At 57.3% G+C, this 57,671-nt stretch carries 47 protein-coding genes (2 of these 47 cut by a window edge); 35 read left to right on the top strand and 12 right to left on the bottom strand.

Annotation, left to right across the window (positions count from 1 at the left end):
• Both HY868_06830 and HY868_06825 read left to right on the top strand, forming a co-directional pair.
• Window positions 1-814: the 3' portion of a MazG family protein gene (locus HY868_06830; GenBank protein ID MBI5301832.1), read on the top strand. It extends 470 nt beyond the left edge of the window; the window shows 814 of its 1,284 coding nt (coding positions 471-1,284); the start codon falls outside the window, past its left edge; it ends in the stop codon at window positions 812-814.
• Between the two features lie 32 nt (window positions 815-846).
• A complete protein-coding gene (locus HY868_06825) occupies window positions 847-2,223 on the top strand; it encodes an ATP-binding protein (GenBank protein ID MBI5301831.1) in 1,377 nt (458 codons plus the stop codon).
• A 312-nt stretch (window positions 2,224-2,535) separates the two neighbouring features.
• Here the strand turns inward: HY868_06825 and HY868_06820 are convergent, their stop codons facing one another.
• The 4 genes from HY868_06820 to HY868_06805 form a co-directional block, all read right to left on the bottom strand.
• On the bottom strand, window positions 2,536-2,850 hold the full coding sequence (locus HY868_06820; GenBank protein ID MBI5301830.1) for a hypothetical protein: 315 nt from the start codon (window positions 2,848-2,850) through the stop codon (window positions 2,536-2,538).
• Between the two features lie 97 nt (window positions 2,851-2,947).
• Window positions 2,948-5,857, bottom strand: a complete 2,910-nt coding sequence (locus HY868_06815; protein ID MBI5301829.1) for a TIGR02921 family PEP-CTERM protein — start codon at window positions 5,855-5,857, stop codon at window positions 2,948-2,950.
• 72 nt (window positions 5,858-5,929) lie between these two features.
• Window positions 5,930-6,394: a hypothetical protein gene (locus tag HY868_06810; GenBank protein MBI5301828.1), complete on the bottom strand. Its 465-nt coding sequence runs from the start codon at window positions 6,392-6,394 to the stop codon at window positions 5,930-5,932.
• A gap of 7 nt (window positions 6,395-6,401) precedes the next feature.
• Entirely contained in the window at window positions 6,402-7,478 is a 1,077-nt protein-coding gene (locus HY868_06805) for an archaeosortase/exosortase family protein (GenBank protein MBI5301827.1), read from the bottom strand.
• Between the two features lie 291 nt (window positions 7,479-7,769).
• On the opposite strand from HY868_06805, the gene apbC reads away from it, so the two are divergent.
• From apbC to HY868_06745, 12 genes are all read left to right on the top strand, one after another.
• Complete coding sequence (gene apbC / locus HY868_06800) at window positions 7,770-8,861, top strand: iron-sulfur cluster carrier protein ApbC (GenBank protein ID MBI5301826.1); 1,092 nt, start codon at window positions 7,770-7,772, stop codon at window positions 8,859-8,861.
• Window positions 8,858-9,358: a GNAT family N-acetyltransferase gene (locus HY868_06795; protein MBI5301825.1), complete on the top strand. Its 501-nt coding sequence runs from the start codon at window positions 8,858-8,860 to the stop codon at window positions 9,356-9,358. Before apbC ends, HY868_06795 begins: the two co-directional genes overlap by 4 nt.
• 133 nt (window positions 9,359-9,491) lie before the next feature.
• Window positions 9,492-9,827 carry a PilZ domain-containing protein gene (locus HY868_06790; GenBank protein MBI5301824.1) on the top strand — a complete coding sequence of 112 codons (336 nt, stop codon included), beginning with the start codon at window positions 9,492-9,494 and terminating at the stop codon, window positions 9,825-9,827.
• Between the two features lie 12 nt (window positions 9,828-9,839).
• Window positions 9,840-10,214, top strand: a complete 375-nt coding sequence (locus tag HY868_06785; protein ID MBI5301823.1) for a PilZ domain-containing protein — start codon at window positions 9,840-9,842, stop codon at window positions 10,212-10,214.
• A 136-nt stretch (window positions 10,215-10,350) separates the two neighbouring features.
• The gene (locus tag HY868_06780) at window positions 10,351-11,832 is read left to right on the top strand and encodes a hypothetical protein (GenBank protein MBI5301822.1); all 1,482 of its coding nucleotides are present in this window, start codon (window positions 10,351-10,353) and stop codon (window positions 11,830-11,832) included.
• Window positions 11,833-11,953: 121 nt separating this feature from the next.
• Window positions 11,954-12,757 (top strand): hypothetical protein, encoded by an 804-nt coding sequence (locus HY868_06775; protein ID MBI5301821.1) that lies wholly within the window; start codon window positions 11,954-11,956, stop codon window positions 12,755-12,757.
• A 22-nt stretch (window positions 12,758-12,779) separates the two neighbouring features.
• The gene (locus HY868_06770) at window positions 12,780-13,784 is read left to right on the top strand and encodes a DNA adenine methylase (GenBank protein ID MBI5301820.1); all 1,005 of its coding nucleotides are present in this window, start codon (window positions 12,780-12,782) and stop codon (window positions 13,782-13,784) included.
• Window positions 13,777-14,901 (top strand): restriction endonuclease, SacI family, encoded by a 1,125-nt coding sequence (locus HY868_06765; protein MBI5301819.1) that lies wholly within the window; start codon window positions 13,777-13,779, stop codon window positions 14,899-14,901. Before HY868_06770 ends, HY868_06765 begins: the two co-directional genes overlap by 8 nt.
• A gap of 94 nt (window positions 14,902-14,995) precedes the next feature.
• The gene (locus HY868_06760) at window positions 14,996-17,614 is read left to right on the top strand and encodes a hypothetical protein (protein ID MBI5301818.1); all 2,619 of its coding nucleotides are present in this window, start codon (window positions 14,996-14,998) and stop codon (window positions 17,612-17,614) included.
• A gap of 15 nt (window positions 17,615-17,629) precedes the next feature.
• Window positions 17,630-18,796 carry an efflux RND transporter periplasmic adaptor subunit gene (locus tag HY868_06755; GenBank protein ID MBI5301817.1) on the top strand — a complete coding sequence of 389 codons (1,167 nt, stop codon included), beginning with the start codon at window positions 17,630-17,632 and terminating at the stop codon, window positions 18,794-18,796.
• Window positions 18,797-18,875: 79 nt separating this feature from the next.
• On the top strand, window positions 18,876-19,943 hold the full coding sequence (locus HY868_06750; GenBank protein ID MBI5301816.1) for a PD40 domain-containing protein: 1,068 nt from the start codon (window positions 18,876-18,878) through the stop codon (window positions 19,941-19,943).
• Between the two features lie 83 nt (window positions 19,944-20,026).
• Complete coding sequence (locus HY868_06745; protein ID MBI5301815.1) at window positions 20,027-21,391, top strand: L-seryl-tRNA(Sec) selenium transferase; 1,365 nt, start codon at window positions 20,027-20,029, stop codon at window positions 21,389-21,391.
• A gap of 18 nt (window positions 21,392-21,409) precedes the next feature.
• Here the strand turns inward: HY868_06745 and HY868_06740 are convergent, their stop codons facing one another.
• Together HY868_06740 and HY868_06735 are read right to left on the bottom strand one after the other, a co-directional pair.
• Window positions 21,410-22,291 carry a hypothetical protein gene (locus tag HY868_06740; GenBank protein ID MBI5301814.1) on the bottom strand — a complete coding sequence of 294 codons (882 nt, stop codon included), beginning with the start codon at window positions 22,289-22,291 and terminating at the stop codon, window positions 21,410-21,412.
• Window positions 22,291-22,545, bottom strand: coding sequence for a helix-turn-helix transcriptional regulator (locus tag HY868_06735; protein ID MBI5301813.1), 255 nt, complete (start codon window positions 22,543-22,545; stop codon window positions 22,291-22,293). Before HY868_06735 ends, HY868_06740 begins: the two co-directional genes overlap by 1 nt.
• A gap of 56 nt (window positions 22,546-22,601) precedes the next feature.
• Here HY868_06735 and HY868_06730 point away from each other — a divergent pair, with 56 nt between their 5' ends.
• Together HY868_06730 and HY868_06725 are read left to right on the top strand one after the other, a co-directional pair.
• Complete coding sequence (locus HY868_06730; protein MBI5301812.1) at window positions 22,602-23,627, top strand: site-specific DNA-methyltransferase; 1,026 nt, start codon at window positions 22,602-22,604, stop codon at window positions 23,625-23,627.
• Between the two features lie 28 nt (window positions 23,628-23,655).
• Entirely contained in the window at window positions 23,656-24,180 is a 525-nt protein-coding gene (locus HY868_06725) for a GNAT family N-acetyltransferase (GenBank protein MBI5301811.1), read from the top strand.
• A 101-nt stretch (window positions 24,181-24,281) separates the two neighbouring features.
• Here the strand turns inward: HY868_06725 and HY868_06720 are convergent, their stop codons facing one another.
• The 4 genes from HY868_06720 to HY868_06705 all read right to left on the bottom strand — a co-directional run bounded on the left by HY868_06720 (window position 24,282) and on the right by HY868_06705 (window position 29,283).
• Complete coding sequence (locus tag HY868_06720) at window positions 24,282-26,168, bottom strand: aldehyde ferredoxin oxidoreductase family protein (protein ID MBI5301810.1); 1,887 nt, start codon at window positions 26,166-26,168, stop codon at window positions 24,282-24,284.
• Window positions 26,169-26,189: 21 nt separating this feature from the next.
• Window positions 26,190-27,077, bottom strand: coding sequence for a 2-hydroxy-3-oxopropionate reductase (locus tag HY868_06715; protein ID MBI5301809.1), 888 nt, complete (start codon window positions 27,075-27,077; stop codon window positions 26,190-26,192).
• Window positions 27,078-27,114: 37 nt separating this feature from the next.
• Entirely contained in the window at window positions 27,115-27,900 is a 786-nt protein-coding gene (gene hyi, locus HY868_06710; GenBank protein MBI5301808.1) for a hydroxypyruvate isomerase, read from the bottom strand.
• A gap of 168 nt (window positions 27,901-28,068) precedes the next feature.
• Window positions 28,069-29,283, bottom strand: a complete 1,215-nt coding sequence (locus tag HY868_06705) for a hypothetical protein (protein MBI5301807.1) — start codon at window positions 29,281-29,283, stop codon at window positions 28,069-28,071.
• 156 nt (window positions 29,284-29,439) lie between these two features.
• On the opposite strand from HY868_06705, the gene HY868_06700 reads away from it, so the two are divergent.
• Entirely contained in the window at window positions 29,440-30,387 is a 948-nt protein-coding gene (locus HY868_06700) for a MoxR family ATPase (GenBank protein ID MBI5301806.1), read from the top strand.
• Between the two features lie 36 nt (window positions 30,388-30,423).
• Here HY868_06700 and HY868_06695 read toward each other — a convergent pair whose 3' ends face one another.
• Both HY868_06695 and HY868_06690 read right to left on the bottom strand, forming a co-directional pair.
• The gene (locus HY868_06695; GenBank protein MBI5301805.1) at window positions 30,424-32,262 is read right to left on the bottom strand and encodes a SpoIIE family protein phosphatase; all 1,839 of its coding nucleotides are present in this window, start codon (window positions 32,260-32,262) and stop codon (window positions 30,424-30,426) included.
• Window positions 32,263-32,800: 538 nt separating this feature from the next.
• A complete protein-coding gene (locus tag HY868_06690) occupies window positions 32,801-33,838 on the bottom strand; it encodes a LacI family DNA-binding transcriptional regulator (protein ID MBI5301804.1) in 1,038 nt (345 codons plus the stop codon).
• Window positions 33,839-34,123: 285 nt separating this feature from the next.
• Between HY868_06690 and HY868_06685 the strand changes: the two genes are divergently transcribed.
• From HY868_06685 to HY868_06600, 18 genes are all read left to right on the top strand, one after another.
• Window positions 34,124-35,815: a peptide ABC transporter substrate-binding protein gene (locus tag HY868_06685; protein MBI5301803.1), complete on the top strand. Its 1,692-nt coding sequence runs from the start codon at window positions 34,124-34,126 to the stop codon at window positions 35,813-35,815.
• Window positions 35,816-35,873: 58 nt separating this feature from the next.
• Window positions 35,874-36,896: an SIS domain-containing protein gene (locus HY868_06680; GenBank protein ID MBI5301802.1), complete on the top strand. Its 1,023-nt coding sequence runs from the start codon at window positions 35,874-35,876 to the stop codon at window positions 36,894-36,896.
• Window positions 36,897-36,995: 99 nt separating this feature from the next.
• Entirely contained in the window at window positions 36,996-37,850 is an 855-nt protein-coding gene (locus HY868_06675) for a hypothetical protein (protein MBI5301801.1), read from the top strand.
• An 89-nt stretch (window positions 37,851-37,939) separates the two neighbouring features.
• Complete coding sequence (locus HY868_06670; protein MBI5301800.1) at window positions 37,940-39,991, top strand: hydantoinase/oxoprolinase family protein; 2,052 nt, start codon at window positions 37,940-37,942, stop codon at window positions 39,989-39,991.
• A 123-nt stretch (window positions 39,992-40,114) separates the two neighbouring features.
• Window positions 40,115-41,842: a hydantoinase B/oxoprolinase family protein gene (locus HY868_06665; protein ID MBI5301799.1), complete on the top strand. Its 1,728-nt coding sequence runs from the start codon at window positions 40,115-40,117 to the stop codon at window positions 41,840-41,842.
• Between the two features lie 124 nt (window positions 41,843-41,966).
• Window positions 41,967-42,917 (top strand): ABC transporter permease, encoded by a 951-nt coding sequence (locus HY868_06660; protein MBI5301798.1) that lies wholly within the window; start codon window positions 41,967-41,969, stop codon window positions 42,915-42,917.
• Window positions 42,918-42,928: 11 nt separating this feature from the next.
• Window positions 42,929-43,756: an ABC transporter permease gene (locus HY868_06655; GenBank protein MBI5301797.1), complete on the top strand. Its 828-nt coding sequence runs from the start codon at window positions 42,929-42,931 to the stop codon at window positions 43,754-43,756.
• Between the two features lie 582 nt (window positions 43,757-44,338).
• The gene (locus HY868_06650; protein MBI5301796.1) at window positions 44,339-45,517 is read left to right on the top strand and encodes a sensor histidine kinase; all 1,179 of its coding nucleotides are present in this window, start codon (window positions 44,339-44,341) and stop codon (window positions 45,515-45,517) included.
• Window positions 45,514-46,149, top strand: a complete 636-nt coding sequence (locus tag HY868_06645; GenBank protein MBI5301795.1) for a response regulator transcription factor — start codon at window positions 45,514-45,516, stop codon at window positions 46,147-46,149. Before HY868_06650 ends, HY868_06645 begins: the two co-directional genes overlap by 4 nt.
• 108 nt (window positions 46,150-46,257) lie before the next feature.
• Window positions 46,258-49,140: a molybdopterin-dependent oxidoreductase gene (locus HY868_06640; protein MBI5301794.1), complete on the top strand. Its 2,883-nt coding sequence runs from the start codon at window positions 46,258-46,260 to the stop codon at window positions 49,138-49,140.
• Window positions 49,133-49,753, top strand: coding sequence for a 4Fe-4S dicluster domain-containing protein (locus HY868_06635; GenBank protein ID MBI5301793.1), 621 nt, complete (start codon window positions 49,133-49,135; stop codon window positions 49,751-49,753). Before HY868_06640 ends, HY868_06635 begins: the two co-directional genes overlap by 8 nt.
• Complete coding sequence (locus HY868_06630; GenBank protein ID MBI5301792.1) at window positions 49,750-50,463, top strand: molecular chaperone TorD family protein; 714 nt, start codon at window positions 49,750-49,752, stop codon at window positions 50,461-50,463. The genes HY868_06635 and HY868_06630 overlap by 4 nt, the downstream gene beginning before the upstream one ends.
• Window positions 50,463-52,385, top strand: a complete 1,923-nt coding sequence (locus HY868_06625; GenBank protein ID MBI5301791.1) for a GAF domain-containing sensor histidine kinase — start codon at window positions 50,463-50,465, stop codon at window positions 52,383-52,385. The genes HY868_06630 and HY868_06625 overlap by 1 nt, the downstream gene beginning before the upstream one ends.
• A 42-nt stretch (window positions 52,386-52,427) precedes the next feature.
• Complete coding sequence (locus HY868_06620; protein MBI5301790.1) at window positions 52,428-53,096, top strand: response regulator transcription factor; 669 nt, start codon at window positions 52,428-52,430, stop codon at window positions 53,094-53,096.
• Between the two features lie 163 nt (window positions 53,097-53,259).
• The gene (locus tag HY868_06615) at window positions 53,260-55,851 is read left to right on the top strand and encodes a molybdopterin-dependent oxidoreductase (protein ID MBI5301789.1); all 2,592 of its coding nucleotides are present in this window, start codon (window positions 53,260-53,262) and stop codon (window positions 55,849-55,851) included.
• 3 nt (window positions 55,852-55,854) lie between these two features.
• A complete protein-coding gene (dmsB, locus tag HY868_06610; protein MBI5301788.1) occupies window positions 55,855-56,478 on the top strand; it encodes a dimethylsulfoxide reductase subunit B in 624 nt (207 codons plus the stop codon).
• Window position 56,479: 1 nt separating this feature from the next.
• Window positions 56,480-57,394: a dimethyl sulfoxide reductase anchor subunit gene (locus HY868_06605; protein ID MBI5301787.1), complete on the top strand. Its 915-nt coding sequence runs from the start codon at window positions 56,480-56,482 to the stop codon at window positions 57,392-57,394.
• Window positions 57,395-57,531: 137 nt separating this feature from the next.
• Window positions 57,532-57,671, top strand: partial view of a molybdopterin-dependent oxidoreductase gene (locus tag HY868_06600; protein ID MBI5301786.1) — the start only. 2,488 nt of this gene lie beyond the right edge of the window; only the first 140 of its 2,628 coding nucleotides appear in the window; it begins with the start codon at window positions 57,532-57,534; its stop codon lies off the right edge, out of view.

Genomic DNA, 57,671 nt, shown 5'->3' with positions numbered 1-57,671 from the left:
CGCGCTGATCGGACAACTGTACAGTCGCGCCATCGCGAGCGATTGCAAGTTGACGCTGATGATGCTCTATCCTGCAGAGCATGGTGTCACGCGCGTGGACGCGGCGGGCACGGACAAACAACGCGTGATGACCGCGTCGCTCGCGGAGATGGATCGCGTGGATGATTTCGGATTGCTGACGACGCTCTACGTACCGCCGCTCGCGCGACCGAGCGGCGTGAACGCGCTCGCGGAGATCGTCGCGCAACTGCGCGCGCCGAACGGCTGTCCCTGGGATCGCGAGCAAACGCATCAATCGCTCCGCAACGATTTTCTCGAAGAGTGCTACGAGGTGCTCGAAACGCTCGACGACAACGACATCGAGCATCTGCGCGAAGAATTGGGCGATTTGCTTTTACACGTCTTGTTCCAGGCGCAAATCGCCGCCGAGTCCGGCGAATTTTTGTTGAGCGATGTCGCGGCGGACATTTCCGCGAAACTGGTGCGGCGACACCCGCACGTGTTCGGCGACGTGAAGGTGAACGGCACCGCGGAGATTATCGCGAACTGGGACAAGATCAAGCAAGGCGAGAACGGCGGCAAGCCAAAAATGAACGGCATTCCACGCACGTTGCCCGCGCTGCCGCGCGCGCAAAAAGTGGCAAAGCGCGATAAGGTGAAAGCGAATCTGAAAGCGATTGCCGCGCAAGTCGAAAAACTCTCACGCGCGCGCCATCGCGACAAGGCGCTCGGCGAAATCTTGTTCGCGCTCGCGGCGTACGCGCAAGAGAAACATTTGGATGCGGAGACCGCGCTGAGAAGTGTAGCAAAATAGCGGCGCGCCGGCAACACGGAGATTGAACATCCATGAGTTCCGTTTTACCGAAAAGCATTCCACCTCCACCCCGCTCGATCGCGGAAACCGATTTGAGTCTGGAATTTCTATGCGACTTGGTCATCAAGACGATCCACACGCATAGTGTCTTGACCGGTCAGGAGGTAGCGGACTCGCTCAAGTTGCCGTTCCCAAACATTATCGAAAAGGTGCTGGATCACCTTCGGCATGGACGTTTGCTCGACGTGAAAGGATCCGAAGGACTAGCCGAGTCCTCGCGGCAATACGTCGTTGCGCGCTTGGGCAGCGCGCGCGTTCGCGAGTTGATGGATCTGAGTCAGTATGTCGGACCCGCGCCGGTGAGTCTCGACGCGTACGTGAAAATGGTGAACACGCAAGCTCGCGCGCGCAAAGAAATCACGACCGCCGCGCTCAGGACGGCGCTCGCGCAACTCGTGCTCAGTGATACACTCATCGAGCAATTGGGTCCCGCGGTCAATGCCGTCAAATCGGTGTTCTTGTTTGGCAACACCGGGAATGGCAAGACTTCGATTGGGCTGAATCTCGGCACGCTCTTGCCGGGAACGATCTGGGTGCCGTACACGCTAAACGTGCAAGGACAGATCGTCAAAATCTTTGATCCGTTGCGCCATCGCGTCGTTTCAAGCACGTTGAGAGATGACGCACTGCCGAGTCAGAAAAGTTTGTTAAGCCGACTCGACCGCGCTCACGCGGAAGGCGAAGATGCGGTGCCGATCATCCTCGCCGGGCAACGCTATGATGAACGCTGGGTGCTCATCCGTCGTCCGCTAATCGTCGGCGGCGGCGAGATGACTCTGCAAAATCTCGACCTCATCTTCGATCCACAGTTGAAATACTATGAAGCCCCGCAACAATTGAAAGCGAATGGCGGAGTATTTCTGCTCGATGACCTGGGTCGCCAATCGGTTAGCCCGCGCGAAATCCTCAATCGTTGGATCGTGCCGTTGGAGAAACGGGTGGATTATTTGAAACTCCGAACCGGGCACAAGTTCCAGGTGCCGTTCGAAGTGCTGGTCATTTTTGCGACCAATCTCAATCCCGCCGACCTGATTGACGAATCTTTTCTGCGCCGCATTCGTTCCAAGATTCATGTCGCCGATCCGACCTGGGATCAGTTCCGCGAGATTTTCAAGCGCGAGGCGGACAAGCGACAAATCCCGTACTCGGAAGACGTTTTCCAGCATCTCGTGATGGAGTACTATCTCAAGCCCAAGCGCACCCCGCGCGGCGCGCACCCGCGTGATTTGCTTGACGCGCTCGTGGACATTGCGCGGTTTCGCCAGGTCGCGCCGACCATGTCCAACACATTGATTGACGCGGCGTGCGAATCCTATCTTCTCAAAGAACCCCAAGAGACGACGGGATAACGCGATGCAAACTAGAGACCCGCAGGGTTTCGCAAAACCCTGCGGGTCTCCTCTCTTTTTCATCGCCTCGTAACGAACGCTTCGGCAAGCGTTCGCTACGGTCTCACTGTTTGCTTTGCCGCTTGATCCAAATCGGTATGGTCGAACGGGTTATCGGTGTCTAATCCTTCCGCGCGCGCGGCTTGGGAGTTTATCGTCGCCGCTAACAAAAATAAGATTCAGCGCACTCTCGCGCAACAAAGCATCAACGTGAACCGCCAATGCAAGTTGAACCGCATCTTGCCTCTAGCCGCGATCTTGGATTATTGTCTGCTAAAGTGTCGGCTTGAAATTCGCCGTTTCTAGTTTGTGAATTACTTGTTGCTTGCGTTCCTCCGGCAATGCGCGCCATTCTGCCGCCAGCGCTTGTTCTGCGGGAGTGAGTTCCGCGAGCAACCCAGCGCGTTGTAAAATCTCGTCTGCCAAATCGTTTTCACTCGCGCCGTGCGTGCGCAACGCGGCAGGCGCGCGCTTTTTCGCTGGCGCTCGCCGTTTGCCATTCTTGCGTTGCTCAAGTTGCGCGACTTTTTTCTTGAGCGTTTCAACCTCGCGCTGGATTCGTTTCAAATCTGTTGTCGTGACAGCCAATCCACACCTCACACTTTCGCAACAATTCTAGCGTATCTTTGCGGACGCGTCAACCCAAGACCCGAAGGGTCGCTTTTTCTTCACCTCGCATCGAACGTTACAGCAAGCGTTCGCTACTGTTCACTGCCCCACTGCTCACCGCCCACTGCCCGCGCCTTTTATACGCGTACCAACCCAGCATCGCCGCGGCGAGCGCAAGCAAGAGCCACTCGTGCGGCTCAGGCACCGCGGTGATGCTCGCGGCTTGCGGCACGGTCTCGCCCACCTCTTCCACCTCGCGATCAAAGCGGTCGCCTTGCTGTTCCAGTTTTTTGAGCAATTGTTCCTGTTGCGCGTTCACGAGCACGATCATCGAAGAGTACGGCGTGACGATGCTGTTCTGCATCGCGAGCGCGTGCAAATGATCGAGCGTTTTGAGTTGCTTGAGCGACGCGCGTTCGCGATACATCGTGTCGAGAATCACGCGCCGCGCGGCGAACGTTGCGAATCCATCCGGCGCGGTGCTCGAATTATTTGCGCGCGCGGGCACGGTGAACCAGGCGTACCCATCCACCCAATCCGCCGTCGCGTTTGCCGGCGCATCGCCGAGCGACGCGACGAGATTGCGACCCAACCCAACCGCGATGCGCGCCAGCGCGTCCTCGATGTCGCCAGCCGCGCCGCCGCCGCTCGCCTGAATCGCTTCGAGCGTCGCGTCGTCGTAGCCGAGCGGCAATTCGCCACCCAGGTGAAGCATCCACACCGGCGCGTTCGGCACGGCGATCTTGACGGTCGGCTCACCCAGTTCGTACCCCGAGCCATCGGTGATGACGAGAATCGCGTCATACGCGTTGCCCGCGCGCAATTGCTCGTACTGCGCGAGCAATTCGCCCGCGTTCTGTCCGCCGATGTACGTGATGCTGTTCACGTCGAGTTCGCGCAAACTGATACGCGTTGGCGTCTCGCCGCGATACTGGGACGACGTGAGATAGACGTCCATCGCCGCGCCGGAAATTTGCGCGAGACGCGCGAGCGTCGTTTTCACTTCCGCCGCGTGTTTCTGCATACTGCGCGAACGATCCAACACAATCGCGAGTTTCAACGTCGGCGGCAGTTTCGGCAATTCGCTCGCCGCGACCGGTCGCGCGATGACCGTTTCACCGTTCGCAAAGTCAACGCGATGTATCGTCGCTTTGATCGGCGGCGTCGCGGCGATGGACACAGGCAACCAGGTTTCGCCGTCCGCGTTCATCGGCATGCCATTCACGAGTCGCGTCGTGCGCGCATCCCAGTACACGTTGCGTTTTTCCGCGAGATGCGGCAACGCCCAGGTATTCTCACGCACGAGCACGCGATACGTCAACCACATGTGCATTGCCGGACCGTCCGTGATCGTCGAAGACATGGCGCCGCGTTCGCGCGTCCACCGGCGCGGCTCGATCGGGAACACGCGCAGACGATACTGGCGCGGACCGATTTGCTCGACGAGTGCGGGGTCCATGTTGCGCCGCACTTCGTTGCGGTACACGGCTTGCGCCGCGCCGCGCGGCGCAACGCGATACGCAAAGCGCGTCGCACGATTCGTGCCATTGCCGAGCCACACGCCGGTGACGACGGCGGATTCGGGCAGACTGAAATAGTACACCACTTCTTGGCGCATGTCCGTTTGGTTTTGATAGACCTCGTACAGTTCAACGTCCGCCCAATCATTGTTTTCAGTGATCGTGATTTCTTGCCGCGTCAATAAAATTTCGCGATCATCCACCGCCTGGAGCGCGGCTTCGGCTTGCGTCCGCGACCAGGTTGAGCGCACTGCGTTCGCAATCGTGTCATGCTCGCCGTCAATGATGCGTTCGTCGAAAAAATCGCGGTAGAGTTTCGCGGCTTGCGCGGGTTCCTCGCGCAACGCGCGCCCATCGACGCGATTGTCGGTTGCCGGCGGATTGACCGGCTCGTACAAAAATGGACGCGCGACGGATTCGTACGCTTGCTCCACACTCGCCGTTTGCGGCGGCGAAAGTTTGAGCATGGACGTGTACAGATCGCGAATGTGTTGCACTTCGCCAACCGCGCTGATGTACCGGAACTGGGCGAGATACGTATTGAGCAAGCCGGCGCGAATCGCGTCTTGCTGATCCAACATTGCGCGCGCCTCGTTCGGATTCGTCGGCGCGATTTTCAACAGCGCGAACACGGCGCGTTGCGGTTGCTGGGTCGTCTGCGCGAAAATCAGCGCGCACGCAACGACGACGACCGCGGCGAGCGCGCTTGCGCGCAAAGCATTCGTGCGCGCGACGAGGGCACGCACGCCGCGCTGCCACGCATAAACCGCGATGATCGGCACGGCAATCGGCGCGCCGACAAATAACGTCGCGGTGTACGCGAACAAGAGCGTACCCAGGAAGGCGAACGGCGCTGCCCAACCCATCCTCAGCAAATCGCGCCAGTCGAAACGCACAAGCGCTTCCCAGATACCACGCAAGATCTGACCCAGGATGTTCCAGGATTCGCCAATGACCGGCACGGTGTAGAACGCGACCCACAGACTGCCGTACAGATCAATCACGAGCAACAGCGTCAAGCCGATCACACGCACGTGTGTGAGCACCGCGCCACGCGCGTCAATGTTCTGGTCGAGAATTTGCCACAGCAACGTTGCCATGCCGAGCGTCGCAATCGTCATCAGAAACGCGACGGCGGGCGTGAGATCGCGAAAAAGGAAAAAGCGAAGCGCGAGCATGAACATCAACGGCGCTTGCACAGCGTACCACAAGATGACAAGACCGCCCGGCGAACGGCGTAAACGCGTCGCGCCAAGAATCACCGCGACAATTGGGATGAGCGTAAGCGTGATGCCGAAGACGAGGAACTGGATCGGGATCGTGCCGAGTTGCACCGCCGTGATGAGGTCGGGCAACACTTGCGGCGCAAACCCCAACACCATGAACGCGACAAAAATAATGTTCCACGACCAGAATAACCCGTACCCGAGTACGCGTGGGCTGATCACCGTCAATACTTTTCTCATCGCGAACCTCCTTGCGAATGGCAGATGGCAGATGACGAATGACGAATGACGAATTACGAATTACGAATATCCCTACCGCGTCAAATTCTGCGCGATGGCATCGCGCAACGCGAGATAGAACGCGCGCACGTCCGCGTCATTCGGATCGCGCGCGCGGTCGAATAGAATCGAGACGAGCACCCAACGTTCGCGGTGCGGCGCGAGGTCTGCCCACATCCGCGTGCCGAAATCGTCCGTCGCGCGCGTCGCCGATTGAAACCAGTACGTCGCGCTCAACTCGCCGCCGCGGCGTTGTCCCACCGCGACAAAGCGCACCGAAAAATCCGGCGTGACCATCGCCGCGCGTGAATCGTCAATTTGCCAGCCCAGCACTTGTAGACACCGTTCGGGGCGATGATGCGTCCGCCACGTCGTGCTCGGCACGAGAATCATCGAACCGGCAATGCCGCGCCACGCGAACTGGTATCGCTCCGCGGACTCTGCGCCTTCGCGTTCCAGCGCGGTGATTTCGTCCGGCTTGAGCGGCAACGGTTGCATTGACAACTCAGCCGGAAAATTCCACGCGGGCGGCGATTGCATCAACCCAGTTTGCGGTCGCGGTGTGTACAGGAATCCCAGCGCGAGGAACGTCGTTGCGAGCGCAAAAGAGAATATGGGGGGGGCGGATAAACGCGGATGGAGGCGGATTTTCTTTTTTTCTGCGTTCATCTGCGTCATTCTGCGTCCAAGTATTGTTTGGTTGGAGCCAACGAAGTAGAACGACTGCCGTCGCGCACCCCGCGACAAAGCCGAGCACGCCGAGCGGAACGTGCAACATCTCGGCGGCGAGTTGCGAACCGAGCACCTGCCCGACGACGACGAGCGTTGCCACGCGCGCGAGATTCGTCGCGAACAAAATGATCGCGAACGCGAGCGCGACGACGAACCACCGCGCGGTCAATGGTCGCCGCTCGACCCAGGTCGCCGCGAGCAAAAAGAGCGCGCCCGTCCACAAACTCTTGACGCCGCTGCACGGCAAGTCCACCTGCGACACACCGTTCTCTAAAATCAAAATCGTATCCACGCCGATGGACGCCACTCCAGCCGACGCGAGTCCATCGCGCACGAGCGACGCGGTGAGAATCCGCATCGGATAACCGATGAACGTTTGCATGTGCTCGCCGAACGGCAACACGCCGATCACGAGCAACGCGGCGGGCAGACCCGCGCGCCAATGTTGCGAATTCATCCACAAGCCGAGCAAACCATAACTCGCCAAGCCGAACAGACTCGCGGAAATCGTGTTGATGTCGAGAAATCGTTCGACGAGCAAATAACCAAGCGAGCCGCCGATCACAAACATCAGCGGCACAAGGTTGGGCTGGGGTGATGCATCGAGTTGTGGACGCGCTTGCTCGCGGCGAAATTGAATCGCGAACAAAACGATCACACCGACGAGCGCGAGTTGATTCGTGCGGAAATCTTCGCGCGTGAAAATGATCGCGAGGTAATCGAACACGGCGCGATAGAGCCACAGCCAGAGAAGCATGAGGAGAGCATTGCGCGCAAAGGGCACAACGCGGATTTTATTTTTGGCTGATGCGTTGACGCTTGGCGATGCGGGTGAATCCAAGACAGTCATAACTCTTCGCTTGGTAGGTTATCACTTTCAGATAGAAAAAGCAAGCACTCGTGTGCAAAAGTACGCCTTGTCATTGCGAGGAGCCGCCAAGCGTTTGCGACGAAGCAATCCCCAAACCGCGAATCAGGGATTGCTTCGCCGCTCTGCGGCTCGCAATGACAATCAAGCAACTACCGGGTCGTGGTGAAAAAAGATGTACGCCCCGAATTTGCCACGCACTCTTTATAGTTTTTCAATGGACGAATCAACCAAATCGGATATAATAGAGCCACTCTCACACAAGGATTGAGCATGTTAACCGAACAACAAGTTTTGAATGCACTGAGCAAGGTGCAAGAACCCGAACTGCATCGCGACCTTGTCACGTTGAAAATGGTTCGCGATATCAAGATTCAAGGCAACGCCGTCAACTTTACGATTGTCCTCACGACGCCGGCGTGCCCGCTCCGCAATCAAATCGAATCGGAGGCGCAAGCCGCGGTCAAGTCCGTTGGCGCGCAACAAGTGACGATCAAGTGGGATGCGAACGTGCCGACCGATCAACGCATCACCGGTAAACTCAACATCCCGGTTAAATCCACGTTTGCCGTCGCGTCCGGTAAAGGCGGCGTCGGCAAGACAACTGTATCCGTGAATCTCGCGGTCGCGCTCGCGCAGATGGGCGCAAAGGTCGGCTTGATGGACGCGGACGTGTACGGTCCGAACATTCCGATCATGATGGGCGTGAACGAACAGCCGCGCGCGATCGGCGAACGCATCATTCCACTCGAAGCATACGGCGTCAAGTTGATGTCTATGGGTTTTCTCGTCCCGCCGGAACAAGCAGTCATTTGGCGCGGTCCGATGCTGCACAGCGCGATTCGCCAATTCCTCACCGATGTAGACTGGGGTGATCTCGATTACCTCGTGATTGATTTGCCGCCCGGCACTGGCGACGTGCAATTGACACTCACACAATCCGTGCCGCTGACCGGCGGTGTGGTCGTCGCGACACCGCAAGACGTTGCGCTCGCGGACGTACTCAAAGGCATCACGATGTTTCAACGCCTTGAAGTACCGGTGCTCGGCGTCGTCGAAAATATGTCGTACTTTATGTGCCCGCACTGCGGCGAGCGCACCGAGATTTTCGCGCACGGCGGCGCGCAGAAAATGGCAGACAAACTTGGCGTGCCCTTCCTCGGCGAGATTCCGCTCGATGTCGCGATTCGCGTCGGCGGCGATAACGGCAAGCCGGTAACCGCGCTCCAACCCGATTCGGCGTACGCGCAAGCGTTCAAACACATCGCGCAACAAGTCGCGGCAAAGATCAGCGTGATGAACGCGAACGCGGTACAAGGCGAATTGATCGCGGGCGGGAGCATTCCGATCATCAAGCGTAAGTGATCGCAATCCAATCACTCGCGCCACAACAGATCGTCGAGGTCAAGCGGATGATCGTGACGGTTGCCGAAGAAACGTTTCACTGGCAACTCCCGCTTGATGAACGGTTGCGGACATTCGACGCGCAAGGCATATTCAACGACATTGACACATTTCAAGCGCATTATCTGAATCGTCGCGGACTTTTCCTCGTCGTGCTCGACGATGGGCGCGTTGTCGGCTCCGGCGCGGTCCGCCAGATTGATGAACGCGTCTGCGAACTAAAACGGATCTGGTTGATTGAAGCGTATCGCGGCAAGCGCATCGGATTCCAGGTCGTACAAAAGTTATTCGACTTTGCGCGCCAAGCCGGTTACACGACCGTGCGCCTAACGACCGACAAACGACAAACGCGCGCGCTTGATTTCTATCGGCAACTGGGCTTTCACTTGATCGCCTCCTCAAGCGACGACCCAGACGATGTGATGATGGAAATGTTGCTTGAACGCATCCCCGCGTAGCGCAAGTTTCCAACTTGCCACAACTCCGCCTCCTTTTTTCACCACTGCCCTACTTGACCGGTCTTTCCCGATTGCCTATAATGGTTACAAGCGTAAATGTTCGTTAGGCAATTCCGGTACAGGCAGGTTCTTGATGAGCACAGAACGGCGCACCGTCCAACGTATCCCCGCAGATTTTTCAGTCCGTTACAATTACGAGCCACCCAGTCTCATGGCGTCCCAAACGCGCGTGCTCGATCTCAGTCTTGCCGGCGCGCGGATGGAATGCTATGCGTGGTTGATTCCGGGCGCGTCTGTCACGTTTCACCTGATCACCCCGGAACATCACGTCGTTGACGCCCGCGCGCGCGTCGTCTACATCGAATCGCGCAATGAGCCGCCGTACCACGTCGGCGTCCAATTCACATCGCTCGATGCGATGGACCGGGCGACTCTGGAAAACGAACTGGGACGCCTCCACTCGTCTTGATGCGAGGTCCTTATGCCACGTCCTGAACGCCGCGTTAAAACCAACATCCTCACGGCGTACCGTTGTCTGGACAACGGCGCGGTGACCAACACCGGTTTCGGACGCACGCTTCAGCTCGGCGCGACCGGCGCGCTCTTAGAATCGCCCGATCCGTTTCCGGTGGGACAAGCCCTGTCGCTCGAGTTCTTGCTCGACAACGATCAACTCGTCACTGTGGCTGGTCACGTCACGCGCGTCGCGCGCGCCAAAGCATTTCAGCACGCGTCTGTTGACTTTGACGAACTGGACGCCCCCGCGCGGCGATTGATTGATCTCCAGATCGGTGTGAAACCTCGTTCCCCCGTAAAGCCGAAACCCAAACCGAAACCAAAAACCAAAAAGAAATGACGCATACTTAGCCCATCCTTGCGAAGGTTACCAACCACAGCACCACGGAATAGTACAACGACAACCAATTTGATTCCACGAGAATGGTGCGTTCAAACCTTCGCAAGAATGAACACGAAGTGACGCGGTTTTGCTAATGGCTCACGAATGGCCCCTCTATTTTCGCGACAATGTGATCCTGGGTGAACCGGATCATCCGGTCGCGGTGTGTTGTCTTTGGATGAAACAGGCGCGAGTCGGCGACTCACTCGCGCCTGATTCGTACAGCGTTCTCGGCAACCTCTATTCCAAAGACGGCATCAATTATCTCCTGCGAAACATTCTCGCGCACCCAACCGTGCGCGCGATGGCGTTATGCGGACCCGATCTCACACAAAGCGGCGCGGCGTTGCTCGCGCTCTGGCGCGCGGGCGTGGACGCCGAGCATCGCATCATCGGCGACGGCGCGCCGATTGATCGCGAGATTCCGCGCGAGGTGATTGACGAACTGCGCGCCCACCTCGCGCTCCACGATTGGCGCGGCATCACCGATTTGACGCGCGTGCGCGACGCCGTGCTCGAGCTCGGGACGACTCCGCGCGGCGCGTGGGCAGAGCCGCGCGTGTTTCCGCGCAGTGTGCCCGCCGCCGACGAATTTCCGGCGGAACACACCGGCTTTATTTTGCGCGGCGATCACATCGTCGAAGTATGGACGCATCTGCTCGCCGCGGTGCTCGCGTTCGGCAAACGCGATATGACCGCGTACACAGTACAGCAACGCGAACTGCTCGACGTGGTCGCGGTCGTCGAGCGCGAAGACCCCGACGACATTTACTTACCCGACTGGGCGCCCGTCACGCGCGAACAACTCGACGCGTACTATCCACAATTGCTCACGCGCGACCGCGCGGAAAATATCGCGTACACCTACGGCGAGCGGCTGTTCGATTTTCACGGCAACGATCAGATCAGCGCGATGGTGGACGAGTTACGCGCGACGCGTTTTTCGCGCCGCGCGGTCGCGGGATTGTGGGACGCCGCGCGCGACGCCAACTCCGCCGACCCACCTTGCCTCAACCTGATTCAAGCGCGCGTGCGCGGCGGGCTATTGCACCTCACGGCGTACTTTCGCAGCCACGATATTTTTCGCGCGTGGTTGACGAACGCGTTCGGGTTGCGCCAACTCCAAGCGCAACTCGTCGCGCGCGTCGGCGAGTGCATGCTCGGCGATCTCGTCATCGTCTCGCACTCGGCGCACATCTACGCCGATTCCTGGGACGCGGCGCGCGACATCGCGCACACACGCGCGCGCGAGTACCTCAAGAATCCGCGCCTCGTGCGCGACCCGCGCGGCAGTTTCAACATTCGGCTCGAAGGATACCAGATTCGCGTGGACCATTTTTCGCCGGACGGCGCGTTGCTCGCCACGTTCACCGGCGCAAGCGCGCGACCGTTGCAACGCGAGTTGGCATTCTTCGTCTCGCGCACCGACCACGCGATTTATCTCGGCGCGGAGCTCGCGAAAGCGGAACTCGCGCTGAAAAACAATTTGCCGTACGTCCAGGATCGCGAATTGCGACTCGACGGCGCGACACCCGCGCTCGGTCGCGAGACCGGCAGTGGTCAGATCAGTTTGTAATGATTCTTCTCCCACAAAGGACACAAAGTTTTTTTGTTCTGCTTTGTGATCGTGGTTGTCCTTCGTGGGCGGAATTCTTGATTCGAATATTGCAAATCCTCATCGTGGAGCTGCTATCGTTATGCGTCGTTGGCTGAATCGTGAGCGTCTCAAATGGCAAGTGGCAATCGCCGTCCAACCGGTCGTGTTGGTCGTCGTCGTCATCAAATTCGTTTTCATTTATTTGGACGTCGAAGTATGGGAGATGAACCCGCTCTTGTCCGGCTTGATCGCGGCAAATGTGTTTCTGCTCGGTTTTCTCATCTCCGGCGTATTGGTGGATTACAAAGAGGCAGAACGTTTGCCGGGCGATTTGGGCGCGAGTCTGGCATCGTTGTTCGACGAAGTCCAAACGATTTACCGCGACACGGGCGCGCCGATCGCGCGCGAATGTATCGAGCAGATTCTTTGTCTCACCGTCGTCCTCAAGGATTGGTTTTACAAAAAGCAGAATACGGACGCGGTGATGATCGAACTTTCCAGGTTAAATCAGTACCTCGCCGGGCTGGGCAAGATCGGCGAAGCCGGCGCGACGATGCGGATCAAAAACGAACAGACTGCGATTCGCAAAACCTTGATCCGCGTCCGCACGATTCGCGGGACATTTTTCGTACCGTCGGGATATGCAATTGCCGAAGCGACGAACATTTCGGTCATTCTCGCGCTGTGGCTGACCAAGATCGCGAGCGCGTATGAATCGCTCTTTTTCGTCGGACTGATTGCGTTCCTGACGACGTACATGCTCGCGCTCATTCGCCGGCTTGACAATCCGTTCGATTATTACAGCAAAGACAGCGGTGTGGACGAAGTGTCGCTGATGCCGTTGGACGAAGTGCAACGGTGGATCGAACAGTTCATCGCGTCAAATTCTACCACAGCAGGATAACCAGGTGATCTAAATGTCAAAAATGCGTCGGATAGCAGAGAGCAAAACCATTTCGAAAACCGAAAAATATTCCGGTGCAATAGATGATCTGGAGCTTGGCGAGATTATTCAAACGAGTTTCAAGTACGCCAAAACAAGAAGGAACACTCCATCACCGATTTCCAAATTGCGTCACAAAAAGATCATTGCCTTTGGTTGGTACGGGGGCAAGTTCTCACATTTGGATTGGCTTTTACCCATACTGCCATCGTGTCACCACTATTGTGAGCCATTCGGGGGTTCGGGCGCGGTCTTGTTGAACCGCGCGCCGTCGCCAGTTGAAACATACAACGATTTGGACGGTGAAGTCGCTAATTTCTTTCGTGTTTTGCGTGATCAAAAGGAAAAACTCATTGAGGCAATCGGTCTCACACCTTTTTCGCGCGAAGAATTCGGTGTCGCCTGCCAAGTTGATCCAACCCAAGACACGCTAGAACGCGCGCGTCGTTTCTTCGTTCGCGCGCGGCAAGTTCGTACGGGTTTGGCTCAGACAGCCAGTCTGGGACGATGGGCAAATTGTAAAAACACCAGTAGGTCGGGAATGAGTGGTGTGGTTAGCCGATGGTTGGGAAGTATCGAGGATCTCCCGGCAATCGTAGAGCGATTACTGCGTGTACAAATAGAGAATCGTCCTGCTATGGAAGTCATCCGATTGTATGATTCGGTTGACACGTTGTTTTATTGTGATCCGCCATACGTCCATCTTACCCGCGGAGACAATAACTCGTACGGTTTTGAGATGACCGATGATGAACATCGTGCGTTAGCCCAAGTCCTAAATTCCACGCAAGGGCGCGTGGCAATCTCGAACTACCAATGCGATTTGATGGATGAGTTATACCCAGCGCCAAAATGGTTAAAAATCCTTGCGCCGGAGAAAACGATTCATTCAACAAAAGGTAAACGTGCGGAATGTCTGTGGGTAAACTACACCCCGGTCATGCCCGGCAAAGGCATGCGGAGGTTGCTGGAGAAAAAACATGACTGATCCAGCGCGGATACTGCACCGGGCATTGGCGTGCGCTTCGGTAAATCTATCCAGACCCTTGGTCAAAAACAAGGAAATCCGGAGCAGGGCAGAATACGTTTGTCGTTGTCTACGTAATCGCGCCGGAGTTCGCCTTTTGATGGCATGTCTGCTCGCCAAGATAGATCGCCCCCAAGTGGATCCGCGAAAACCATATACAGAGATCGGCAGCTCGGATTGTTTCTCTGGTCGCTCCTACGATGAATCGTATATCACTCATTTCATCAACGAGAATCGCTTGCCTTGTAATCCAACAACCGCTTTCCTGACACCGGCATTACGCAACATAGATCGCCCCTTAACAGCCAAGGTAGAAATCATTGGCAGACCGCGCCAATTGTATACCGATGCGTTGCAACTATTAGACGATGTTCACACCCGCAAAGTCTCCGCCGACAATCTTTTAGCCGAGGTGCTTCGACTGCTTCTGCTGATGCGCGATGAAAAAGACAATCGTATGGCAACCTTGCTTGCCGGATTACGTCACTCGGGCGATATCACGCCGCTTTCAACAGAAGCGATTGTGACACTAATTGAACAACATCTGAAAGCCAAGAACTCTAGCCGACTGCCGGTATTGGTTGTTGCGACTGCTTATCAAGTCATGGGAGACAAAATCGGCGAGCGCGTGTTACCGCTGAAGGGTCACAATGCGGCAGACGAACAAACTGGCGCAATCGGCGATGTTGAAATCTGCCTCGTAGATGAAGACCAGGTAGTAACTGCTTATGAAATGAAGATGAAACGCGTTACGATTGATGATGTGGATCGCGCATTACAAAAGATGGCTTCAATTGATACGCACTTGGACAACTATATCTTCATCACAACTGACGAAGTAGATGTTCAAATCCAGCGTTACGCTAAAGACGCGTATGAGCGTACCGCCGGAACTGAAATTGCTATTCTGGATTGCATTGGCTTTCTACGACACTTTTTGCATCTATTCCACCGTTTACGAATTGACTACTTGGACACGTACCAAGCGCTTGTTCTTGCTGAGCCGGAGAGCGCGGTTAGCCAACCACTCAAAGAAGCCTTCTTGGCGTTACGCCAAGCGGCTGAAGCGGACGCCTAGATTTTTTATCTGGAGCAGATGTCTTGTGAACACAAAAATCTCTCCTCGCCTGCGTGCCCGCCAAATTGTTTTCATCTTGCTTGTACTTTGCTTTTTGACATCCCGCGCCCATGCGGACACGCTCGCGTTCCAAACGTTCACGCAACGCGATGGACTGGCGGCTAACTTTGTGACGAGCATCGCGTTCACGCGCGACGGCGCGGCGTGGATCGGCACCCCGCGCGGCGCGACCGACGCGCAGGACAAGTACTGGGTCACGTACACCGCCGCGCACGGACTGGGCAACGCGCACGTCACCGGCATCGCGCTGGCGGGCGACAAGATTTATTTCGCGACGAACGGCGGCGGGCTCTCACTCTTTGACGGCGCGACGCGCAAGACGTACAACACCGCCAACTCGCAAATCCCCAGCAATTATCTCACCGCGGTCGCGACCGACAAACAAAATCGCGTGTGGGTCGGCGCGTACGGCGCGGGCATCGCGCGGCTCGAGAACGAACAGTGGACGCGCGTTTCGCTCAACAACAATTTTGTGAACGCGCTCGCGCCCGATGCGAACGCCAACGTCTGGGTCGCGACGAACGACGGCGCGTTCTTCTATGACGGCAAAGCGGTCGCGCGCTTGACGACGACGCACGGCTTGCCCAGCAATCGCTTGAATGCAATTCTCATCGCGCCCGATGGTCGCGTGTGGTTTGGCTCGGATGCCGGCGCGGCGGTGTACGATGGTCGCCAGGTCCGCGTTTACAGCGAGCGCGATGGCTTGCCCAGTCCCATCGTGCGCGCGCTCGGCGTGGACGCGCAGAGACGCGTGTGGTTCGGCACACTGCGCGGACTGGTCTCGCTCGATGGAACACAGTTAAAAACGTACACGCCGAGCGACGGACTCGCGGACGATGCGATCACCGCGCTCGCCTTCGACGCACGCGGCAATACCTGGGTCGGCACGCCGCGCGGCGTCAGCGTTCGCGGCGATGTGAAATTGATACGCGCGATGAATTTGCCGGTCGTGCTCGTGCACGGTTGGCACACCGCCGATTCGGACCAACTCGACGACACCGAGTTTCGTTCGCTCCGCCAGTATCTCGAACGCGATGGCTTTCAAGTTTTTTACGCGCAAGGCATCTCGCCCAAGCGCACGCTGTTTCAAAACGCGGCGACACTCCGCGACGTGATCGCGAACGCGAAAGCGAAAACCGGCGCAGCGCGCGTGGACATCATCGCGTTCTCGATGGGCGGCTTGAACACGCGCGCGTATTTGGAATCCACGTTGTATCAAGACGACGTGCGCCGCGCGATCATTCTCGGCACGCCGCAAGCCGGCGTGCAATTGTGGTACCCGCTTCTCACGCGCGAAATCGAAGACCGCCCGGACGAACCTTCGACCATCGAGTTGACGCCCGAGTACGCCGCGCTCTTCAATCGCACGCACACGCCGCGCGTGACCGTGCCGTACGATTTGCTCACCGGCGATGCGCGCAATCAACCGGGTCTCGATCTGCTCAAACTCTTTCCGCCGAGCGATGGCTTGATCGAGCAGTGGAGCGCGCACGCGTTGAGCGGTCCGCTCGTGCGCCGTGTTCTCAACAGCGACGCGCACGATTGGAATCCGACGCCGCTCCCGTTCAACATCACCGCGTATCTCTATCCGATTCAAACGTACGAGCGTTATCTGCGGAATAGTTTACGCGATCCCGACGCGCGCCCAATCGGTTTTGCCGCCGCGCCGGTTGACCCGCTCGCGCCGCGCAACATGACGCCGATGAATGTGGACTCGTTGCGCGCCAGTGCAACCGTGACGCGCACCGTCATGCTCGACGCGAATCGCTCCGCGCGTTTCATCGCGCGCTGGGATCGCGGCGATGTGGAATTGAAACTGCGCGCGCCGGACGGCACACGCTACGAACCGAACGCGCCGCGCGACGCGACGTATCTCAAAGCGGACATTGGCAGTTTCATTGGTTACGCGATTCCGCGCGCGCAACCTGGGACGTGGCAAGTCACCGCGACGCGGCTCGACAAAGCGAGTGCGCCGATGGTGTTGACGACGTACACTGATCTCGACGCAGATGTGCGTTTGAACATCGGCGTGAATCGCACGTGGTATCAAGCCGGTTCGCCGGTCGTCATTACCGCGACGTTATCTAATCGCGTCACCGGCGCAGATGTGCGCGTGAAACTGCAATGGCTCGGCGACGGCGCATCGCCGCGTGGAACGTCAACCGAAACGCGTTTGCTTGCCGAAGGCGCGCCTGGGTCGTACGCGCAGACGATCAACGATTTGACGCGCGGCGGATACTATCTCGCGCGCGTTACCGCGCGCGGGACTGGGTTTGCGCGCGAGCAACAAATTTTGTTTGCGATCTCGCCCCAGACCGCATCGTTCGACGGAGCGCCGCGTGCGCGTGCAGAATCGGACGCGCTCGTGATCGAGAGCGAGGTCAACGTCGTGCGCGCCGGCGAGTACGCGCTCGCGGCGACGCTGTGGAGCGCGCAAGGTGAACGCGTGTTATCGCTCACCGCGCCAATGCGATTGATGCCCGGCTCCCAGGTCGCGTCCATCGCGATTCCGAAACGCGATCTGCGCGCGCGTGGCATTGACGGTCCATACACGATTGATTTGATGTTGATGGACGCGTCGTGGACGGCGATTCCATTGGACGAATCGCTCAAAGCACTAACGACTGACGCGTATCGTGTGAGCGAATTTTAATCCCGGAGTGCCATGATGAAATTTAATTTTCCATTCACTCGGCGACAAGGACTGATCGGTATCGGCGTGTTGATCGGCTTGATCGTTTTGGGCGTGCTGGGATTCGTGTTTATGATGCCGCAAGCGCCGCCGCCGAACAGCGTGATCGTGCGCCGCGGTGATTTGAGCGCGTCGGTCAACGCGACCGGCAGAGTGCGCGCGAAAAAATCGCTCCGCCTGGTTCTGCCCGTTTCCGGGATCGTCGCGACGATTGAAAAGTACGAAGGCGACGAGGTGAATCAGGGCGATGTGATCGTGACACTCACCTCCGAAGAGGTGCAACGCCGGCTCAAACAAGCCGAGTTGAATTTCAACTCGCGCCAGCTCGACATTTCGCGCGCGAAGAGCGCGCCGCGCGACGAGGATATTGAAATCGCGCGCGCGAATTTACGCAAAGCCACGCTTTACGCCGCCGCCGCCGAAACGAATAACAACGCGTCGCCCACGCCGCAAAATGCTATCGCGCTCGAATCCGCGCGCAACGATCTCGATGTCGCGCGCGCGAGTTTCAATCGCGTCGTGAACGGACCGTCGAAAGAAGAACTACAGGCGTTGGACAATTCGCTGACGCTCGCGCAGATGGACTTGGACGCGGCGAAACAACTTGCCGCGCAAACCAAATTGCTCGCGCCGTTCAACGGCACGATCACCGAAGTGAACGTGCGCGTCGGCGAGTACGTCGGCGGATTTTCGCAACTCGCCGCGATGGCGGACCTGACCGCGCTCGAAATCGCGGCGGACGTGGATGAGATTGACGTCGCGCATGTCCAGGTCGGACAAAATGTCGAAGTGCGGCTCGACGCGTTTCCCGGCGAGCGCTTTGCCGGCAAAGTGATGCGTCTCTTCCCCGCCGCCTCCGCGCAACGCGGCAGCACCTCGTACAGCGCGATTGTGGATTTCGATCCGCGCGACATCAAGGTGCGCGTGGGCATGGGCGCGCCGTTAAAGATTCAGACAATTGAAAAGAAAGGCGTGCTCACCGTGCCAAACCGCGCGCTCAAGAATATCGGCACGCGCAAAGCGGTACGCATCATCGCTCCCGGCGCGCCGCGCGATGCGCTCGTCGAGACCGGCTTGAGCGACGGCGCGAACACCGAGATCGTCAGCGGAGTGAATGAAGGCGATCTGGTAGTGATTAACTAGGGGGGACAAATAATCTCAAAAGTTTACCCCGGCACACAATAATAGATTTGCCCCCTATCAAAACCTGGTGACTTGGCAAATGAGAAAAGATTTTCCACTTCTAATTACTTCGGTGCTGGGAACAGGCACAATTCTTTGCGTGATTCTTTGCCTGGCATTCTATGTTATATTTTCTTCTTGGTTTCGTGATTGGGATTGCCCTGACGCGCAACCCAATATACCGGATCCCAAGCTCAAGCTCGTCTCAGAAAAGGCGGCGAGGTACCAACACGTTTCGTGGCAGGACAACGATTTAATCTTTGAGTATGATGAGAAATACTATGCCAAGCCCGGAGAGGGAAGAATATGGCGAATGCACCCTGATGGAACAAATCGAGAACAGTTGCAATTACCAAATCATCCAAACTGCCAGGAAAGTTCGTTCGTTGCTCCCCAACGATTGCATGATGGTAGACTTGGCTATGGTGTGCTGTGTATCGCAAATGGCACAGTCCAAACCTACATGATGGCGTATGATTTCAAAACAGCAAAAGGAACTCCCTTAATCCATTATCCTTCGCCTATAGATCTCCGTAATATAGGACGCGATTCTTGGAATCCTACCGCGACGCAAGGAATTATTGGTGATAAGATAGGTAACTCGGCGGAGAGCCAGATGTGGTGGCTGTGGCAAGACCATTGGTCTCCTGTAAAATTCGATCTAGATCTTGCAATGGATCCCGTTTGGTCGCCCAATGGAAAAATGATTGCGTTTACTGGCATCGCAAAGGAAGAAAGGGGATTTGCTTGGGATGCAATTAAGGATCTTTATTTGATGGACTCGAACGGAGCAAATATCCGTTCATTCGCAAGTGGATTCAATCATGTTTTGGATTGGACTTGGTCGCCAGATAGTCGTTGGCTAGCATTATCAGCGACCTTTAACGAGCAAGGAACTGAGACGAGTGGCATCTGGCTGATTGAGGTATCCACCGGGAAGCGCCAACTGATCGCAAAAGGCTGGTATCAATCACTTGATTGGTCAAGTTCAGGCAAGGAACTAGTCGTTGTAGGACCACCGCCAGCTAATGAACAACAGCTTTGTTATGGCACAACTTTCAACACGAGACTCTACCGTTTGGATATATCCAATGCCGTTGATCAGTGAAAAGTTGTTTGCCAAACCATTTCACTTCACACCATCCCAAAAACCGTGAAAGCGCAATTCATTGCGCCCCCCTAAAAAAAATTATGAACACCAACCAACTCAGAAACTTGCCATCCGTTGACGCGCTGTTGCAAGACCACACACTGCGCGATTTGGAACAGCGCTACGGTCACACGCTCATCGTCGAAGCGTGCCGCGACGCGCTCGACGACGCGCGCAAAACGATTCTCGCCGGCGGCGATGCGCCGATGCCCGCGCTGTTGCTGGACAATGTGCGCACACACATCGAACGCGCGGCGCGACCGTCGCTCGTGCCGGTCATCAACGCGACCGGCGTCATCATTCACACGAACCTGGGTCGCGCGCCGCTCTCCGACGACACGCTTACCGCGATGAAGATCGCCGCGCAAGGGTACTCGAACCTGGAGTATGATCTCGCGTCCGGCGAACGCGGTTCGCGCTATACGCACGCCGAGTCGGTGATCATGCGGTTGATCGGCGCGGAAGGCGCGCTCGTCGTGAACAATAACGCCGCGGCGGTTACGTTGATTCTCGCGACGTTCGCGCGCGGCAAGCAAGTCATTCTCTCACGCGGGCAACTCGTCGAAATCGGCGGCGGCTTTCGCGTGCCCGAAGTGATGCAACAGTCCGGCGCAGAGTTGATCGAGGTCGGCACGACGAACCGCACGTACATCGCGGATTACGCGCGCGCGATCACCGACCAAACCGCGCTGTTGATGCGCGTGCACTCGTCCAACTTTCGCGTGATCGGTTTTACGCACGCAGCGACGCTCGAAGAATTGGCGGCGCTCGCGCACGAAAAGAATTTGCTCTGCGTGGACGACCTCGGCAGTGGCGCGTTGCTCGACACGCGCGCGTACGGACTGGAACACGAGCCAATGCCGCAAGAATCGCTCGCGGCGGGTGCAGACCTGGTTTCGTTCAGCGGCGACAAGTTGCTCGGCGGACCGCAAGCCGGGATCATCGTTGGTAAAAAGAGCGCGATCGACGCGCTGAAAAAATTCCCGCTGACGCGCGCCCTACGCGTGGACAAGGTGACACTTGCCGGTTTGCAAGCCACACTTTTGCATTATCTCAAAGGCGAAGCGATAAAAAAGATTCCGATCTGGATGATGCTCGCGGCGACGCGCGAGCAACTCGATGTGCGCGCGAGCAAATGGGCAGAGCGATTGCGCGCGAAAAATCTCGCCGCGATGGTGATGGACGCCGAGTCCACCATCGGCGGCGGCTCACTTCCCGGCGAAACGTTGCCGACGCGCGCGCTCGCGATCACAGTCGCATCGCCGGACGCGTTCGCCAAACGCCTGCGCGAAAACACGCCGCCGATCATCGCGCGCATCGAAGAAAACCGCGTCGTGTTCGATCCGCGCACGGTGCTGGCGAGGGAGGAAGAAAATCTGATCGAGGGAATAATAAGAGTGGGATAGAATTAGTCATTCGCCGGCTCAAGCTGAACGATCTACAAGTGCTGTAAGCGCATTAACCTCTGCGTTTTCGATTGCCGTAAGCCATTGGCTAATCGTCCGACCAAGATATGTCGTCTCCAACACGCGTGATTTGAATTCTTCAAGACCAGGTAGAACTATTCTATCCATCTTAGCAAAGTTGGTATCGAGACGGTAAGGAAATTGCCCGGTCAGTGTGCGTAAACGCGCTTGATATTTTCTTTCGGTGCGATAAGTCAAGCCGGTCGTGCCCCATGTTTCAACCACTGCACGCGCTTTCTTGAGTTGCGAAGCATTGCCCTGAAATTTCAACCCATTGCAGTTGGTCTGTTGAAGATTCCGCGTTCGTTTGCGCGTGTCTTCCGGTTCCATGACAACATAATGCGGCGGGTTATGATAGTGATTGTCTCGCGCCTGGGCAACCTCAATCGCATCTCCGATCCAAACATCAATGATCTTGGGCTGACCGGCGATGACGTACTCCGGCATCCAACAAAGCATCGCGACTTTGGTTTGGTTAAATTTGAAAGCGGTCTGGCTATCGCGGAAACGCGCCGTGATTTCTGTCGCAAGTGGAAACCATGTTTTGATTTCGATTCCCGGCTGTGGATCATTCATACCTTGCAGGACAGCATCAGGAAAACCAGGGTCTTGACGCACCCAATGGCAGTGGGGGGACCATTCGTGCGAGGTATTGAGGTACGCGACCATCGCGTATTCAAGTAGGTTTCCGATGATCGGAGACAACTTGCTGACAATTTTCGCTAATTCTACTGCGCCCTGAATCTCGGTGGGTCTTTTAATGGTTAGAACATCAACCGTGTGTCCCTTCAAAGCCAGTACTTCTTGTGTCGCGATGTGGAGCGCTTCCCGGTATTCCATCACTCACCCCTTTGCTTCAGTGTCCGTTCTAATGCGGCGATAAATTTCTCGAAAGATACACCAATCGCTCGGCAAAAATCTCTAACCTCAAGAATATCCATCCGCCTTTCACCACGCTCGCATTTGCTAATGAAGGTCTGGGTAACCTCCATTTTCTCTGCAACTTGTTCCTGCGTGAAACCAGATGATTCTCTGGTTTTCCGCAGTTGTTCGAGGAACAATCCATAATTGTCGGTATGAATAGATTTTGTCATTTGACACCTTCTCAGAAGGATGATATAGTCCTTGTTGGAATAGTCCAAAAAAGACTATGAAAAACACAACGATAGATTCAATCCCGATGACTACCATCGGCTCCGTTCATATTGAATTCGCTGATGCTCTGACGCGCTACGAACATTGGCTCGCGCCTACCGTGATCGTCTCGGATGGTCCCTACGGGCTAGGGCTTTTTCCCGGCGATCCACCCACACCAGGCGGCTTGGGTGATTGGTACGCGCCGCACATCGCGGCGTGGGCGCGCTACAGTCTGCCAGAAACAACGCTCTGGTTTTGGTGCAACGAGGTTGGCTGGGCTTTTGTTCATCCGGTGCTCGAAGCCAATGGCTGGCGCTATCGTTCGTTCCACACATGGGATAAAGGCATCGCGCACGTGGCGGGCAATGTGAACAGCAACACGATTCGGCGTTTTCCAGTTGTAACCGAGGCGTGCGTTCAATACGTCAAAGAAGTCGAGCTGCAAACTGGCGACGGTAAAAAATTACCCATCCGCGAATGGTTGCGTTGGGAATGGCAACGGTCAGGTTTGCCGCTCTCGAAAACAAACGAGGCGTGCGGAGTAAAAGATGCGGCGACACGCAAGTATTTCACACGCGATCACTTGTGGTACTTTCCTCCGCCGGAAATGATGGGACGTTTGGCGGAGTATGCAAACAAACACGGCAAGTCAACCAACCATCCTTATTTTTCACTGGATGGTAAAAAACCTGTAACCGCAGAACAATGGACGCGGATGCGCGCCAAGTGGAATCACGAACACGGAGTTACCAACGTGTGGGCAGAGCCGGCGGTGCGCGGAAACGAACGACTAAAAGAAAACGGCAGCAAAAGTTTGCACTCGAACCAAAAACCACTCCGCTTGATCGAGCGCATTATTTTGGCATCGAGCGATCCCGGCGATGTCGTTTGGGAACCGTTTGGCGGATTATGCACAGCAGCAGTCGCGTCCAAGCGAACAGGACGACGATGCTTCAGCGCAGAGATCAATCCCGAGTATTACGAACTGGCAAAGCGGCGACTGGAGCAAAACGATTTCTTTAGCATGGTGCAGGCATAAAACCGAACGGCTCTATAAAGATTCGTCCATGAATCATTTACATATCCGCGACGCGCGTGACGGCGACCAAGATCAAATTCGCGAGGTGACGCTGTCCGCTTACCAAGAGTACGCCGCCGTCATGCCGCCACCAGCATGGCTCGGCTATCGTCAAAACATCCTTGCCACGCTGGCAGACGTGCGACCCGCCGAGCAAATCGTCGCCGAAGTGGATGGCGCGATTATCGGTACCGTTCTGTTGTTTCCGGATGGAACCACAGTGCACGCTCCAGACGGATCAGCATTCACACTCGAATACCCGGAGATACGCTTACTCGCGGTGGCACCTGCCGCGCGTGGTCAAGGCGCGGGAAAAAAACTGGTCGTCGAATGTATTCGTCGCGCGCGTGAGCAGAAGACGGTTGTCCTGACCCTTCACACCAGTGATATGATGCAAACCGCGATGCAGATGTACGAGCGGATCGGGTTCGTACGAATGCCCAAACTCGATTTCAATCCAGCGCCAGGCATTTTGGTCAAGGGCTATCAGCTTGACCTGGCAAGCCATCCCTGAGAAATTCAGCCGACCGTGCTGAAATACAAATCGCGCGAGTACGTCTCCGAGACACCCTCGCGCGATTTTTCTATCGCGAAAAAAGAAGATGCGATAAATTTCTACACCAACCACTCCAAGCCCAATTTGTCGAGCGTCTCTGTTTCTGGCGCGCCGGTTTGCGCGTTCCATCCGGCAAGCGCGTAATACTCGTCGAGCGCGTGATCCATTTCTGCGTGTGACAACGCGACGCCCGCGCTCGGTCCCGTGCCGGCGAGCGGCTTGAAGAATTTTTGCGGCAACACATCCGCGCGCCGATCCACGCCGCGACGCACGTTGCTCACGCGCATCATGTTCAAGCGTCGCGCGCCGACTTGCAACAACTCGTCGAGCGAGAAATCATCCCAGCCCGTCACCGCGCACACGAGCGCAACCGCATCCGCCGGACCGAACAGCGTCCACGCCGCGCTGTAGACGAACGTGCAGAGCGACGCGGAATCGAGAAACGAATAGAACAACTGGGTCGTGTACGCATAGCGTACTTTTTCCGGACCCAGGTACGCCACCTCCATCGGCTGCGTAAAACCAAACAAGCCCAGCCGATCTTTGTGATCGTTCGACGCGATGCTGGGATCATGCTCCGACGATTCGTGATCTGCGCCGTACGGATTGACCGCGTAGATCAAACCGAGCGAGCGTTTGACGTGCGGCATGTGCGCCGGCGCTTCCGCGCCTTTGACCGTGATGAGAAATTCGTGTCCCCGTCCGAGCAAATCCGCCGCGCGGCGACTGCCGTTCGCCAACACATCGCCGATGCCTTCGCGCCGCGTCATCATTTCGAGCAGTTGAATCAACGCGTGAGCATCGCCATAACGCGCGGGAAAACCGATTTCTTTTTCGGTGACGAGTTTGTTCTCGAAACATTCCATCAACCATGCAATCGTCGCGCCCGCGCCAATCGTATCGAGACCGTACTCGTTGCACAGTTGATTGCCGTACGCGATCGCGTCGAGATCGCCGATGCCGCAGTACGAACCCAGCGTCGCCATCGTTTCGTACTCGGGTCCGCCGTGTCGCTTGGCAACGCGATGCCCGTCCCATTCCGTTTCGACCGCGCGCTTGCAACGCACCGCGCACGCGTAACACGAGTCCGTTTGTTTGAGAATCGTCTCGGTCATCGTCGCGCCGTCAATCGCTTCGTTATCTTCGAATTGACCTTCGCCGAAATTGCGCGTCGGCAAACCGCCCACCGAATGTTGCGAACTCAGTCCGCCGGCGGTGCCATCGCGGTGCAACGAGAGCATCGAAGAGTTGTTGGGTATGTTCGTCACACCCCAACGCGCGAGCCGATTGAATTGATCGGGATGCGCGATGTTCACATGCTTGGACGAACCGCGCACGACGACCGCCTTGAGTTTTTTCGCGCCCATCACCGCGCCCATGCCAGTGCGACCATTCGCGCGATTCGCCATATTGATGATGCAAGCAACGCGCGCGAGGTTTTCTCCGGCGGGACCGCACTGCGCGACCTGGATGTGCTTGTCGCCAAGTTCTTCCTTCAGAATATCATCCACTTGCGACGTCGTCTTGCCCCACAGATGCGCGGCAGGACACAATTCCGCGCGACCATCTTTGATCCATAGGTAAACTGGCTCAGGCGATTGACCGGTGACGACGACGCCATCAAACCCGGCGAATTTCATTTCCGCCGGAAAATATCCGCCCGACTGACTATCGCCGATCCCGTCCGTCAACGGCGACCAGGCATTCGCCGTCATGCGGCTCTGCCCGGCAATCGGCGCGCCGGTGAACGGACCGACCATCAGCGTCAACACATTTTCCGGCGCGAACGCGTCCACCGCGTTCGGCGCGTGTTTCAAAATATAGTACAGTCCCATCGCCGAGCCGCCCAGGTATTGACGATAGAAACTTGCCGGCGGCGTTTCAATCGTCAACGCGCCGCGCGTCAAATCCACATGCAAAATGCGACCGGCAAAACCATACGACATGGTGATCTCCCTTCCGCCAAACTACTTGCCAATCTCAAAGTTCGCGAGCTTTTCCAGAATTGTCACCAACGCCGAGTGATCCAACTCGCCGCCGCCATTCGCGATCAAGCCGTTCATCAGTTCGGCGACGTTCGCGGACATCGGCAGAGTCACGCCCAACTCGCGCGCGGTGTTCAAGATGATGTTCATATCTTTGCGATGCAAATTGATCTTGAACCCAGGTTGGAATGTGCGTTGAATCATGCGATTGCCGTGCAATTCAAGGATGCGCGACGAGGCAAATCCGCCCATCAATGCTTCACGCACCTTGGCTGGGTCCACACCCGCTTTTGCCGCGAGGAGCAACGCTTCGCTCACCGCCGCAATCGTCACGCCGACGATGATTTGGTTCGCGGCTTTGGTTACCTGTCCCGCGCCTGCCTCGCCGACAAGCGTAATGTTCTTGCCCATCTTTTCGAAAAGCGGTTTCGCACGCTCGAACGCGGCGGGCGCGCCGCCGACCATGATCGTGAGCGTCGCGTTCTTCGCGCCGACCTCGCCGCCGGACACCGGCGCGTCGAGCGCGTCCGCGCCCTTGGCGCGCACCGCGTCCGTCACTTTGCGCGCGACCGACGGCATGATCGTGCTCATGTCAACCAGCAAACTTCCCGGGCGCATACCGTCGAGCACGCCATCGTTGCCAAACACCACTTGCTCGACCTGGGGCGAATCGGGCAACATCGTGATGACGATGTCGCTTTGCTCCGCGACCAGTTTTGGCGACGCGGCAGTCTTCGCGCCCAGCGCGGACAGTTCATCCATCGCCGGCTTGACCACATCGAGTACGGTCAACGGATAACCCGCGTTCAACAAATGCTGGGACATCGGTTTGCCCATAATGCCCAGCCCGATAAATCCGATGTGTTCCATGATTGCTCCTTGTGAATCAAGAATTTTGACAGGCGACTTACAACGAATAGCCGTACTCGTTCACCCAATTCAACGATTGCTCGGTCGTCCCGTCGGGAATGTACTCGAGACCGACGTAGCCGGTGTAGCCGACCTGATCCATGAAATTGAACAAGTAACGATAGTTGATTTCGCCAGTGCCGGGTTGATGGCGACCTGGGTTGTCCGCAATCTGGACGTGCGCGATACGCGCGAGATTTTTCTGGAACGTGTTGGCAAGTTCGCCTTCGGCGCGTTGCGCGTGATACACGTCGTACTGAATCTTGAGGTTCGGCGATGCGACCGCATCCTGCGCCTCGAACGCCGCGCGCGGACTTGCGAGCATAAAGTTCGGCACGTCGAACGGGTTGAGCATTTCGATGACGAGCAGGATGCCCTGCTCACCGAGGGCGTGCGCGGCGTAACGCAGATTCTCGATCATCACGCGCGTTTGATCCTCGCGCGGAATTTTCTCGTCGCGCTTGCCGACGAGACAGTTGAGTTGCTTGACCTTCAACACGCGCGCCACTTCCAGCGCGCGCGCGACGCTTTGCTGAAATTCGGCGATGCGATCGGGCAACGCGGCGATGCCGCGCTCGCCCGCGCCCCAGTTACCCGCCGGCAAGTTGAACAGCACCTGGGTCAGCGCGTTCTTTTCGAGCGCGCGCGTGAGCGCGGCAAGGTCGTGCTCGTACGGAAACAGGTACTCGATAAAGTGAAAGCCGGACGCTTTCGCGCGCTCAAAGCGTTCCAGAAAGGGACTGTCGGTGTACAACATCGTAAGATTAGCGGCAAACTTGGGCATGTGTTTTCTCCATCATCAACTTGGGATTCTCGCGAGCATTATACAATCTTCGCGCCGATTCGCGCAAAAATCGTCTTGGAAAATTTCTCTCTGCGCCCTCTGCGCTCTCCGCGTCGGCGGTTAATTCATTAATTTCTTCGGTACACTGCTACCGTCTCCAAAAATCGTTCATCGTTCGCGCGCCAACATGTCGAGCACAATCGCCGACCAACTTTGCGGATGCGCGCCGAGACCTTGCCCGGTCAATGGATGATAGTATTCCCAGAAACCCGCGGCATCCACCAACTGCAAACTCTTCTCGGCTAATTGACGCGCCGCATCCACAAAACCATAACGGCGCAACCCAGCATAGATCAACCAATTCACCGACAACCACACATTGCCGCGCCAATACCCTTCGGGCGAAAAACCTTCTGCGTCGAGTGGCGTGGTCGTAACTGGGAACGGCATCCAGAATTTTGGCAACTGCAAACGCGCGACAAGCTGCCGCGCGTCGTCTTGTGTAACGCATCCACCAAACAACGCGACGAATTCCGACGCGCTCTCCACCCAAATCGGCGTTTCATTCGTTCCCTGTAAATCGTGCGGATACGGCGCGAGCATTTTCGCGCGGATCGCGGCTTGAATCGTTTCGGCTTGCGTTTGCCAGCGCGTCGCCTCCGCCGATTTATCCAACTCGCGCGCGATGAACGCGAGCGCTTCGAGGTCTGCCGCGCGAATCGCGTTGAAATCCATCACCTCGATGTGAAAAAGACCGGCGCGCGCCATTTCACGCGCGTCGCCGCCGAACTCGAGGACACGCGCCGCGAGCGCGATGCGCGCCTGGCGTCCAACCTCGTGCGAAAATTTTCCGGCAATGCCCATCGCCGCGTCCCAACGCGGCGACGCGTCCCAGCCCGATTCCCAGGGATGAAGCAACGCGACCAAGCCATCGCCGTCCGGGTCGCGGCGACGATCAAACCACGCGTGGTACGCGACGAGGCGCGGGTAAAGCGTCACGAGCAAGTCGCGATCCTGGGTCGTCTCGTACAGCGCGCGCGCCGCGACGCCAACGAGCGGCGGTTGCGTAATCACACTCCGCTCGGCATTGCCCCACAAAACTTCGCCGCCGCCGCGCCAGTACGTCATGTGCGGGATCATCCCGGCGTCGTCGCCCGTTTCAACTTGATGCGCGACGACCGCGAGCAATTCATCGCGCGCCATCGCCGGATCAATCCAGCGATACGCAATCGCGTGAAAGCACGAATCCCACAGCCATTGCTGTTCGTACGTCGTCGGCGCGGGACGCGTGTAGCGGCGCCCGTCGCTCGTGACGCGGTTCGACGCAAGTAGTTGTCCCACGCGGTTCTGCCAGTCATCCCACGCCATTTGTCCTAGTTCCATCTTGCCCCCGCTTCAAGTATACCTCAGCCGAGTCACACGTCAATCACGGCGACAACTCAGGACAACCTTGCGCCGGCGCGAAGCGTGAACCTTCGCAAGGTTGACCAAACTCTTTTCGTTTTGCGCGATTGTGAGTATAATCTAGCCATGTCAAACATTCAACCCATTCAATCGCTCTCTGAAAAAGTCTCCGCGAATGTCGAGCGCGTCATTCTCGGCAAGCACGCCGAAGTGGAACTCGCGATGGTCGCGCTGTTGTGCTCCGGGCACATACTCATCGAAGACGTGCCGGGCGTCGGCAAGACGATGCTCGCCCGCGCGATCGCGAAATCACTCGGCTGTTCGTTCAAGCGGCTCCAGTTCACGCCGGATATGTTGCCGACCGACGTGACCGGTGTTAGTGTGTTCAATCAAAAAACGCGCGAGTTTGAATTTCGTCCGGGTCCCGTCCACGCGCAGATCGTCCTCACCGACGAGATCAATCGCGCGACGCCGAAAACCCAGAGCGCGTTGCTCGAATGTATGGAAGAGCATCAAGTGACGGTGGACGGCATGACGTACGCGATGCCGCAACCGTTTTTTGTGATGGCAACGCAAAACCCCATCGAGTACGAAGGCACCTTCCCCCTGCCCGAAGCGCAATTAGATCGCTTTATGCTCCGCATCCGGCTCGGCTATCCCGACAGCAAACACGAATTGGCGATGCTCGACGCGCAACGCGTCGCGCATCCCATCGAAGAAACCGCGCAGGTCGCGAGCGCGGATGAGTTGCTCACGGCGCAACGCGCGGTCAAAGACGTGTACGTGGATGCGCTTGTCAAAGAGTACATCCTCGCGCTCGTCGAAGCGACGCGCAAGCATCCGGACATTTATCTCGGCGCGAGTCCGCGCGGTTCGCTTGCGCTCTACAAGACCGCGCAAGCGCGCGCGGCAATCCAGGGTCGCGATTTCATCACGCCCGACGACATCAAGGCGCTGGTCGAACCCGCGCTCGCGCATCGCCTCATCGTCAGCCCCGCGGCGCGTTTGAAGAATGTTGACTCGCGCGGGGTCGTGGACGAGTTGATTCACTCGGTTGCGGTGCCGGGTTCGCGTGCGGCGTAAATCGTAATACGCGCGCAACGGAATGGTTGCCTCGAGTCAATGCGCTCCGCGAACGTTCGCTCCGAGCCGTTTAACGAGCACAAAGGTGATGTCGTCCTCGGGCGGTGTGTCGCCGACGAACGCCCAGAGGGATTGTTCCAGCGCCGCAACAATCTCGCCGGCAGAGCCGTAACGCTGTTCGACGAGGACTTGATGCAAACGTGTCTCACCAAAGTCTTCTTCGGCGGGATTCAACGCGTCGGTCACTCCATCGGTGTAGAACAAGACAAAATCACCTGGGTCAAGCCACACGCTTTCCTGAGCAAAGATCCGCTCGTCAAACACACCAAGCGCCGGACCCGTGCGGACGAATTCGATCAAGCGATCTTCTTGACAGTGATACCACAACGGTAAGTTGTGCCCCGCATTGACATACACCAGCTCCCCCGTCACAGGATTAAGTTGGGCATAGCAGAGCGTAACAAACATTCCATTCGCCGTGTCCACACTCACCAAGCGGTTGGCATGCGTGAGACATTCCGCTGGCGACCGATCATCCGTGATGCTTGCGCGCAGAGTGCTTCGCGTCAGCGCCATAAAGAGCGCCGCGGGCACGCCTTTGTCCGAAACATCGGCAATCAAGAAACGTTGAAACGGCGATGCCCCGGCCGGTTCAGGCAAACGCAGATTCACAAAATCGAAAAAGTCGCCGCTCACTTCGCGCGCGGGGTACCAGCGCGCTTGGAATTCCCAACCGGCGACCTGCGGGATATCGTGGGGCATCAGACTGACTTGTACGCGATGCGCCACTGCCAACTCTTGCTCCATGCGCGCCTTTTCCACGGCGACCTGATAGAGTCGCGCATTCTCGAGCGCGACGGCGGCTTGGTTGGCAAAGAGCAACAACAAACGCGTCTCGGCGTCGGTAAACGCGGGGGCGGTCTTGGGACGATTGACCGACATCACACCGATGATATGTTCGCCCTGCTTGACCGGCACGTGGAGCACGCGCCCGTAGCGACCTAACGGAATGTGGGCGACCCGACCTTCCCAGGAATCATAGTCTTGAATCACGAGCGGCTCACCACTCTGAAATACCCGCCCGGTCGCTCCCTCACCCGGTTTCAAACCCTGGACTGGTTCCACCTCAGGCTGACCGAATGGCGCACACGGGACCAGCGCATTCGTCTGCGCGTTGTAGATGTAGAAATTGCCTGAAGTGCCATGCAACAATTCCGCGGCGCGATGAAGGATGAGATCTAAAAGCTTGGGGGTGTCCAACTGGCTCGCAATGTCTAGACTCGTATCGTACAGCCGCCGCAATTCGGTTGCTGCGCGCGTGGCAGATTCGTACAGTTGCGCATTCTCAATCGCGATGGCGGCATAGCGCGCCATCAGGTCAAGGAAACGGCGTGTATCACTATCAAAGGGATGCGTTTGCCAATAGCCGATGTTGAGCGATCCGAGGATGTGTTCGCCTTTAACCAGTGGCAGACAAGCCAGCGCCCCGGGACGTTGATCGAGTGGGACGTCCTCGTATGCCGGGTGATTCCGTGAATCTTCGATGAACATGGGCGTGCCGCATTGGACAACGGTATAGGTGATCCCGGTTCGACGGGGCTTGAGGAGAATCGGGGTCTGTTCGTTTGCCCAGTGACTCGCGCTCAAGTGAAGTTCGTCCGCCTGGGAATCGTACAGATAAATGTGGGCGTGGGCAGAGTCAGTCAACGATTGCGCCATCCGGGCAACGCGCTGCAACACGTCGCTGAGTTTGAGCGTCGACGTAAGCCCTAGCGCGACGTGTTGCAGCGCCGCGAGTCGCGCATCGCGCAAATGGCGCGCTTGTTCTGAAAAGTCGTGCTCTGCGAACGGCTGCGACGGATTAGTCGGGTTCATACTGCGCCTCCCGTCCGTATGCCTTGCTATGTTGATGATACCACAATTCGCCTGCTCTGTCATTGCGGGGGAAAGCGCGCAGCGCGGTTTCCCAAATGCCGAACGCTCGGCGGAAACCACAGCACCGCGCACTCGCCACATTCCTGCGCAGATACTGACAATGCTCCTGGCATTCTCAATGGTGAATCTTGGAAGACACAACCAGCTGCTCACTGTATGCTCACCGATTGGGTCAACTTACGTGGCATGCAATTCGCGTTCCAGATGATTTTTGAACCTGGGTGTGCGCAGAAAAACAAAAGCCGTTCGGGTGGAAAAAGAACAGTGTAGGTCAGCCCTGACGTGTGATCAATGACCCAGGTGTGAGTATGACGAACTGCAACGTGGTTCTGAATGCAGGACGCGATAAGGCAGGAGTGATTCAATAAAATGAATTGATGCCGATGGGAAAAATACTTTCCATCGGCATCTTTTTCAAAGAGTTTTCAGCAAGTGAATCCTGGGAAAGGATTCTGCTACAAGCTCGATTGGAATCGAGTCAATTCGCATTTGGATTGTACGGCGCGGCAGATTCGCGAATGATCAGCGGACTTTCGAGCAAGGTGCAATTGCGTAAATCTTCGCGTCCCTGGGATGCCTGGTGCGCGATCTCCACCGCGAGTTTGCCGATCCGGTACTTGGGCTGGTCAATCGTCGTGAGCGGCGGCTTGGAATGCGCGGCGACGAAAATATCGTCCACGCCGATTAGCGAAATGTCCTGCGGTACGCGCAAGCCACTCGCGTGAATTGCGTGCAACGCGCCAAAAGCGACCATGTCGTTGAACGCGATCACCGCGGTCGGTCGTTCCGCGCTCGGCAACCCCAGCAAGTTGTTCATCGCGTGAAAACCGCCATCGGCTTGCGAGCCAGGCGAAACGACCGAACACCATTCCGGTCGAAACGTCAACCCCGCCTCCGCCATCGCGCGTTCGATTCCCCGCCGGCGCGATTGTGATATCTCCCCCCAACTACTCGGTCCGGCAATGTGCCCGATGCGCGTGTGATTCAGACTGATGAGATACTGGGTCGCGCGGCACATTGCATTTTCCATATCAATCCCAATCGAATACACGTCGGGCTTGTCCACGAAATGATTGATGAGGACGAGCGGAATCTTGGCTTGGTCGCGCCAGGTGAACAATTCGGGAAACGGTTGCCCGCCCATCACGATGACGCCATTGAGCGCGCGCTTTTCGAGGCGATGCAAGATTTGTTGTTGATTCTGTGGGCTGTCGGTGAGGTTGAACAGAATCAAGCCGATGCCATAACTCGCGGCTTCTTCCTGGATGCCGGCAATGACTTCGGGAAAGTACGGGTTGGCGAGATTGCCCGCGAGCACGGCAAGCGTCGCTTCGGAAACCGGGATCGTGGTCGAGCGCGGCGCGTAACCGATCGAAGCGACCGCACCCTGGATTCGTTTACGCAGTTCGTGACTGACTGGACCGGTATTGTGAATCACGCGCGACGCGGTCGCGGTCGAGACCCGCGCGTGCTTGGCAACGTCGGCGAGCGTAGGACGCGTAGCACGTTTTCTCATGGCAATCACCCCCTGAAAACAAAATGTAAGAAAAGTAAATCGTACATATTATCCACTTTTTTCGACTAAAGTCAAGTGGTTTGATATTGACAGAATCCCTAAATGTGATATAATTACACTAAATTAAATGTAAATAATTGTAATATTTACATTTTGACATGTCAATTTGTTTCTATGTTGCATTTTCTTACACCATCCGTGGAAGGAGGTCGGTTCTATCTCGAATCTCGCATTTACCACATCGCGAATCCCAGATTGTCTGCCCGATTTTCAAGAGGAGGAAAAGTGAACGCTCGATTGACGCGTAAATCATTATTGCTGTTGGCACTCGTTGCAGTGTTGGCAGTCATCGTCGCGTGCGCGCCCGCACCCGCACCCACTGCCGCGCCGACCACTGCTCCGGCGAAACCAACCGATGTGTCGGCGGCAAAACCAACCGACGCGCCCAAGCCGACTGCCGCGCCAGCCGCGACCGCCGCGCCAAAACCAACGGACGCGCCTAAACCGACGACTGCGCCAACGGCGCCGGTCATCGTCGGACTTTCCGGCGAACCGCCGAATCTCGATCCGCACATCAACGCCGGCACTTCGGCGCGCGCGGTGCGTCTTTTGATCTATCGCGGCTTGTACAACTACGACAAGAACGGCAAGCCCGCGCCGGAACTCGCTGAATCGTACACCGTCTCCGATGACAAACTGACCTACACGTTCAAACTGCGCGACGCGAAATTCCACAACGGCGATACGGTCACCGCCGACGATGTAAAATTTTCGCTCGAACGCATTCTCGAACCCAAGACCGGCGCGACCTTCGCTAAACCGATGTCGGTCATTCAAAGCGTCACCGCCGTTGACGCCAAGACGGTTCAAATCAAATTGAAATATCCGATGGCGCCTTTGCTCGATTACCTCAGTCTCGCCGAATCGTCCATCGTCTCCAAGAAATGGTCGGATGACAAGCAGGGCAAGTTGAGCGAAAATCCGATGGGCGCGGGTCCGTACGTGTTCAAGGAATACTTGAAGGGTCAGCGCATCGTCGTCGAAAAGTTTGCCGGCTTTTACAAGAAGGAGATGCCCAAGAGCGACCGCATCGTTTTCCAATTTTACGCCGACGGCAACACACGCGTGAACGCGCTGCGTAGCGGCGATGTTGATCTCATCGAGTACGTGCCCTGGCAAAGTGTGCCGTCCATCAAAGCCGACACGAATCTCAAAATCCTGGGCGGCACCGGTCCATTCATGGGGTTGATTTTCAACACCACGTTCAAGCCGTTCTCGGATCCGCGCGTGCGCCAAGCCGTCGCTTACGCGATTGATCGCGCGGCGATCATCAACACCGCGTTCTCCGGACAAGGCGTGCCGATCTTTGGCATGGCGGTTCCGACCAGCTCAATTGCGTACGACGCCAAATTCGACAATTACTTCAAGTACGATCCCGCGCAAGCCAAGAAATTGCTCACCGATGCCGGTTATCCAAACGGGTTCAAAGCCAAATTGCTCGCGACCTCGCAGTACGATTTCCACCAAAATACCGCGGTCGCTACCAAAGCCGAACTCGCAAAAATTGGCATTGACCTCGAACTCGATTTGCCGGACTGGGCGACACGTCTGCAAAAGAATTTGAAAGGCGAGTACGATCTGCTCGTCGTCGGCACCGCAGGTGACATTGCCGATCCCGATTACCTCAGCGATTACTACGAGTCCGGCGACATCCGCTTGAACAACGCGCCCGGCTGGAGCGATCCCAAGGTGGACGAATTGCTGAAGAAGGGTCGCGAGACGATTGACCCGGCGCAACGGAAAGCCATCTACACCGAACTCGAACAACGTGTGCTCGACGCCTCGCCGCTCGTGTTCTTGATGTGGCGCGATCAAAGTTACGCGGCAAAGAAATCGCTCGACGGTTTCACCCCACTCCCTGGTTTTCTCAGCTTCCAATCCGGCATTGTGCTGGAAGAGGCGACGATCAAAAAGTAAAATCACAACGAGACCTTCCAGGATTCAAAAACCTGGAAGGTCTTTTGGAGAATCACACATGAGTACACACGCACCGGTCGCCGCGCGACCAGCGAATTACATGGAAGGGACGACCGTTCGTGATGGACTGCGCGATATTGTGGATCGCGAGACGCCGCGCGTTGAAAAACTCGTCGCCGATTGGCTCGCGCGCGGACTAGAACAACTCTACCTGGTTGGCTGTGGCGGATCGTTCGCCACGCACGAACCACCCAAGTGGCTGGCTGACAAGTACTCGACCTTACCCGTTGATCGTTATTCCGCGTGGGAGTTTGTGCGTCGCGCGCCTGCGCGCCTGGGCGCGCGTTCCGCCGTCGTCCTGGGTTCACACTCGGGCACAACCGAAGAAGTCTTGGAGGCATTGCGGCTCGCCAAATCGCGTGGCGCGACCACCGTTTCGTTTTCGCAAGCGGGCACGCCGCTCACACGCGCTGCCGATTTCGCGCTGACTTACAACTCGCCCGCCGCGAATCTTTCCAAATTACTGCTGGGCTATTTGATTATCACCGAGTTGCTCGTTCAGCGTGACCATCAATCTGTTGGCGCAGAACTCAAGAACGCGCTCAGAACTTTGCCCGAGGTGATGCACACGGCGATTCAAAGAACTGAAGCACACAGCCGCACGCTGGCGACCCAGTACCGTGACGCGAAAAACTTTTACGTGATCGGCACCGGCTTGCTGGCTGGACTCGCATATCAATTCGCAATTTGCAATATTCTTGAAATGCAATGGACACACGCGACCTCGTTGAACGCCGCCGAGTTCCGGCACGGTCCGCTCGAAATCGTGCAACCTGGCTTGCCGATGATCTTTTTGCTCGGCGCGGACGAAACGCGCGCCGAAACCGAACGTGCAATGGAATTTTCGCGGCGACACGGGGCAAGCATTATCGCATTCGATTTGAAAGAAATCCCCGGTATTCATCCTTTGCTCGCGCCGTTCGGCGTACATCTACCGTTGCAATGGTTCAACTGGTACCTGGGTGTCGAGCGCAATCATCCGGTTTCGACACGTCGCTATATGGGCAAGGTGCCGTACTAGTCAGGAAGGAAACAGGGAATAGAATGGAAATGAGGGAAATGAAGAAAATAAAGGAAAACTCTGTGCCCTCTGTGTCCCCTGCGGCGGAAAATTTCTATCATGCGAATTGCTACGATTGGCGACAACTGCGTTGATGTGTACACCAATTTCCAGCAAGGATTTCCCGGCGGCGGCGCGGTGAACTTTGCCGTGCACGCACGTCGCGCCGGCGCGCAAACTGCGTACGTCGGCGTCATCGGCAATGACGGGTATGGCGATTGGATGGCGGACGCGATGAACGCGGAAGGCGTCGAAACAAAATTCATGATGCGCGTCCCAGGTCCAACCGCGCTCGCCTTCGTGCGCCTCATCAACGCTGATCGCACTTTCATCGGCAGTGATCGCGGCGTGCGCGATCAGTTGCGCGTGACGCCGGAGATGGATGCGTACCTTGGCAAGTTCGATCTGATTCACACAACGCTCGATGGGCGCGTGGACGCGCACATTCCGGCGTGGCATCGTGCCGGACGAAAAATTTCGTATGATTTCAGTCATCGCGCCAAGCCGGAACAAATCGCCTTGCTACCGTACATCACCGTCGCGTTCTTTTCCGGGCAACACATTGAACCGGCGAACGCACGCGAAAGAGTCGTCGCGTATCAACACCAAGGCGCGCGCGTCGTCGTGATGACGTTTGGCGAACGCGGGAGCATTGCATTCGATGGCGCACGCGAATATCGCCAGCCCGCACTGCCGGCAACGGTCGTGGACACGCTCGGCGCGGGTGACGCATTTCAAGCCGGTTTCATCGTCGAGTACTTGAAATCCGGCGACATTCAAGCCGCGCTCGCGGCGGGCGCGCAGCGCGGCGCGCAAGTGTGCACGCATTACGGCGGATTCGGTCACGGGCACGCGATGGATATGACCGACCCGCGCGTGCAAATATTTTCCACGAAAGACACGAAGGAGCACTAAATTTTTTCTTCGTGTTTCTCACTTGTCCTGGCGGTTACGCAAGTGCCAGGGTCGTGTCCTTCGTGGGCAAAGATTGGAGAACGGAAATTATGCGTTATATGATTGGCGTTGATGTTGGCGGCACGTTCACCGACCTCACGCTCGTGGATGTCGCGGCACAACGCGTCGCGATTCACAAAGTGCTTTCCACGCCGGCGGATCCGTCGCGCGCGATCATGACCGGCGTCACCGAATTGCTCGCGCGTGAACAAGTGGATTTTAACCTCGTGGATTATTTCGGACACGGCACGACCGTTGCGACGAACGCGCTCATCGAGAAGAAAGGTTCGAAAACCGGATTGCTCGTCACAGCTGGGTTCAAAGATTTGTTGGAAATTGGACGGCAAACGCGTCCCGCGCTGTACGATCTTCAAAAAGAAAAACCCGCGCCGCTCGTCCCAGGTCATCTTCGCAAAGAAATTCCCGAACGCGTGTATCACAACGGCGACGTGCGTATGCCGATTGATGTGAACGCATTGAAACAATCCGTCGCCGAGTTGCGTTCCGCTGGCGTCGAATCCATCGCGATCTGTTTCTTGTTCTCGTTCGTCAATCCCGATCACGAAAAGACCGCGCTGTCCGTCGTGCGCGATTTGTTTCCGGATGCGTACGTCACCGCGTCGTATCAAGTCGTTCCCGAATTTCGCGAATTCGCGCGCTTGAGTACGACCGTACTCAATGCGTACCTGGGTCCAGTGATGCGCCGCTACCTGACCAATTTGCAAACATCGGTGCGCCAGGTTGGCATTCGTCAAGACCCGTACATCACGCAATCGAACGGCGGCATCTTGTCGTTGCAGGAGAGCATCGCCTCGCCGGTGCGAACTGCCGTGTCGGGTCCGAGTGCGGGCGTGATGGCGGCGACGCACGTCGGTCACCTGGTTGGGCTTGACAATTTGATCACGCTCGACATGGGCGGCACGAGCGCGGACATTAGTTTGATTCATCGCGGGCAACCTTTGCTCTCGATGGAACGCACGGTCGAAGGGTTGCCCGTCCGCATTCCGATGCTCGACATCGTGACGATTGGCGCGGGCGGCGGTTCGATTGCGTGGCTCGATGCCGGCGGCGCGCTCAAGGTCGGTCCGCAGAGCGCAGGTGCGAACCCAGGTCCGGCGTGTTACGGTTTCGGCGGCACGCTCCCGACCGTGACCGATGCGAATGTCGTGCTGGGACGAATGAATCCGCAACGCATCCTGGGTGGACGCATGGCGCTCAAAACTGAAAATGCAGAGAGCGCGATTCTTACCCACATCGCACAACCGACGCGACTGTCGGTGCTTGACGCGGCGAGTGGGATGATTGATGTGGTGAACGCGAACATGGTGCGCGCGATGCGCCTGGTCTCCGTCGAGCGCGGCTACGACCCGCGCGAGTTTACGATGGTCGCGTTCGGTGGCGCGGGTCCGGTGCATGCAATTGCGCTCGCGCAGGAACTGGGTATTCCGCGCGTGCTCGTGCCGCCAGCGCCGGGGACACTTTGCTCGCTCGGCTTGCTCGTCACCGACATTCGCGTGGATTTCGTCCGCAGTCTCCCACTCAAACCGAATCCCGAATCGTTGCCCAAGATTGTTCGCATCTTCGACGAACTCGTCGCCGATGGTCGCCGCGCGCTCGACAAGGAAAATGTTCCCGAAGCAAAACGCCGTTTGACGCGTTGGATCGAAGCGCGTTATCAGCGTCAGAATTTCGAACTGCCGATTCCGGTTCAAGACCAGGATTTGACGCAAGCCGGGATTGCTGGACTCGCGGAGAAATTTCACGCAGAGCACAAACGTTTGTACGGTTACGCCCGTCCGCAAGCGCCGGTCGAATTTGTGAATTTTCGGTTGACTGCGGTGGGCGAATTGCCCAAAGCGCCGATCCCAGTTTGTCCACCGCGCAACGGCAATCAGCCGACACCATTCGGACAGCGCGAGGTCTTTTTCGAAGAAGCCGGTGGTTATGCGCCAACGCCATTGTATCAGCGCGATGATTTGCGCGCAGGCGATTGCCTTAGCGGTCCTGCGATCATCGAGCAGATGGACGCGACGACGGTGCTGCCGCCGCAAATGCCGTTGCGCGTGGATGAATACGGCAACTTGATGATTGATGTGAAATGAAAACATCAACCGCGAAGACGCAAAGAACGCCAAGAGAAAAAATAAAAACACTTTGCGTTCTTTGCGCCTTCGCGGTTCAAAGAATTTTTGGAGTGAAGAATGACCTCTTTGAGTAATTCGCCGATGGATCCCGTAACGCTCGAAGTATTGAGCAATCGTTTGCTCGCGGTCAGCGAAGAAATCACCGCCGCGTTGATTCGCACGTCGTACTCGACGAACATCAAGGAACGCCGCGATTGTTCGACTGCCGTGTTCGACGCGTCCGGACAAATGATCGCGCAAGCCGAAAGTTTGCCGATGCACCTGGGTTCGCTCCTGGGTGTTGTCGAAGCGGTCTTGAAAAAATATTCCGCCGACCAACTGCGCCCCGGCGATATGTTTGTGACGAACGATCCGTACTCGGGCGGCGGCACGCACTTGCCCGACATTACGATGGTCGCGCCGGTGTTTGTCGAGAATAAATTGATCGGCTTTGTCGCGAACATCGCGCACCACGCTGACCTGGGTGGCAAAGTACCGGGTAGCACGTCGGGCGATGCGACGAGTATTTTCCAAGAAGGTTTGCGCATTCCGCTCGTACCGATTTGCCGCAACGATCAAGTGCTTCACGAGACCATCGAATTTGTGATGCTCAACAGTCGCACGCCGGCGGAACGCGAAGGCGACCTGGGCGCGCAAATCGCCGCGAATCGCGTGGGCATTCGTCGCCTCTCCGAAGTCGTCGCGCATTACGACGTCGAACGCTACAATCAAGCCGTCGCCGCGTTGCTCCATCACGCCGAAGCGATGATGCGCGCGAGCATCCAGACACTGCCGTCCGGCACATACTCGTTCACCGATTACATGGACGACGACGGCATCAACCTGGGTGTGCCCGTGCCAATTTCGCTCAAGGTCACGATTGACGGCGATCATGCGGAAGTGGATTTCACCGGGTCGAGCGCGCAGGTCGCGGGACCGATCAACGTGACGCTCAACGGAACCTGGGCAACGGTGTTTTATTGCTTCAAAGCACTCGTTGGTCCGACGATTCCATCGAATCACGGCATCTATCGTCCGTTGCGTTTGATCGCGCCGGAAGGAAGCATCGTCAATTGCCGCGCGCCCGCGCCAGTCGGCGAACGCATTGATACGTGCCAGCGCATCGCGGACACATTTTTTGGCGCGATGTCCAAAGCCGCGCCCGACCGCGTGATCGCGGCGAGCAACAGCAGTGTAACAACCGCGACCTTTTCCGGGATTCATCCGGAAACCGGACTGTTCTACGTTTATCTCGAAACGATTGCGGGCGGTCAAGGCGCGCATTCCGCCGGTGATGGCTTGAGCGGCGTGCAAGTTCACATGACGAACACGTCGAACCTGCCAATTGAGGCGCTCGAACGCGAGTATCCGTTGCTCGTCGAGCGGTACGCGTTGCGCACCGATTCTGGCGGCGCGGGAAAATATCGCGGCGGGCTGGGCATTCAGCGCGACATTCGCGCGCTGCACGATGGCGTCACGTTTTCCGGTTTGGCGGATCGGCAACGCATGGCGCCCTGGGGTCTTGATGGCGCGGGCGAAGGCGCGGTCGGGGAATTTTTGCTGCAACGCACCGATGGCTCGGAAGCAAAACTGAGTTCCAAGGTTTCGGATGTCGCGCTCAAAGGCGAAGACCTGATTAGCGTTCGCACACCGGCGGCGGGTGGCTATGGCGCGGCAAAGTTGCGTGATCCGCACGCTGTATTGCATGATATAATCGAAGGCAAGATCACCGCGCGCGCCGCACTCGAACTGTACGGCGTCGTGTTGAAAGACAACGGCACCGCGATTGACGAAGACAAAACGCGGCAAGCGCGCGTCGCGAGAGTCTGATTGCCTCACCCCCCTCCCCGCCTTCGGCACCCCTCCCCCCTCTCCTCTCGCCACGTCCTTAAGGGCGTGGCTAGAGGAGAGGGGGGAGGGGACGGGGGTAGGGTGTGAGGTCGGAGTCACCTCCTTGAGCCGATTTCTGATCCGTCGCGTACTCATCTCTCTGCTGTTGGTCTTGCTCGTCGAGACCATTGTCTTTAGTTTGGTGCATCTCCTCCCCGGCGATCCGGTCATGATCATCCTGGGTTCGGAACGCACGCCCGATCCTAAAGTTGTGGAAGCGGTGCGCGTGAAACTGGGTTTAGATCAACCCCTGCCGGTGCAGTACGTGCGCTGGCTCGGTGGACTGATTCAACGCGACCTGGGTTTGTCGCTCGTGGACGGCTCGCCGGTGTGGGACACGATTGCGGAACGCCTGCCGCGCACACTAGAACTCGTAACCGTCGCGATGATCCTGGCAACCTTGATCGGCATACCCCTGGGAATTTTCGCGGCGTTACGTTGGAATCGTCCCACCGATCGCGTGCTTTCGATCCTCGGCGCGCTTGGCATTTCCTCGCCGGTCTATGTTGTTGGCACGTTGCTCGTGCTTTTATTCGGCGTCACCTGGCGTTGGTTGCCGATTGCCGGCTACGCGCCGATCACCGATAGTTGGACCGAACATCTGCGCCGTTTGACCTTGCCCGCGATCACGCTCGCGCTTGGACCGATGGCGATCATCACGCGCATGACGCGTTCGAGTATGCTCGAAGTCTTTCAGCAGGATTACGTTCGCACCGCGCGCGCCAAAGGTCTGCACGAGCGCGTCGTCGTGACGCGGCACATGTTGAGCAACGCACTCATTCCAATCGTGACGGTCATCGGTTTGCAAATGGGCACACTCATCGGCGGCTCGGTGCTGGTCGAGTACATTTTCAATTGGCCCGGACTTTCGACGTTGCTCGTCACCGCGTTGGGTCGGCGCGATTATCCCATCGTGCAAGGCGTGATTCTGACCTCGGCAAGTTTGTTTATCATCTTCAACATGATCGTGGATATGCTGTACGGCGTGCTCGATCCGCGCGTGCGTTACTCGTAGGTGCAGTCGCAATGCGGCGAAAAATTCAACGCTACTTTTGGTTGCTCGTCAGCGGCGCGATCATTCTCGCGATTGTGCTCGTCGCGATTTTCGCGCCCGTGCTCGCGCGCTACGATCCGCTCAAGATTGATCCGCTTCGCGTTTTACAATCACCTTCTCCACAAAATCCGCTCGGCACGGATGAGTTCGGGCGCGATGTGCTCAGTCGTTTGATTTACGGCGCGCAACCGTCGCTCATCGTCGCGGTCGGTGCGACGACGTTGGCAATGGTGATCGGCGTGTTCCTGGGCGTCATCGCCGGATTCTTTCGCGGATGGATCGAACAGATTTTGATGCGGCTCGTGGACGCGCTCCTTTGCTTTCCACCGATTCTGCTCGCGATGGTCGTCGTCGGCTTGCTGGGACCCGGTGTCACCAACCTGGTTATTGTGATCGGCATTCTGTACTCGACGACGTTCGCGCGGCTTGCTTACGCTTCGACGATGCAAGTGAAGGCGATGGAGTACGTCACCGTCGCGATGGCAGTCGGCGTGGACAATCGCGGCTTGATCTGGCGACACATCTTGCCGAACATTCTCTCGCCGCTGATCGTGCAAGCCAGTCTCACTGCCGCCGCGACGATCCTGCTCGAATCAGGTCTGAGTTTCCTGGGTCTGGGCGTCGTCCCGCCGACGCCGTCCTGGGGGTTGATCATCGGAGCGGCGCGCAATTACATGTACCAATCGCCGCTGTATGTGTTGTGGCCCTCGCTCTTGATCGCCGGTATCGTGCTTGCGATCAACACCTTTGGTGATACGCTCCGCGATTTTCTCGATCCGCGCTTGCGGAAATGGATTTGAGTAATGTGGCATTCGCCCGACCATGCAATGAGGGCGGCTTGTCCCGACCACACCCCGAGGGTGTCTGTCAAAATTTTGGAACACTCAACCTTGCGAAGGTTTTGACGGCAAAACAAATAGGATTGCCGTTCAACCTTCGCAAGATTTTTTCACCACCCAAAAATTTGACGCACACCCACACCCCGAATGACCTTTGCCTAAATTTGGGTGAACGCTTATAATCCATTGGTAAGAACAATACCTTCGCCGATGTATTCCTTCATCCGCGAATCTCGCGCATCTTCGCTAATTGTGTTTTTTATTCGACAGTGTAGCAAGGCGACCGACAGGGGCGATTGAAATCGCCTTTGGTGGGCGTTCCGCCGGGCGTCCACCTACGTGGACGCGAAATTCGCCCGCGTAGGCGGGCGACCAGCCAACGGCTCACGCGGGGCAATTTCAATTGCCATTTTACCGGCGGGCATGCTACAGTCTCGAAAATTCGCGTGATTCGCGTTATTCGCGGATCAATTTATGATTTTGGCGAAGGTGTTGAAGAACGTTCGGGGTTGTGGTCTTCCGAATCGGAACGGGACTGTGAGCATGAAATTGCATCAATCAATCTTGACGCGCGTGGAGGAACGGATAGGTATCTTCTGGCAATGGATTGGCGCGACGCCGGTTGCTCTCAAAGTAATCGGGCTGATTGTGTTGCCGCTTTTGGTTGGCGGCATTGGTGGAGCATTGTTCATCCGCGAGCGTCTCGGCGTACTGCTCCAGATACACGGCGCGCAGTCCATTCAAGCTCAAATCTTTATTGCTTTAACTGAGCAAGCCGCGACCGTTTTTGTCGGCGTCGCTTTACTGGGCTTGGGGCTGGCGGTCATTTTTACGCGAATCCTCGTTCATCCACTCCAAAATATTGTGCGCGCGATGGGACGCGTCAAAGCCGGCGACCTCACCGTCCAAATTCCGATTTGGGCGCGCGATGAAATCGGCGAGGTGCAATCTGAATTCAACACGATGGTGAATAGTCTGCGCGAAACGAACCTGGCTTTGCTGCGCCAACAACGCGAAATGGCGGAGTTGAATCAGGAGAACCTGCGCTTGCTCGCGGACGTGCAAGCCAAGCGCGAACGCCTTGAACACCTCTTGCACCATGCCCTCTCCGCGCAGGAAGCGGAACGCAAACGCCTCGCGCGCGAATTGCATGATGAGACCGGGCAATCGCTCACCTCGATCTTGCTGCGCTTGAAAGCATTGCAAACCGAAACCGACCTCGAATTGATTCACGATCGAATCAATGGTCTGCGCTATCTCACCGGCGAAACGCTCGAAGAGGTACGGCGACTTGCCATGGATTTGCGTCCAACCGCGCTCGACGACCTGGGCTTGGTGCCGGCGATTCGCGGGTACGTTCAAGAATGGTGCAAACGAAGCGGCATCGAGATCGTTTTCACTCCTAGCCCTACCATAGACCGCTTGCCAACCGACCACGAAATTATTTTGTATCGCGCGGTGCAGGAAGGACTGACGAATATCGTGCGCCACGCGCAGGCGCATCATGCGAGTGTCACCTTGGAACAAGGCGCGCGCGCCGTTTGGCTCACGATTGAAGACGATGGCAAAGGGATGAATCCTGGAATTGACCATCGAAACGGTATGGGCTTGGAAGGCATGCGCGAACGCGTGGCGCTTGTGGGCGGACGCTTGCAAGTAGATTCCGCACCCGATGCCGGGACCCGCATCTTGATCGAGTTGCCGTTGGGAGAATCGAAATGACCGCGCCGATTCGCGTTTTGCTTGTGGATGATCACGCGGTCGTGCGCACCGGTGTGCGGCTGTTGCTCGAAAAACAATCCGACATGGTAGTTGTAGGTGAAGCGGCAGATGGCGCGCGCGCCGTTCGACAAACACTCGATCTGCAACCGGATGTGGTCGTGATGGATATTACTCTGCCGGATTTCGACGGCGTCGAAGCGACGCGACGCATTCACGCAACTTTACCCAATGCGCACGTGCTCGCGCTGACGATGCACGACGAGGATGCGTACCTCGTGCCATTTCTACAAGCCGGCGGCGCCGGGTATGTTCGCAAATCGGCGGCTGACCGCGATGTCGTCGCGGCGATTCGCGCGGTCGCACGCGGCGAATCGTTTCTACAACCCGAAGGTGTTGCCGCGATGGTGCGCGACCATCAATCGCCCAAGCCCGATCGCGATCCACTTTCAGAACGCGAACGCCAAGTTCTTGTGTTGACGGCAAAGGGGTACACGAGCCGCGAAATCGGCGATCAACTCGCGCTGTCGCCGCGGACCGTCGAGACATATCGCGAACGCATCATGCAAAAATTGGGCTTGGCGCATCGTTCCGAATTGGTCGAGTATGCGTTGCACCACAAATTGCTCGACTGAGCGCTGTCCGTACAAACTACCACAAATTCTATCGGGCGACTCCTGACTGACAGGAGTCGCTCGTTGTTTTAGAATGAGCGTGCGCGTTTGGTATGTTTGGGAGTCATCATGAATTCAAAAACACCTATTCGAATTTTGCTCGGCGTTCCCCACGTTTGGTTGCGCGAAACCATTTCGCAAACGCTTGCCGCGAATGCCGAAATCCTGGTCGCCCAAAATCGCCAAGACCTCATGCTGCAGGCGCAGATGAAACCCGATGTGGTGGTGGCGGAACCGTTCGCGTTTGGCGAACCTGGGTTGGATTTGCTCCGACAATTGAAATCGAGCGCGCCATCCGTGCCGTTGATTGTCTTGTTACCTTTTGACACGCGCGATTATCGCGATGCCGCCATTCGCACCGGCGCGAACGGCGTGGTGAACATTGAAGATTTGACCACGGAGCTAGCGCCCGCCGTGGCGGAGGTGCTCAAACGCGCCCTGTTGGCGAACGGCATCGCGAACAAGATCGCGCAGATCGCGCAGGACGGCGCGCCGCTGGGCGAATCGGCGTACACGCGCGATGGCGCGGAACTCAGTCTCGCGCAACTCAGCGATCAAATCGTCGAACAACTCGCGCCGACGATTCCAACGATGGCGTCCCAGGATTCTGCCGATCAACCGGACGCGGCTGAAAAGCAAACATTTTTGCGCGGGCTAACCCTCACATCGAAAACCGTGTCTACCATCGCGCCGACGCGCACGACGCGAACCGCGTGCAATCTCAACTGCGGCTCGCATTTTTGCGGATTGAACGTGACCGTGCGCGATAACCACGTGGTCAAAATCGAACCCGCCGATTTTCCGGACGAACGCTATCGCCGTATTTGTCTCAAGGGCATCAGTTACACGCAAATGCTCGCGCATCCGCAGCGCTTGTTGCATCCGCTTAAACGCGCCGGCGCGCGCGGCAGCGGCAAATGGCAACGCCTCTCCTGGGATCAAGCGATAGATGAAATTACCACGCAGATGCGCACGATTGCAACCCAGTACGGCGATTCGAGTTTGATGTTCTTTCCATACTCCGGTCAACTAGGCACACTGAACAGCATGAACGGTGTTTACTCACGCTTGGCGAGCGCGCTCGGCGCGTCAGCGGTCAGTCCGGCGATGTACGGCGTGGATAGCGCGGTGCCCAGCGGCATCGAAGACGCGCTGGGTAGCGGCGCGGGTTACACGGCGAATGATTTCACCGACCTCCCGAATTCGAAATTGATTTTGATTTGGGGCGGCGACCCAGCCCAGAGCCGGATGAACTGGTGGAATTCTTTCCTCGATGCCAAACGCGCGGGCGCGCGTCTTGTGACGATTGATCCCCGCTTCAGTATCACCGCGAGCAAATCGGACGCGTGGCTACCGATCAGACCGGGCACTGATTTGTATCTCGCGCTCGCATTGGCGCGACTCATCATCGAACAAAATTGGATGAACCAAGATTTTGTTTTGCGACACACCGTCGCGCCTCTGCTTGTGCGCGAGGACAATGGGCGTTTTCTGCGCGCGTCCGATTTGCAATCCGACGACGAATCCTATCTCGTGTGGGATGCGCAACAAGGTCGCGTCGTTGCGCCTCACCAAGCCAGCGCGCCCGCGCTGGCTGGTCGGTACGACATCGCCGGCATCGCGTGCCGCACAGCGTTCGACCGATTACGCGAAATGCTCCAGCCGTACACGCCGGCATTTGTCGCCGAGAAAACCGGCATCGCGCCCGATCACATTTTCGCACTTGCGCGCGATTTTGCGACGACGCGACCGGCGCGCATTTTTACGCTGTACGGGATTGACCGCTGGCATCACGGCGCGACGTTCGGTCGCTTGATGGCGACGCTCGCCGCGTTGACCGGCAACCTGGGAATTCCCGGCGGCGGTGCGGGCGTGGATGGATTTACGGACGGCGTGATGTTCAATCACAATTTCAACTCTCCCGACGGCAAAACACATCATCCGATCAATCCAGTGATGCTCTCCGAACAAATCATAAGCGGGCGACCCTATCCGATCAAAGCGGTCTGGGTTGCGTTCGGCAACTGGCTCAATCAATGGCCCAATCACGCGCACTTGCTCAATGAAGTTTTGCCGCGCTTGGATTTGATCGTGACCGCCGATCATTTTATGACCGAGACCGCGCGTTGGTCGGACTATGTGTTACCGGCGGCGATGTTTTTCGAACGCGAGGATATGGTCAAGGGACCGACGCCGTACATTCAATATCAACCCGCCATTGTGCCGCCGCCCGGCGAGTGTCGTTCCGATTTTGACATCGCCGCGCTGGTCGCGCAAAAACTGGGTTGCGGCGATTATTTTACGCGCGCGCCGCGTGAATACCTCGCAGAAATTCTCGCCGCGTCCGATGAAACGACGAACACACTTTCGTTCGATGAGTTGTGTGCGCGCGGCGTATTGCGTCGGAATGTGCCGGCGGAACCCCAGGTCGCGCATCGCGACTGGAAATTCAACACGCCGACCGGGCGCGTCGAGTTCTACGTCGAACGCTTGTTGCCATTCAACACGGCGTTGCCGAATTACGAGCCGCCCGGCGAAGCTGATCCCGAAGGCGAACAAATTCTCCGCTATCCGTTGGTTTGCATCACCGAACACAGCCGCTATCGCGTTCACTCGACCTTTAGCGACGCGCCGTGGTTGCGCGAACTCGATCGCGAACCCCGCGCGGCGATGCATCCCTCGGTCGCCGCCGCGCGGCAAATCCAGGATGGTGATTGGGTGCGCTTGTTCAACGAACGCGGGTTCGTCGTTCTGCGCGCGCGGCTCAATCAAACTGTTCCGCCGGGCACGGTCTATCTGACCCAGGGTTGGCAGTCCAAGGATTTCAAGGCGGGACACCCGCAATCGCTGACGTACAGCGGCGGCAATGCGACGAACGCGTTCGGGGTGAGCACGTCGTTGTCCGATGTATTGGTCGAGGTCGTGCGCGCAGAGGTGAACGCGAATGATTAGATACGTGATGCTGATTGACCTTCGACTGTGCACGGGTTGTAACACGTGTTCGGTCGCGTGCAAGCAGGAAAATAATTTGCCCGAAGGTGTGTGGTGGACGCGCGTCGTCACCATTGGCGGGAACGGCGACGATCTGCCCGCCGGCAATTATCCGGATTTGCGTCTCGAATATCTGCCGCTCGCGTGCCAACATTGCGCGCAAGGTCCGTGCGTGGACGTGTGTCCTTCCACGGCGACGAGTCGTCGTGAGCAAGATGGCGTGGTCGTGCAAGACCCTGGGCTGTGCATCGGCTGTCGCTCGTGCATGATGGTGTGTCCGTTCACGAGCGTGCGCGTGTTCGCCGATGAACAACCGCGTTACGCCCTGCCGTTTCCGACCGGCGACAATCCGCTCGTGCATCGCGCGCACACTGTCGAAAAATGTACGTTCTGCGCGCATCGGCTTGCGCGCAGCGAAAATCCGGCGTGCGTGGATGTGTGCCCGGTACAAGCGCGCAAGTTTGGCGATCTCAACGATCCGACAAGCGAGGTCGCGCAATTGCTTGCCGCGCGTTTGCACTTTCAGTTACTCGTCGAAAAAGGAACCGAACCATCGGTCTATTACTTGACATGATTACTCCAACCGCGAACACCATCGAAACCGATCCAACATTGCGCGCCTGTGCGATTCTGCATCAGGTTGCGCGCGGACGCAGTCAGGTCTATCGCTGGCTCGCCCTGAGTTTCTATGCGCCCGATCCTGAACTCGTGTCGGCGGTGAATTCCGGTCGGTTGGTCGAAGAAATTTTGCTCGCGACCGTCTGGTTCGGTGAGGATCGCAAAAAATTTCTGGCGAGTTTGACCAAGTTGCGCGAATGCACCACGCTCACCTTGACCGATCTGGAGAACGATTATCAACGGTTGTTTGGCAAAAGCATTGATCGCGTCCCCATGCGGGAATCGGCGTACCGGTGGCGCGAAGCATCGGCGCTCCTGGAAACGGCGAACGAACTTGCGAGTTCGCTTCGCCAACACTATGGACAATTTGGCGTAGCGCCGCGTGAAAATCAAGAAGACCTGCTCCCCGTCGAACTGGAATTCATGGCGTTTTTGTGCGCGCGCGAATCCGACGTGTGGCAAGTCAACGCGTCGGAATCGGCGCGGCAATTGCGATTGCAGGAACGCACCTTTCTCGACGATCACCTGGGACGCTGGTTTCCGGAATTTTGTCGGCGCGTGTCGGATCGCGCGCCCAGTCCGTTTTTCGACGCATTGATTCATCTCAGCGATACCTGGTTGGATTTGGAGTATGGACCGGGTTATTTGCCGGCGAGGTCGTTGTAATGCTCGCGGTTTATTTCTTTTACGGTGCGGCATTTTTTGCGATGGGTCTCGCCGTCGCACTCGAAGCGCGGCGCAGTAGCGAACTCGTGCTCAGTCGTCATTTGCCCTGGCTCGCAGCGTTTGGGCTAGTCCACAGCGCGGTCGAGTGGTGCGACATGTTCATGATGGTCTATCTTGACGGTGCGCCGCATGGATTCTTAACTGGCGCGCGAATGATCTTGTTGCCCCTTTCGGCGCTCTGCTTGATCCGGTTTGGAGTTGGACTGGTAAGCGAAGCCGGTCCATTGCCGGAATGGCTCGCGTTTGTGCCGGTGGCGCTTCTGGTGCCGCTCGCGTTTTTGGTCGCGTACGCGTTGACGGTGGCGGCGAGCGGCGGCATGCTCAAAATCGCGACGGATGTCTGGTCGCGGTACTTGCTTTATTTTCCCGGCTGTCTCTTGGCGGTGTTTGGATTCGTCCGCCAATGGCGCGGATTGTCGCGCGGCGGAATTGTCCAAGCGCGGCGTTTGATGTTTGGCGCGGCAGTCGCGTTTCTGTTCAACGGCATCGCCGCCGGCTTGGTCGTGCCGACGGCGCCGTACGGACTCGCCCCCTGGGTCAATTATGAAAGTGTCCGGCAATTGACGGGGTTGCCCGTTCAAATGTGGCGCGCGCTATCGGCGATTGCTGTCGCGTTTTTCGTCGTGCGCGCGCTCGATGTGTTCGAGGTCGAACGGGAACAGCAGTTACACGCGCTGCAACTCGAACACGAACGCGATCAAACGACGGCTCTGTCCGCGCAACGCGCGGAACGTGAAATCGCCGAGAACTGGACGGAAGGTTTGGTCAGCATCAGTCGTCGCGTTGCCGATTTGGAAAACGTGGAGGATGTGCTTGGCGCGACCGTGAGTCTGGCGCGTAAATTGTTGTCGTCCGATCTGGCGGCGCTCGGTTTGTGGAACGAAGACCAATCGCGGCTCGAACTAAAATGCCTGGCGACCGCGCAAGGGGCGCGCCACGAAAATCTGCCGACCCAGACTCATCCGCTGATTATCGAAGCCTTGCGCGCGCATCAAGCGATGCGTTTTCCTGAAGATGCGCCGACGGCGCAAGAACCATGGTCGTGCGCGATGCTGGGGCAGAAAATCCACGCGGTCGCGTGCGTACCGCTCCAGTTAGAGAACCAAGTGCTGGGTGGACTGTGGATCGGACGCGTGTCGCCCGCGTCATTTACGCCGACGGATCTCATTGGACTGGAACGATTGGCGGATCAAGCGGTGATCGCGCTCGAACACGCGGCGATGACGGCGCGACTGCAATCGCTCGCGGTGACCGAGGAACGGTCGCGCATCGCGCGCGAGATGCACGATGGGCTACTGCAAATCCTGGGTTATCTCAACTTGGAAATGCAGACCATCGAAGCGTTCACGCGGCAAGGCGATCTCGATTCGATTCGCGCCGAATTGACCAAGACGCGCGCGTCCATCAATGCGGCGCAAGCCGATGTGCGCGAAAATGTATTGAGTCTGCGCACGACGCTTGCGGGCGACACCGGTTTGATCGTCGCGCTCCGCGATTACATCGAAGAATTTGGCGTGCAGACCAGCATCCAGGTTCAATTCGTTGATCAAATTCAAGAGCCGCCGCGCTTGTCGCCGTTGGCAGAAGCGCAGTTGGTGCGGATCGTGCAAGAAGCGTTGGCGAATGTCCGCAAGCACGCGCAAGCCAGTCACGTTCAAGTTCGTTTATCCAAACGCCATCACGCGATTCAAATCGGTATCACCGATAACGGGGTTGGCTTTCAGGCGACCACCGTCAAGGATCATTTTGGTTTGCAGACGATGCGCGAGCGCGCGGAAAGTATCCACGGCGTGTTGACGATCAATTCTGAAATCGGTATCGGCACACGCGTGAATCTGGTTTTGCCCGTTTTGGAAAGTTGAACTTTGACCCAGTAAGAGGAGCGTATGAATGCAAGTTGTCCGTTGAACGTTTTGATCGCAGACGATCACCGTCTGTTTCGCCAGGGCTTGATCGGGCTGATGAACACGCGACCCGATCTCGTCCATGTGGTCGGTGAAGCCGGGACCGGGCGCGAAGCCATTCTATTCGTCGAGCGTCATCACCCTGATGTCGTGTTAATGGATTTGCAAATGCCGGACGGCGATGGATTGCACGCCGCCGCGCAAATTCAACAACGCTGGAGTGATGTGCGCGTCGTCATCTTGACCGCGTCCGAATCCGACGAGCAACTCTATCGCGCGGTGCGGCAAGGCGTCGCCGGGTATTTACTCAAGAGTCTCGACGCCGCCGAGTTGTTCGATTTGCTCGGCGGGGTGGCGCAAGGCGAAGTCGCGATGACGCGCGCGATGGCGGCGCGTTTGCTCAAAGGCATCGCACATCACAATGCCGATGCAAACACCGGCGAGCAAGCGTTAACCGAGCGCGAAATTCAAGTCCTCCGCCTCGTCGCGCAAGGCGAGAGCAATCCGCAAATCGCCGAAAACTTGTGCATCACCGTCAACACCGTCAAGGTGCATTTGCGTAACATCCTCGCCAAGTTGCGTCTCGAAAATCGGACCCAAGTCGCCACATACGCCGTCCAATCGGGCTTGGCATTTTCGCCGACGCCGCAAAATCACCCAACCGGGTGATGCCGGATTACTCCAAAGAGAGATGCGCCCGCCATCATTTTAGCGTATTCTGAAAACAGTTGAACGTACCGTTTTCAGGAGTCAGTGTCATTTTTCCCTGCCTTCTGCGCGTTCCGCGCAAGGGCAGGGATTTTTGTTTTGAATCAATTGGGAGGAAAAGCCAATGAGTGAAAAAGATGTGGTCACTCGCGCCTTAACCGACACCTTGCTTTCCCGGCGCACGTTCTTGAAATGGAGCGCGGCGTTGGGTGGCACTGCCGTGTTGGCAAGTAGTGGGGTGGATGTTGGTTTGAAACCAACCCATGCCGCGCCGGCGACGGTTGCCCCGGCGAAAGAAGGCAAGTGGGTTGCCGCGGCGTGCTGGCACAATTGCGGCGGACGTTGTCCGATTCGCGCGTACGTGACCGATGGCGTCGTCACGCGCGTCAAGACCGACGACACGCACCCCGACACGCCGGATTTTCCGCAGCAACGCGGATGTTTGCGCGGTCGTTCGCAACGGATGCAAGCGTTTTCCAGCGACCGCTTGAAGTACCCGATGAAGCGCAAGAACTGGGCGCCGGGCGGCGGCAAAAAAGAATTGCGCGGCAAAGACGAATGGGTACGCATTACCTGGGATGAAGCGCTCGACATCGTTACGAGCGAAACCAAACGCATCAAGGAAAAGTACGGCAACGAATCTATCTACTGCACCGGCGGCAGTGAAATTCAACGCACGCTCGCGCTTGCCGGCGGGTACGTCGAAAATTACGGCAGCACTTCACGCGGCGCGTGGCGATTGGGACAACAACCCATCACGGGCACGACCGCGCAAAGCGAAATGAACGACCGCTTCGATTTGGTCAATTCAAAATTGATCGTGATGTGGGGGAACAATCCCGCGTGGAGTAGCATGGGATTGGCGTCCTACAATTTTTTGCAAGCCAAACGCGCGGGCACGAAATTCATTTTCGTTGATCCGTTCTTCAATCCAACCGCCAGTATTCTTGCGGACGAATGGATTCCCATTCGCCCGACCACCGACACGCCGATGCTGTTGGCGATGGCGTACGTGATGCTCACCGAAGACGATCCGAAAGCGAACCCATTGATTGACTGGGATTTCCTCACTCGGTGTACCGTCGGGTTCGACAAAGACCACATGCCCGAGGGCGCGGACCCGAAAGAAAGTTTCAAGGATTACGTGCTCGGCACGTACGACAACACGCCCAAGACGCCGCAATGGGCGGCGCGCATCTGCGGTGTGCCCGCCGAAAAAATTCGTTCGTTCGCGCTCGAAGTTGCGCGCACCAAACCGACTGCGCTCCTCTTTGGTTGGAACTCGGCGCGCGTCGAAAAATCGCAACACGTTTGTTTCGCGGTGATCAGTCTGGGCGCGATGACCGGCAATATGGGCATTTCCGGCGGCTCGTGCGGAATCAGTTGCCACAACTCCGCGTCGAACGGCGGTCCCTCGCTCGTGACCCTGGGTTCTGCCGGCACGCCGGCGGTCGCGAATCCGCTGACCAAGATTCGTCTGTGCAGTAACGAACACTGGGACGCGATCATGACCGGCAAGTACACCGCCGGCAAAGGCGCGAAAAAAGACATCAACATTCAAATGATCTATCACGGCGGCGGCTCGCGCCTGAATCAAACGAACAACATCAACAAAGGCATCGCCGCGCATCGCAAAGTCGAGTTCGTCGTTACTCAGCAGTACGGGTTGAACAGCAATGCCAAGTACTCCGACCTGGTGCTCCCGGTGACGACACCCTGGGAACGCTACTCGAATTTCCAAGCCGGCAATCGCGAACTCGTCGTCTGGGCGAGCCAGGTTGTGCAACCAATGTTCGAAGCGAAAGACGATATGTGGATCGCGGTCGAAATCGCCAAACGCCTGGGTTTGGATGTCTCCAAAGTCAATCCGCTCACCGAGGCGCAGAGCACGTTCAATATCGTGGTTGGCGCTAAAGTGATGAAGACTGATGGTTCCGGTATGGAACCGCTCGTCACGATCACGGACGAGGACATCAAGACGATGGGTGTGACCGGCAAACCACAACAAGGTCGCATCACGCTCAAAGAATTTCGCGAGCAAGGATTTTACGCGGTGCCGCGCAAGATGGGCGACAAACTCGGTTACGTTCACCTTGAAAAATTCCGCAAAGATCCGAAAGCGAACCCGCTTCAAACCAAATCCGGCAAACTACAGTTGCACTCGAAAGAATTAGCGGATTTGGTGACGAATGCCGGATGGAATCAGGGCTATCCCATCGCGGTGTACGATCCGCCGACCGAAGGGTACGAAGCGACGTTTGCGGATTGGGAAAAGCAGGTTAAAGGTCAATTCCCACTCCAACTGTGCAACATTCACTATCCGCGCCGCTCGCACTCGGTGCTCGACAACGTGACCTGGTTGCGCGAAGCATGGCCCCAAGAATTGATGATCAACACGCTGGACGCCGACGCGCGCGGAATCAAACACGGCGATACGGTGCGCATCTTTAACAAGAGCGGCGCCGTCCTGCGCCGCGTGAGCGTCACCCCGCGCGCGCGACCCGGCGTCGTGTTCCTCGGCGAAGGCGCGTGGCCCGAATTCGACGAGAACGGCAACGACATTGCCGGCGCGACGAATACCCTCTCGGGCGATTACGCGTCGGGACCGGACATCGAATCGTGGCAAGCGTGTGTCGTGCAAGTCGAAAAATGGAACGGCAAGCCGCTCGAACCAGATTACAAATGGTCGCCGCGCGTTCCAATCAAGGAGGCATAAGCGATGGCAAAGCAACTTGGATTCTATTTCGATTCGAGCGCGTGCGTCGGTTGCAAAACCTGCCAAATCGCGTGCAAGGATAAAAACAATTTGCCGCTGGGCGTCTGCTGGCGTCGCGTGTTCGAGTACGCGGGCGGCAGTTGGGTTCCGCAAGGCGATCAATGGATCCCGAACAATGTGTTTGGTTACAACCTTTCGCTGAGTTGTAATCACTGCGAGAATCCCCTGTGCGTGAACGCGTGCCCAACGACCGCGCTGGTCAAACGCGCCGACGGCGTGATCCTGATCAATCAAGATCAGTGCGTGGGTTGCCGGTATTGCGAATGGGCATGTCCGTACGGCGCGCCGCAATTCGACGAAGCCAAAGGCGTGATGACCAAATGCAATTTCTGTGAGGACTTGCTCGCCCAGGGTCAGAACCCCGCGTGCGTGGACGCGTGTCCGTTGCGCGCGCTCGATTTTGGCGACATTGCCGAACTGCGCGCCAAGCACGGCAACGTCAGCGCGGTCGAGCCGTTGCCGGTCGCGACGATCACGCAACCGCATTTGGTGATTACGCCAAATCGCCAGGCGCAACCAGTTGGCAAAGGCACAGGCACAATTCTCAATCTGCCGGAGGAGTTGTAACATGAACGTTCGCGAATGGGCATTGATTACGTTTACGATCCTGGCACAGATGTCGGTTGGCTCGTTCATCGTGCTGGGTATCGTCCACTACTTCACCGCGAAAAAATCCGGCGAGAAGCAAGCGGACGAACTCTCCGACCGCGCGCTCCTCGCGATCGGTCCTGTGCTCGCGCTCGGCATGGCGGCATCGCTGCTGCACCTCGGCAATCCGATCAACGCGTACAAAGCGGTCACGAATCTGGCGACCTCGTGGCTCTCGCGCGAGATTTTCTTCGGTGTGTTGTTCGCGGTCGCGGGCGCGGTGTTCGCCGTGATGCAATGGAAAAAGATCGCGACGTTTCAGATTCGCAATATCGTCGCGTGGGTCGCGGCAGCGATTGGCGTGGCGTTGGTGTTCAGCATGTCCATGGTCTACATGATGCCGACGCGCCCGAGTTGGAATCTGGTGACGACGCCGCTTTCGTTCTTTGCGACAACCTTGTTGCTCGGTGTGTTCGCGATGGGCGCGGCGTTTGTCGCGAACTATTGGTACGTGCAGAGCAAGAACCCTGGGTGCGCGAGCGATCAATGCGTACTGTTGCGCGACACGCTACGCTGGTTTGCAACGGCATCCATCGTACTCCTGGGTTTCCAGTTCGTGCTGTTGCCGCTGTGGATCGCGCAGATGGCGGGAACCGATGCGGTGAGCGCCGCGATGCTCGTGGGCGAATTCGGCATCATGTTCGGACTACGCTTGGTGTTGGTGTTCCTGGGTGCGGGCGTGCTCGGCATTTTCTTGTATCGCGCGGCGTCGAGTCCTGGGCAAGAGAAGGTGATGGGCACGGTCGCCTACGTCGCGTTTGCGTTCGTGTTGGTCGGCGAAGTATTGGGACGCTTTTTGTTCTACGCGACTGCAACGCATTTCGGATTGCAGTAGTTCGTGACCGTTGAAATCGGTTGGGCAGGGTCAATCGCTCTGCCCAACCGAAAACAGAAATCGGATGATTCAAACGATTGAAGGAGACGCAAATGAGTGATCAAGACAATTTCACTCGACCATTGACCGCGACGCCAATGACGCGGCGCAGTTTCTTGAAATGGAGCGCGGCGCTCGGCGGAACTGCCGCATTGGCAAGTAGCGGGTTAGACCTGGGTTTGAAATTCACTGAAACAGTCGCGGCAGCGCCCGCCGCCGCGAAGGAAGCCAAGTGGGT

The sequence above is a fragment of the Chloroflexota bacterium genome (assembly GCA_016219275.1).
GTDB lineage: Bacteria > Chloroflexota > Anaerolineae > UBA4142 > UBA4142 > JACRBM01.
The sequence above is the reverse complement of the archived record's forward strand: the minus strand, read 5'-3'. Positions and strand labels throughout refer to the sequence as shown.

What these genes read in the sequence shown, in the direction of transcription:
- HY868_06825 (MBI5301831.1), top strand. Translation starts at nt 847, where the DNA reads ATGAGTTCCGTTTTACCGAAAAGCATTCCACCTCCACCCCGCTCGATC.
- HY868_06815 (MBI5301829.1), bottom strand. Translation starts at nt 5,857, where the DNA reads ATGAGAAAAGTATTGACGGTGATCAGCCCACGCGTACTCGGGTACGGG.
- HY868_06810 (MBI5301828.1), bottom strand. Translation starts at nt 6,394, where the DNA reads ATGCAACCGTTGCCGCTCAAGCCGGACGAAATCACCGCGCTGGAACGC.
- HY868_06805 (MBI5301827.1), bottom strand. Translation starts at nt 7,478, where the DNA reads ATGACTGTCTTGGATTCACCCGCATCGCCAAGCGTCAACGCATCAGCC.
- apbC (MBI5301826.1), top strand. Translation starts at nt 7,770, where the DNA reads ATGTTAACCGAACAACAAGTTTTGAATGCACTGAGCAAGGTGCAAGAA.
- HY868_06790 (MBI5301824.1), top strand. Translation starts at nt 9,492, where the DNA reads ATGAGCACAGAACGGCGCACCGTCCAACGTATCCCCGCAGATTTTTCA.
- HY868_06785 (MBI5301823.1), top strand. Translation starts at nt 9,840, where the DNA reads ATGCCACGTCCTGAACGCCGCGTTAAAACCAACATCCTCACGGCGTAC.
- HY868_06780 (MBI5301822.1), top strand. Translation starts at nt 10,351, where the DNA reads ATGGCTCACGAATGGCCCCTCTATTTTCGCGACAATGTGATCCTGGGT.
- HY868_06775 (MBI5301821.1), top strand. Translation starts at nt 11,954, where the DNA reads ATGCGTCGTTGGCTGAATCGTGAGCGTCTCAAATGGCAAGTGGCAATC.
- HY868_06770 (MBI5301820.1), top strand. Translation starts at nt 12,780, where the DNA reads ATGCGTCGGATAGCAGAGAGCAAAACCATTTCGAAAACCGAAAAATAT.
- HY868_06765 (MBI5301819.1), top strand. Translation starts at nt 13,777, where the DNA reads ATGACTGATCCAGCGCGGATACTGCACCGGGCATTGGCGTGCGCTTCG.
- HY868_06755 (MBI5301817.1), top strand. Translation starts at nt 17,630, where the DNA reads ATGAAATTTAATTTTCCATTCACTCGGCGACAAGGACTGATCGGTATC.
- HY868_06750 (MBI5301816.1), top strand. Translation starts at nt 18,876, where the DNA reads ATGAGAAAAGATTTTCCACTTCTAATTACTTCGGTGCTGGGAACAGGC.
- HY868_06745 (MBI5301815.1), top strand. Translation starts at nt 20,027, where the DNA reads ATGAACACCAACCAACTCAGAAACTTGCCATCCGTTGACGCGCTGTTG.
- HY868_06740 (MBI5301814.1), bottom strand. Translation starts at nt 22,291, where the DNA reads ATGGAATACCGGGAAGCGCTCCACATCGCGACACAAGAAGTACTGGCT.
- HY868_06735 (MBI5301813.1), bottom strand. Translation starts at nt 22,545, where the DNA reads ATGACAAAATCTATTCATACCGACAATTATGGATTGTTCCTCGAACAA.
- HY868_06730 (MBI5301812.1), top strand. Translation starts at nt 22,602, where the DNA reads ATGAAAAACACAACGATAGATTCAATCCCGATGACTACCATCGGCTCC.
- HY868_06725 (MBI5301811.1), top strand. Translation starts at nt 23,656, where the DNA reads ATGAATCATTTACATATCCGCGACGCGCGTGACGGCGACCAAGATCAA.
- HY868_06720 (MBI5301810.1), bottom strand. Translation starts at nt 26,168, where the DNA reads ATGTCGTATGGTTTTGCCGGTCGCATTTTGCATGTGGATTTGACGCGC.
- HY868_06715 (MBI5301809.1), bottom strand. Translation starts at nt 27,077, where the DNA reads ATGGAACACATCGGATTTATCGGGCTGGGCATTATGGGCAAACCGATG.
- hyi (MBI5301808.1), bottom strand. Translation starts at nt 27,900, where the DNA reads ATGCCCAAGTTTGCCGCTAATCTTACGATGTTGTACACCGACAGTCCC.
- HY868_06705 (MBI5301807.1), bottom strand. Translation starts at nt 29,283, where the DNA reads ATGGAACTAGGACAAATGGCGTGGGATGACTGGCAGAACCGCGTGGGA.
- HY868_06695 (MBI5301805.1), bottom strand. Translation starts at nt 32,262, where the DNA reads ATGAACCCGACTAATCCGTCGCAGCCGTTCGCAGAGCACGACTTTTCA.
- HY868_06690 (MBI5301804.1), bottom strand. Translation starts at nt 33,838, where the DNA reads ATGAGAAAACGTGCTACGCGTCCTACGCTCGCCGACGTTGCCAAGCAC.
- HY868_06680 (MBI5301802.1), top strand. Translation starts at nt 35,874, where the DNA reads ATGAGTACACACGCACCGGTCGCCGCGCGACCAGCGAATTACATGGAA.
- HY868_06675 (MBI5301801.1), top strand. Translation starts at nt 36,996, where the DNA reads ATGCGAATTGCTACGATTGGCGACAACTGCGTTGATGTGTACACCAAT.
- HY868_06670 (MBI5301800.1), top strand. Translation starts at nt 37,940, where the DNA reads ATGCGTTATATGATTGGCGTTGATGTTGGCGGCACGTTCACCGACCTC.
- HY868_06665 (MBI5301799.1), top strand. Translation starts at nt 40,115, where the DNA reads ATGGATCCCGTAACGCTCGAAGTATTGAGCAATCGTTTGCTCGCGGTC.
- HY868_06655 (MBI5301797.1), top strand. Translation starts at nt 42,929, where the DNA reads ATGCGGCGAAAAATTCAACGCTACTTTTGGTTGCTCGTCAGCGGCGCG.
- HY868_06650 (MBI5301796.1), top strand. Translation starts at nt 44,339, where the DNA reads ATGAAATTGCATCAATCAATCTTGACGCGCGTGGAGGAACGGATAGGT.
- HY868_06645 (MBI5301795.1), top strand. Translation starts at nt 45,514, where the DNA reads ATGACCGCGCCGATTCGCGTTTTGCTTGTGGATGATCACGCGGTCGTG.
- HY868_06640 (MBI5301794.1), top strand. Translation starts at nt 46,258, where the DNA reads ATGAATTCAAAAACACCTATTCGAATTTTGCTCGGCGTTCCCCACGTT.
- HY868_06635 (MBI5301793.1), top strand. Translation starts at nt 49,133, where the DNA reads ATGATTAGATACGTGATGCTGATTGACCTTCGACTGTGCACGGGTTGT.
- HY868_06630 (MBI5301792.1), top strand. Translation starts at nt 49,750, where the DNA reads ATGATTACTCCAACCGCGAACACCATCGAAACCGATCCAACATTGCGC.
- HY868_06625 (MBI5301791.1), top strand. Translation starts at nt 50,463, where the DNA reads ATGCTCGCGGTTTATTTCTTTTACGGTGCGGCATTTTTTGCGATGGGT.
- HY868_06615 (MBI5301789.1), top strand. Translation starts at nt 53,260, where the DNA reads ATGAGTGAAAAAGATGTGGTCACTCGCGCCTTAACCGACACCTTGCTT.
- dmsB (MBI5301788.1), top strand. Translation starts at nt 55,855, where the DNA reads ATGGCAAAGCAACTTGGATTCTATTTCGATTCGAGCGCGTGCGTCGGT.
- HY868_06605 (MBI5301787.1), top strand. Translation starts at nt 56,480, where the DNA reads ATGAACGTTCGCGAATGGGCATTGATTACGTTTACGATCCTGGCACAG.